Source organism: Gordonia sp. NPDC003425, assembly GCF_053588635.1.
Map to the genome: position 1 here is coordinate 57,202 of NZ_JBSFQI010000014.1, position 57,671 is coordinate 114,872.

At 67.8% G+C, this 57,671-nt stretch carries 50 protein-coding genes and 1 pseudogene (1 of these 51 running past the window's edge); 26 read left to right on the forward strand and 25 right to left on the reverse strand.

The window, feature by feature from the left end; genetic code table 11:
- The first annotated feature begins 13 nt into the window (after positions 1–13).
- From ACWDTD_RS15955 to ACWDTD_RS15975, 5 genes are all read left to right on the forward strand, one after another.
- Positions 14–580: a GNAT family N-acetyltransferase gene (locus ACWDTD_RS15955; RefSeq protein ID WP_449748099.1), complete on the forward strand. Its 567-nt coding sequence runs from the start codon at positions 14–16 to the stop codon at positions 578–580.
- A gap of 62 nt (positions 581–642) precedes the next feature.
- Positions 643–2,373 (forward strand): IucA/IucC family protein, encoded by a 1,731-nt coding sequence (locus ACWDTD_RS15960; protein ID WP_449748154.1) that lies wholly within the window; start codon positions 643–645, stop codon positions 2,371–2,373.
- Positions 2,370–4,661, forward strand: coding sequence for a penicillin acylase family protein (locus ACWDTD_RS15965; protein WP_449748100.1), 2,292 nt, complete (start codon positions 2,370–2,372; stop codon positions 4,659–4,661). The genes ACWDTD_RS15960 and ACWDTD_RS15965 overlap by 4 nt, the downstream gene beginning before the upstream one ends.
- A complete protein-coding gene (locus ACWDTD_RS15970) occupies positions 4,658–6,154 on the forward strand; it encodes a pyridoxal phosphate-dependent decarboxylase family protein (RefSeq protein WP_449748101.1) in 1,497 nt (498 codons plus the stop codon). The genes ACWDTD_RS15965 and ACWDTD_RS15970 overlap by 4 nt, the downstream gene beginning before the upstream one ends.
- Before the next feature lie 6 nt (positions 6,155–6,160).
- A complete protein-coding gene (locus ACWDTD_RS15975; RefSeq protein ID WP_449748102.1) occupies positions 6,161–7,492 on the forward strand; it encodes a lysine N(6)-hydroxylase/L-ornithine N(5)-oxygenase family protein in 1,332 nt (443 codons plus the stop codon).
- A gap of 317 nt (positions 7,493–7,809) precedes the next feature.
- On the opposite strand, the gene ACWDTD_RS15980 is transcribed toward ACWDTD_RS15975, so the two are convergent.
- The 12 genes and pseudogenes from ACWDTD_RS15980 to ACWDTD_RS16035 form a co-directional block, all read right to left on the reverse strand.
- Positions 7,810–8,790 carry an ABC transporter substrate-binding protein gene (locus tag ACWDTD_RS15980; protein ID WP_449748103.1) on the reverse strand — a complete coding sequence of 327 codons (981 nt, stop codon included), beginning with the start codon at positions 8,788–8,790 and terminating at the stop codon, positions 7,810–7,812.
- Positions 8,791–8,807: 17 nt separating this feature from the next.
- Positions 8,808–9,689: a hypothetical protein gene (locus ACWDTD_RS15985; protein WP_449748104.1), complete on the reverse strand. Its 882-nt coding sequence runs from the start codon at positions 9,687–9,689 to the stop codon at positions 8,808–8,810.
- A 112-nt stretch (positions 9,690–9,801) separates the two neighbouring features.
- Positions 9,802–11,082, reverse strand: a complete 1,281-nt coding sequence (locus tag ACWDTD_RS15990) for a wax ester/triacylglycerol synthase domain-containing protein (RefSeq protein WP_449748105.1) — start codon at positions 11,080–11,082, stop codon at positions 9,802–9,804.
- On the reverse strand, positions 11,079–12,290 hold the full coding sequence (locus tag ACWDTD_RS15995; RefSeq protein WP_449748106.1) for an acyl-CoA dehydrogenase family protein: 1,212 nt from the start codon (positions 12,288–12,290) through the stop codon (positions 11,079–11,081). The genes ACWDTD_RS15990 and ACWDTD_RS15995 overlap by 4 nt, the downstream gene beginning before the upstream one ends.
- An 11-nt stretch (positions 12,291–12,301) precedes the next feature.
- Entirely contained in the window at positions 12,302–12,553 is a 252-nt protein-coding gene (locus ACWDTD_RS16000) for an acyl carrier protein (RefSeq protein ID WP_449748155.1), read from the reverse strand.
- Between the two features lie 294 nt (positions 12,554–12,847).
- Positions 12,848–13,549, reverse strand: a pseudogene (locus ACWDTD_RS16005) (alpha/beta fold hydrolase); the annotation flags it as partial.
- 4 nt (positions 13,550–13,553) lie between these two features.
- Complete coding sequence (locus tag ACWDTD_RS16010; protein WP_449748107.1) at positions 13,554–14,774, reverse strand: acyl-CoA dehydrogenase family protein; 1,221 nt, start codon at positions 14,772–14,774, stop codon at positions 13,554–13,556.
- A gap of 15 nt (positions 14,775–14,789) precedes the next feature.
- The gene (locus tag ACWDTD_RS16015) at positions 14,790–15,947 is read right to left on the reverse strand and encodes an acyl-CoA dehydrogenase family protein (protein WP_449748108.1); all 1,158 of its coding nucleotides are present in this window, start codon (positions 15,945–15,947) and stop codon (positions 14,790–14,792) included.
- A complete protein-coding gene (locus ACWDTD_RS16020) occupies positions 15,944–16,237 on the reverse strand; it encodes an acyl carrier protein (RefSeq protein ID WP_449748109.1) in 294 nt (97 codons plus the stop codon). The genes ACWDTD_RS16015 and ACWDTD_RS16020 overlap by 4 nt, the downstream gene beginning before the upstream one ends.
- Positions 16,234–17,787 (reverse strand): AMP-binding protein, encoded by a 1,554-nt coding sequence (locus ACWDTD_RS16025; protein ID WP_449748110.1) that lies wholly within the window; start codon positions 17,785–17,787, stop codon positions 16,234–16,236. The genes ACWDTD_RS16020 and ACWDTD_RS16025 overlap by 4 nt, the downstream gene beginning before the upstream one ends.
- Before the next feature lie 5 nt (positions 17,788–17,792).
- The gene (locus tag ACWDTD_RS16030; RefSeq protein WP_449748111.1) at positions 17,793–19,490 is read right to left on the reverse strand and encodes a (2,3-dihydroxybenzoyl)adenylate synthase; all 1,698 of its coding nucleotides are present in this window, start codon (positions 19,488–19,490) and stop codon (positions 17,793–17,795) included.
- The gene (locus ACWDTD_RS16035) at positions 19,487–23,056 is read right to left on the reverse strand and encodes an amino acid adenylation domain-containing protein (protein ID WP_449748112.1); all 3,570 of its coding nucleotides are present in this window, start codon (positions 23,054–23,056) and stop codon (positions 19,487–19,489) included. The genes ACWDTD_RS16030 and ACWDTD_RS16035 overlap by 4 nt, the downstream gene beginning before the upstream one ends.
- 105 nt (positions 23,057–23,161) lie before the next feature.
- Between ACWDTD_RS16035 and ACWDTD_RS16040 the strand changes: the two genes are divergently transcribed.
- A complete protein-coding gene (locus ACWDTD_RS16040; RefSeq protein WP_449748113.1) occupies positions 23,162–24,637 on the forward strand; it encodes a condensation domain-containing protein in 1,476 nt (491 codons plus the stop codon).
- 21 nt (positions 24,638–24,658) lie between these two features.
- Here the strand turns inward: ACWDTD_RS16040 and ACWDTD_RS16045 are convergent, their stop codons facing one another.
- The 4 genes from ACWDTD_RS16045 to ACWDTD_RS16060 form a co-directional block, all read right to left on the reverse strand.
- Positions 24,659–25,522 (reverse strand): ABC transporter permease, encoded by an 864-nt coding sequence (locus ACWDTD_RS16045; protein ID WP_449748114.1) that lies wholly within the window; start codon positions 25,520–25,522, stop codon positions 24,659–24,661.
- Positions 25,519–26,334, reverse strand: coding sequence for an ABC transporter permease (locus ACWDTD_RS16050; RefSeq protein WP_449748115.1), 816 nt, complete (start codon positions 26,332–26,334; stop codon positions 25,519–25,521). The genes ACWDTD_RS16045 and ACWDTD_RS16050 overlap by 4 nt, the downstream gene beginning before the upstream one ends.
- The gene (locus ACWDTD_RS16055) at positions 26,334–27,296 is read right to left on the reverse strand and encodes an ATP-binding cassette domain-containing protein (RefSeq protein ID WP_449748116.1); all 963 of its coding nucleotides are present in this window, start codon (positions 27,294–27,296) and stop codon (positions 26,334–26,336) included. Before ACWDTD_RS16055 ends, ACWDTD_RS16050 begins: the two co-directional genes overlap by 1 nt.
- Positions 27,297–27,382: 86 nt before the next feature.
- A complete protein-coding gene (locus ACWDTD_RS16060; RefSeq protein ID WP_449748156.1) occupies positions 27,383–27,997 on the reverse strand; it encodes a TetR/AcrR family transcriptional regulator in 615 nt (204 codons plus the stop codon).
- Between the two features lie 44 nt (positions 27,998–28,041).
- Between ACWDTD_RS16060 and ACWDTD_RS16065 the strand changes: the two genes are divergently transcribed.
- On the forward strand, positions 28,042–28,527 hold the full coding sequence (locus ACWDTD_RS16065) for a PaaI family thioesterase (protein ID WP_449748117.1): 486 nt from the start codon (positions 28,042–28,044) through the stop codon (positions 28,525–28,527).
- Between the two features lie 19 nt (positions 28,528–28,546).
- On the opposite strand, the gene ACWDTD_RS16070 is transcribed toward ACWDTD_RS16065, so the two are convergent.
- The 3 genes from ACWDTD_RS16070 to ACWDTD_RS16080 form a co-directional block, all read right to left on the reverse strand.
- The gene (locus tag ACWDTD_RS16070) at positions 28,547–29,359 is read right to left on the reverse strand and encodes a tyrosine-protein phosphatase (RefSeq protein ID WP_449748118.1); all 813 of its coding nucleotides are present in this window, start codon (positions 29,357–29,359) and stop codon (positions 28,547–28,549) included.
- Positions 29,360–29,430: 71 nt separating this feature from the next.
- A complete protein-coding gene (locus ACWDTD_RS16075; protein ID WP_449748119.1) occupies positions 29,431–29,619 on the reverse strand; it encodes a hypothetical protein in 189 nt (62 codons plus the stop codon).
- Positions 29,612–30,268 (reverse strand): DsbA family oxidoreductase, encoded by a 657-nt coding sequence (locus ACWDTD_RS16080; protein WP_449748157.1) that lies wholly within the window; start codon positions 30,266–30,268, stop codon positions 29,612–29,614. Before ACWDTD_RS16080 ends, ACWDTD_RS16075 begins: the two co-directional genes overlap by 8 nt.
- 87 nt (positions 30,269–30,355) lie before the next feature.
- Between ACWDTD_RS16080 and ACWDTD_RS16085 the strand changes: the two genes are divergently transcribed.
- Positions 30,356–30,685, forward strand: a complete 330-nt coding sequence (locus tag ACWDTD_RS16085; protein WP_449748120.1) for a hypothetical protein — start codon at positions 30,356–30,358, stop codon at positions 30,683–30,685.
- Positions 30,686–30,986: 301 nt separating this feature from the next.
- Here the strand turns inward: ACWDTD_RS16085 and ACWDTD_RS16090 are convergent, their stop codons facing one another.
- From ACWDTD_RS16090 to ACWDTD_RS16100, 3 genes are all read right to left on the reverse strand, one after another.
- Entirely contained in the window at positions 30,987–31,796 is an 810-nt protein-coding gene (locus ACWDTD_RS16090) for a tyrosine-protein phosphatase (protein WP_449748121.1), read from the reverse strand.
- Positions 31,797–32,077: 281 nt separating this feature from the next.
- Entirely contained in the window at positions 32,078–33,703 is a 1,626-nt protein-coding gene (gene groL, locus ACWDTD_RS16095; protein ID WP_449748122.1) for a chaperonin GroEL, read from the reverse strand.
- 207 nt (positions 33,704–33,910) lie between these two features.
- Positions 33,911–35,143, reverse strand: coding sequence for an alkaline phosphatase family protein (locus tag ACWDTD_RS16100; RefSeq protein ID WP_449748123.1), 1,233 nt, complete (start codon positions 35,141–35,143; stop codon positions 33,911–33,913).
- A gap of 140 nt (positions 35,144–35,283) precedes the next feature.
- Here ACWDTD_RS16100 and ACWDTD_RS16105 point away from each other — a divergent pair, with 140 nt between their 5' ends.
- Entirely contained in the window at positions 35,284–35,763 is a 480-nt protein-coding gene (locus ACWDTD_RS16105; protein WP_449748124.1) for an Hsp20/alpha crystallin family protein, read from the forward strand.
- Positions 35,764–35,824: 61 nt separating this feature from the next.
- Here the strand turns inward: ACWDTD_RS16105 and ACWDTD_RS16110 are convergent, their stop codons facing one another.
- Positions 35,825–38,131, reverse strand: a complete 2,307-nt coding sequence (locus ACWDTD_RS16110; RefSeq protein ID WP_449748125.1) for a protein kinase domain-containing protein — start codon at positions 38,129–38,131, stop codon at positions 35,825–35,827.
- A 176-nt stretch (positions 38,132–38,307) separates the two neighbouring features.
- Here ACWDTD_RS16110 and ACWDTD_RS16115 point away from each other — a divergent pair, with 176 nt between their 5' ends.
- From ACWDTD_RS16115 to ACWDTD_RS16165, 11 genes are all read left to right on the forward strand, one after another.
- Entirely contained in the window at positions 38,308–38,943 is a 636-nt protein-coding gene (locus ACWDTD_RS16115) for a DUF4178 domain-containing protein (RefSeq protein WP_449748126.1), read from the forward strand.
- Positions 38,940–39,467: a DUF2617 family protein gene (locus tag ACWDTD_RS16120; RefSeq protein WP_449748127.1), complete on the forward strand. Its 528-nt coding sequence runs from the start codon at positions 38,940–38,942 to the stop codon at positions 39,465–39,467. The genes ACWDTD_RS16115 and ACWDTD_RS16120 overlap by 4 nt, the downstream gene beginning before the upstream one ends.
- Positions 39,464–39,988 carry a DUF4247 domain-containing protein gene (locus tag ACWDTD_RS16125; protein WP_449748128.1) on the forward strand — a complete coding sequence of 175 codons (525 nt, stop codon included), beginning with the start codon at positions 39,464–39,466 and terminating at the stop codon, positions 39,986–39,988. Before ACWDTD_RS16120 ends, ACWDTD_RS16125 begins: the two co-directional genes overlap by 4 nt.
- A 49-nt stretch (positions 39,989–40,037) precedes the next feature.
- Positions 40,038–40,469, forward strand: coding sequence for a DUF350 domain-containing protein (locus tag ACWDTD_RS16130; protein ID WP_449748129.1), 432 nt, complete (start codon positions 40,038–40,040; stop codon positions 40,467–40,469).
- Entirely contained in the window at positions 40,466–42,034 is a 1,569-nt protein-coding gene (locus ACWDTD_RS16135) for a polyamine aminopropyltransferase (RefSeq protein ID WP_449748130.1), read from the forward strand. Before ACWDTD_RS16130 ends, ACWDTD_RS16135 begins: the two co-directional genes overlap by 4 nt.
- 87 nt (positions 42,035–42,121) lie before the next feature.
- Positions 42,122–43,357 (forward strand): sensor histidine kinase, encoded by a 1,236-nt coding sequence (locus ACWDTD_RS16140; RefSeq protein ID WP_449748131.1) that lies wholly within the window; start codon positions 42,122–42,124, stop codon positions 43,355–43,357.
- On the forward strand, positions 43,354–44,127 hold the full coding sequence (locus ACWDTD_RS16145) for a LytR/AlgR family response regulator transcription factor (RefSeq protein ID WP_449748132.1): 774 nt from the start codon (positions 43,354–43,356) through the stop codon (positions 44,125–44,127). The genes ACWDTD_RS16140 and ACWDTD_RS16145 overlap by 4 nt, the downstream gene beginning before the upstream one ends.
- Before the next feature lie 59 nt (positions 44,128–44,186).
- A complete protein-coding gene (locus ACWDTD_RS16150; RefSeq protein ID WP_449748133.1) occupies positions 44,187–44,525 on the forward strand; it encodes a hypothetical protein in 339 nt (112 codons plus the stop codon).
- Positions 44,522–46,267: a sodium/solute symporter gene (locus ACWDTD_RS16155; RefSeq protein WP_449748134.1), complete on the forward strand. Its 1,746-nt coding sequence runs from the start codon at positions 44,522–44,524 to the stop codon at positions 46,265–46,267. The genes ACWDTD_RS16150 and ACWDTD_RS16155 overlap by 4 nt, the downstream gene beginning before the upstream one ends.
- 195 nt (positions 46,268–46,462) lie before the next feature.
- Complete coding sequence (locus ACWDTD_RS16160) at positions 46,463–46,819, forward strand: DUF485 domain-containing protein (RefSeq protein ID WP_449748135.1); 357 nt, start codon at positions 46,463–46,465, stop codon at positions 46,817–46,819.
- A complete protein-coding gene (locus ACWDTD_RS16165) occupies positions 46,816–48,450 on the forward strand; it encodes a solute symporter family protein (protein ID WP_449748136.1) in 1,635 nt (544 codons plus the stop codon). The genes ACWDTD_RS16160 and ACWDTD_RS16165 overlap by 4 nt, the downstream gene beginning before the upstream one ends.
- A 125-nt stretch (positions 48,451–48,575) precedes the next feature.
- On the opposite strand, the gene ACWDTD_RS16170 is transcribed toward ACWDTD_RS16165, so the two are convergent.
- Positions 48,576–50,018 carry an amidase gene (locus ACWDTD_RS16170; protein ID WP_449748137.1) on the reverse strand — a complete coding sequence of 481 codons (1,443 nt, stop codon included), beginning with the start codon at positions 50,016–50,018 and terminating at the stop codon, positions 48,576–48,578.
- Positions 50,019–51,216: 1,198 nt separating this feature from the next.
- Between ACWDTD_RS16170 and ACWDTD_RS16175 the strand changes: the two genes are divergently transcribed.
- From ACWDTD_RS16175 to ACWDTD_RS16185, 3 genes are read left to right on the forward strand one after another with little or no spacing between them, the layout of a single operon-like run.
- Positions 51,217–52,680: a glycosyltransferase family 2 protein gene (locus tag ACWDTD_RS16175; RefSeq protein ID WP_449748138.1), complete on the forward strand. Its 1,464-nt coding sequence runs from the start codon at positions 51,217–51,219 to the stop codon at positions 52,678–52,680.
- Positions 52,677–53,324 (forward strand): acyltransferase family protein, encoded by a 648-nt coding sequence (locus tag ACWDTD_RS16180; protein WP_449748139.1) that lies wholly within the window; start codon positions 52,677–52,679, stop codon positions 53,322–53,324. The genes ACWDTD_RS16175 and ACWDTD_RS16180 overlap by 4 nt, the downstream gene beginning before the upstream one ends.
- The gene (locus ACWDTD_RS16185) at positions 53,284–53,922 is read left to right on the forward strand and encodes an acyltransferase family protein (protein WP_449748140.1); all 639 of its coding nucleotides are present in this window, start codon (positions 53,284–53,286) and stop codon (positions 53,920–53,922) included. The genes ACWDTD_RS16180 and ACWDTD_RS16185 overlap by 41 nt, the downstream gene beginning before the upstream one ends.
- On the opposite strand, the gene ACWDTD_RS16190 is transcribed toward ACWDTD_RS16185, so the two are convergent.
- Entirely contained in the window at positions 53,850–54,485 is a 636-nt protein-coding gene (locus ACWDTD_RS16190; protein ID WP_449748141.1) for a TetR-like C-terminal domain-containing protein, read from the reverse strand. The genes ACWDTD_RS16185 and ACWDTD_RS16190 overlap by 73 nt on opposite strands.
- A 167-nt stretch (positions 54,486–54,652) precedes the next feature.
- Between ACWDTD_RS16190 and ACWDTD_RS16195 the strand changes: the two genes are divergently transcribed.
- The 3 genes from ACWDTD_RS16195 to ACWDTD_RS16205 form a co-directional block, all read left to right on the forward strand.
- Positions 54,653–55,840, forward strand: a complete 1,188-nt coding sequence (locus tag ACWDTD_RS16195; RefSeq protein WP_449748158.1) for an MFS transporter — start codon at positions 54,653–54,655, stop codon at positions 55,838–55,840.
- Between the two features lie 72 nt (positions 55,841–55,912).
- Positions 55,913–57,085, forward strand: coding sequence for an acyl-CoA dehydrogenase family protein (locus ACWDTD_RS16200; RefSeq protein WP_449748142.1), 1,173 nt, complete (start codon positions 55,913–55,915; stop codon positions 57,083–57,085).
- Between the two features lie 48 nt (positions 57,086–57,133).
- Positions 57,134–57,671, forward strand: the beginning of a protein-coding gene (locus tag ACWDTD_RS16205; protein ID WP_449748143.1) for an acyl-CoA dehydrogenase family protein. The gene runs 587 nt beyond the window's last position; 538 of the gene's 1,125 nt are visible here — the first part of the coding sequence; its start codon is at positions 57,134–57,136; its stop codon lies beyond the right edge, outside the window.

The following is a 57,671-nucleotide window of genomic DNA, read 5'->3' on the forward strand; positions in this document are numbered from 1 at the left end:
CTAACTTCCCATCATGACGTCATTCGTTCCGGCGGACCATCGACTGAAGTCCACCCGCATCGACACGACCCGCGACACCGAAACCCTCCACGGATGGTTGACCCATCCCAAGGCCCGGTTCTGGGACATGCTCGATGCGTCGGTGGACGACGTCGCCACGATGATCGACGAAAACTGTGCTGCGGCAGGTGATTCGGTCTACGGGATGCGGATCGGCTACTGCGATGACCGTCCCGAGTTCCTCTTCGAACTCTACGATCCGATGACCAGCGAGCTCGCCGAGCCCGGCACCGGGTACGTCCACGCCGACGGTGACGTCGGGATGCACCTGCTGGTGGCGCACAGCGAACAGCGCAAGCCCGGCTTCACCGAGGCGGTGATGCGGCACATCATGCGGGCGGCGTTCGACGAGGCGGGGGCACAACGCGTCGTCGTCGAACCCGATGTGCGTAACGACGCGGTGCACCGGCTCAACGCCGCCGTCGGTTTCCGGGTGGCCGGCGATTACCCGGTGGGAAACAAGACGGCGCGGCTGAGTTATTGCGCGCGAGCCGATTTCATGTCGGGGCAGCGCGCGTGACCGCCACCGGGGTCGTCGACGCACCGGCCGGCACCGGATTCTGGGCCGTCTATCACCTGCGGATGGCCCGCAAGATCCTCGCCGAGTTCTGCCACGAACGCATGCTGGTCCCACAGCACACCGACGGTCGGGGTTACGTGGTCGTCTCCGACGACGGGGCCACGCAGTACCACTTCGACGCCGAGCGCCTCGCCCTCGACAGCTGGAGTGTGGACGAGTCGTCGATCCGGCGCATCCGGGACGGAAACCAATTGCCCGTCAACGCCATTGACCTGCTTCTCGACGTGCGCAGCGCATTGGGCATCGGGCCCGACTCCGTCCCGGAGTATCTCGAGGAGTTCGTCAACACCCTGTCGATCGGGGCCGACCGCGACGATCCGCTGCGCATCACCGCGACCGAACTGGTGGGCGCCGACTTCCAGACCATCGAACGCACCATGACCGAGGGGCATCCGTGCATCGTCGCGAATGCGGGCCGTCTCGGATTCGACGCCGACGACGTGGCTCGCTACGCACCCGAAGCGGGACAACGCTTTCGGCTGTCGTGGGTGGCGGCGCGACGGGAGAACTGCGACGTCGCCGCGATGTCCGGGGTCGACTACCAGGATCTGCTGCGCACCGAACTCGGTGCCGACACCCTGACCCGGTTCGATGAGACGCTCGACCGCCTCGGCCTCGACCGGGCCGACTATCACTATCTCCCCGTCCATCCGTGGCAGTGGCGAGAGAAGGCCACGCGACTCTACGCCGCCGACATCGCCTCGCGTGACCTGGTTCTGCTCGGTGAAGCACCCGATCGCTATCAACCTCAGCAGTCCATCCGCACGCTGTTCAACATCGACCACCCGTCGCGCCACTACGTGAAACTGTCGCTGTCGATCACCAACATGGGCTTCACCCGCGGTATGTCGGCGGACTACATGCGCACCACGCCGCTCATCAACGACTGGGTGCGGGCCCGGGTGGGCGACGACCCGTATCTGGCGTCGATCGGCTTCGAGATCATCTACGAGGTGGCCGCCATCGGCTACCGCAGTCCCACGTTCACCGCCATCACCCGGCCGGGCTCGGAGTATCGCAAGGTGCTCTCCGCGCTCTGGCGCCAAAGTCCGGTGCCCCGCCTCGACGACGGTGAGCGGCTGATGACGATGGCCGCACTGCTGCACGTCGACCATCTCGGCGGATCGTTCGTGGCGGCGCTGGTCGCGGAGTCCGGCGTCGACGCCGCCACCTGGCTGCGCACCTACCTCGGCGCCTACCTGCGGCCGATCACCTACCTCCTCTACCGTCACGGGTTGAAGTTCTCGCCACACGGGGAGAACCTGATCCTCGTCGTCGCCAACGGGATTCCGGTTCGCGCGGTGCTCAAGGACATCGGCGAAGAAGTGTCCATCTACGACGATCCGGTGGATCTCCCCGAATCATGTCGCCGCGCAGTGGTCGACGAACCCGCCGAACTCGGCAATCTCGGCGTGCTCTCCGACGTCTTCGACGACTTCCTGCGGCCGCTGGCGCAACTGTTCCACGCCCACGGCATCCTCTCCGACGACACCTTCTGGAGCATCGTCGCCGAGGATCTGCTCGAGTTCGAACGCGACCATCCCGAACTGGCCGACCGATTCGCGATGTGGGATCTGTTCGCGCCCGACTTCGGCGCCATCCACATGAACCGCCTGCAGCTGGGCAACAACCGGCGGATGGTCAACATCGAGGACTCCTACTCCTCGATCGTCGACACCGATCATCGGCTGGTCAACCCGATTGCCGCGCACCGGGACTCGATGCGCGCATGACTGTCACCGCACATACCGACGAGATCATCCGCGACGGCTGGGGCATCCCGCACATCCGTGCGGGCTCGGCCGCGGCCGCCCTGTTCGGACAGGGACGCGCCTGCGGCCTCGACCGCGCCTGGCAGATCGAGTTCATGCGGCTGCGCGCCGAGGGTCGCACGGCCGAGGCGTTCGGCGGGTACACACTCGGGTGGGATCGCTTCGCCCGTCGCGCACAGATCGACCGCGCCGCGCGGCGTGTTCTGGCCGCGTCGAGCCCCCGCACCCGACGTCTCGTCGGCGCCTACGCCGACGGGGTGAACAGCACCCTGGGCCAGGCCACCGCTGTGGAGTTCGATGCGCTGGGCCATCGGCCCGCTTCGTGGCAGCCGTGGACACCGATCTCGGTGTTCATCATGCACAACATCCTGTTCGGACGGTTCACCACCAAGCTGTGGCGCGCCCACGTGTGCGCGGCCCTCGGACCGGATGGGTTGTCGCTGTTCAACTTCGAGGGCCCCGACCTGGCGTCCGACGCTCCCGCGCCGCCGACCCGCGACTTCATCGACGACGTGGTGGCGCGGTTGGCGAGGACACCCGACAGTGGTGAGCCGGTGGGCGCCGGCGCCGTTCCCGGCAGCACGGTCGGCGGTGGTCTTTCCGGGTCGAACGCCTGGGGCGTCGCGGCGGCGCGCAGCGCATCGGGCAGCCCGCTTATCGCCGGCGATCCGCACCGGTTCCTCGAGTTGCCCGGCGTCTACCTGCAAAGCCATCTCTCCTGTCCCGACTTCGACGTCGCCGGATTCGCGTTCGCCGGTGTGCCCGGCCTGCCGCACTTCTGCCACAACGGATCGGTGGCCTGGGGCATCACCAACGCGATGGGTGACAATCAGGATCTGTATCTGGAGGAACTGTGCCGCGTCGACGACGGTGTGGCGGTGCGTACCCCGTCGGGTGTCGACACCGCGCCGACCCGCCTCGAAGAGATCGCGGTGCGCGACGCCGACCCGGTGACCGTGGAGATCGTCGACACACCGAACGGAACCGTGGTGTTCGGCGGCGCCGACGAGGGGTTCGCGCTGAGCCTGCGCACCCCGATGCTCAGCGATCCCGACATCACGTTCGACGCGCCGCTGGATCTGCTCTACGCCGACACCACCACCGATGTGGTTGCCGCACTATGTAGTTGGTCCGAACCGGTGAACCGGATCGTGATCGGCGACACCGACGGCACCGTCACCCACCACGTGATCGGTGCGATGCCGCGCCGCGCCGCGGAGAACTACTGGCTGCCGGTGCCGGGCTGGGAGCCACGGCACCGCTGGGACGGATACGCCCAGCCCGACCCCGGCTTCGATCCCACCGTCGACACCTATTCGGTGATCGCCAACCAGCGAATCCCGAATTGCCCAGCGCTACAGCCGGTCTCCACCGAATGCGTGGCGCCGCACCGCGCGCACCGGATCGACGAGTTGCTCCGCACGACCGCTCCGGTGTCGGTGGACGACTGCGAACGGATCTCCCGCGACGTCCGGCTTGATTCGGCGGAGACGATCTTGGATGTGCTCGACACGCTCACCGGCCTCTCGGCGGGCGGCGCAGCGGTCCGCGACCGGCTGAGTGGTTGGGACCGGCAGATGGCCGCCGACAGTAGCGACGCCTACCTGTTCGCCGAGGTGCGGTCTCGGTTCGTCGCAGCACTGACCCGCCATTGCGCGTTCTCGGCTCTCGCGCAACCGCATCCGTTCGGTCCGGTCTTCGACCCGTGGTTCGTACCGCAGCCCCGGATGGCGGCCGCGCTCGATGCGGTGATGCGGCACGCACCGGCCTTCGGGGTCGACGTCGCCGCCGTGTTGCGCGACGCCGTCGACTCCACCGGTGAGCTGATCGACGACGGCACCGCACTGCCCACCTGGTCGCAGGTGCACACGCTGGCGCCGGTACACGGATTCGATCTGGTGGGTGCCACCGCCCGTCATCCCGAGTTGTCCCGCGCGGTACGTCCCGACCGGCTGCCGCTGGCCGGTGACGCCGAATGCGTCTTCGCGAACGCCGCGGCCGTCGGATTCGGGGTACACACCTGCAATCTCGGTTCCACCGCCCGCTACGTGTGGGATCTCGACACCCGCGACCACAGCCGCTGGATCGTGCCGCTGGGCGCCGACGGGGCGCCCGGCACCCCGCATTTTCAGGACCAGGCACCGCTCTGGGCGGTCGGCGGGTACGTCGACGTCGTGACCGATTGGACCCGGATCCGCGACACAGCAAGCAGCGTCCACACATTCACGTTCACAGAGGAGATCGCATGACCCTGTTTGCGCGTCCCGGGTCGGGGTGGTCGGAGGTAGGGCGGGGCCTGACCGATCTCGCCACGGCCACCGCAGTGAGCCATCACGGCGACCCGCTGCCGGTGGGCACACCCGACGAGACGATGCTCGCGATCGCCGCCGAACTCGGCGCACCGACGATCCCCGAGACCGGGATGGGCGCCACCGGTGCGCTCACCACACTCGGCGACCTCATCGCCCGCTACGGCCTCGACCTCACCCATCAGCTGTGCGCCGCGCACCTGCAGCCACCGCCGTTGACCGTCGCGGTGATCGCCGACGCACTCGCCAGCGCCACCAATGCCTCACTGGACACCTATGATTCGGGTCCGGCCACCCTCGCGGTGGAACGCTGGACAGTGGCATCGCTGGCACGTCTGGCCGGGCTTCCGGAGACGTCGGGCGGCGTGTTCGGACCGGGCGGCTCGTACTCCAATCTGCTCGCCATGCTCGTCGCCCGCGACGAGACCGCCCGCCGGCGGGGAATCGACGTGCGGCGCGCGGGGGTACGAGATCTGGTGCGGCCGGTGGTGTTCTGCTCGTCGGTGGCTCACTTCTCCATCAACCGGGCCTGTGCCGCACTCGGATTGGGCGAGTCGGCGGTGATCCCGGTGGCCGTCGACGCCGATCACCGGATGATTCCCGAGGCGCTGGAGGCGGCCATCGGTGAGCGTGCGGACTCTCAAACACCCGTCGCGATCGTGGCGACCGCGGGCACCACCGATTTCGGCACCGTCGACCCGCTGCCGGAGGTCGCCGACATCGCACGGCGACATGGGATCTGGCTGCACGTCGACGCCGCCTACGGATTCGGTGCGTTGTTCTCGTCGAGATTGGCGCCGCTGCTCGGCGGGCTCGGCCGTGCGGATTCGGTGACGCTGGATCTGCACAAGGTGGGCTGGCAACCGGCCGCGGCGAGCGTGCTGCTGCTGGCCGACGAGAGTCGTTTCGCGTCGCTGAACCGTTCGGTGTCGTATCTCAACCCCGAGGACGACGAGGAGGCCGGTTACGGCGGTCTGCTCGGGCTCACCCTGCAGACCACCCGGCGTCCCGACGTGCTCAAGGTGGCGGCCACACTGCTCGCGTTCGGGCGCGGCGGGCTGGGGTCGATGCTCGACACCTGCCACGAACTGGCGCGATACGCCGAGAGTCGCATCGCCACCGAGTTGCAACTGGAGATGGTGGCACCGGTGACACTCACCACGGTGGTATTCCGCTACCGCTGCCAGGACTCCAACACGGTGAACGCCGAACTGCGGCGCAGGCTGATCAGTTCGGGCACCGCGCTGATCGGGCGGACCGAGGTGCGGGTGCGCGGGGAGGCGGTGCCGACGGTGTGCCTCAAGCTCACCCTGCTCAACCCGGAGACCAGCGAGCAGAGCATCGACGCGCTGTTCGACGAGATCACCAGGGTCGGAATGGAAGTCGAGACGTCGCAGACGCGCTTCGGCGATACCACGATCATCACGAGATGAGGAAGTATGAAGGACACTGACACCGTCGACATCCTGGCCATCGGCTGCGGACCGTTCAACCTCGGTCTTGCCGCGCTGGCATCGACGATCGACGACCTCGATGTGCTGGTGGTCGATTCACGTGACGAATTCCGCTGGCATCCGGGACTGATGTTCCCCGACGCCACACTGCAGGTGAGTTTTCTGTCCGACCTGGTGTCGCTGGTCGATCCGACGCACCCGATGTCGTTTCTCGCCTACATGGCCGACATCGACCGGCTCTACCCGTTCCTGGTGCGCGAGGACTTCTTTCCCACCCGCGTCGAGTACGAGGCGTATCTGCAGTGGTCGATCGGCCGGCTGGATTCGCTGCGGTTCTCCACCACGGTGGACGAGGTGACCTGGGACGCGGCGGACGATTCCTTCGCGGTGGCCATCAGTACCCCTGCGGGCACGTCCACCATCCGGGCGCGTCACATCGTGCTGGGCATCGGCACCGAGCCGCACATCCCGGCCGAGTTGTCGTCGACATCGCCTGCGGTGGTGCATAGTTCGGAGTACCTGTATCACCAGGAGGCGGCACACGCTGCCGACACGGTGACGGTGATCGGCTCCGGCCAGTCCGGCGCCGAGATCGTCATCGACCTGCTCGAGCAGAACCTCGACGGCGGCCCGGCGGTGCGGTGGTGGACGCGTACCCCGTGGTTCGCCCCGCTCGACTTCACCAAGCTGTCGCTGGAGATGACCACGCCGGCCTACATGGACTACTTCCACAGCCTGCCCGAGGCCAAGCGCGACGAGGTGGTCCCGACGCACTGGCAGTTCCACAAGGGCATCTCCACCGACACCCTCGACCGACTGCACGATCTGCTCTACCGCAGGCAGCTCACCGACAAGCCGCGGCCGGTTCAGCTGCGCAACGGCGCGGCCGTGGAGCGCGTCGACGTGCTCGGCGACGGCAAACTGCGTGTGCGAGGCCGCCACTGCGACACCGGAACCCCCCTGGCCCATGTGACCGACCTGGTGATCGCGGCCACCGGTTACCGCGATCGTCGGGCCGATTTCCTCGCGCCCGTGGTGCCGTACCTGCGGCGCGACGCATCCGGCCGGCCCGTGGTCGAGATCGATCACTCGATCGCCACCACCGACCCGGCGGTGGCGGGCCGATTGTTCGTCGCCAATGCCGAACTGCACAGCCACGGGGTGTCGGCGCCCAACCTCGACATCGGCGCGGTGCGCAACGCGCGCATCCTCAACGCGGTGCTCGGCCGTGAGGCCTACCGCCTGCCGCGGCACACCGCCTTCACCACCTTCGGCGTCGACGACGCCGACGACGTGGTCGACGACAGCCTGGTGTGACGGCTGTCGCGGGCGGCGCGGGGCGGGGGCGGGGCGGGCTGGCTGCTGCTGCTGCTGCTGCTGAAAGTGGGGGAAGGATGTCCTTCCCCCACTTTTGGCTTCTTCCCCCACTTGCACCTAGGGGACCGGCACGAAAGTAGGGGAAGGATAACCCTCCCCTAGTTTCGGTTACCTCCCCCCAGTCGCGCCCAGGCGACCGGCACGAAAGTAGGGGAAGAATAACCCTCCCCCACTTTTGGTTTCTTCCCCCACTTGTACCTAGGGGAACGGCACGAAAGTAGGGGAAGGATAACCTTCCCCTACTTTCGGTCCGCGCGTCAGGAGGCAGCGGCCGCCTTGGCCAGTGCCGGCTTGAGCAGGTCGAGGGTGGAGACGATCGAGTTCGGCGACGGTGTGTTGAGTCCGGTGATCTGCGCCTGCGTCAAGAAGGCCACCGCCCCGGTCTTCACCGACTTCAGATTCTTGTATCCGGCAAGGCCTTTGAGCCGTTCGGTGTCGCGGTCGTTGGTGGTGGCCACCACCAGCAGATCCGAGTCGAGCATCGGCACGTTCTCGGTGGATAGCCCGAAACGAGGCTGGCCCGTCTTGCGGTACTGCGCCGCGAGCGCCGGGGCGATCACCATGCCGAGGTCGGTGAACAGCTTTGCCGCGCCGTCGTTCTGGTCGCCGAACACCGAAAGCTGATCGGCGCCGTACATGAACGCGAGGCTATAGGTCTTGCCCTTCAGCGAGGGGTATTCGGCAGCCACCGCGGCAACCGACGAGTTGGTCTTGTCGATGATCTGCTTGGCCTTGTCGGGCTGATGCAGCACGGTTCCCATCACGGTCACCATGTCCTCCCATGGGTCCACCTCCTGGCCGCTGATCGATCCGACGGTGGGCGCGAGCTTGGAGATCTTCTGGAACAGCGGGTCGTCGGCAGCAAACCCGGGCGCAAAGATCAGGTCCGGATCGAGTTTGGCCACCGCACCCACATCCGTGCCCTTCGTGGGATCGAGGAAGGTGGAGTCGTCGAGTTTGTCGTCGTACCAGGGCTGCAACTTGCCGGTGGAGCTCTTCGTGTAGTCGTAGTAGCCGACCGGGGTGACGCCGAACGCGAGCGCGATGTCGGTCCACTGGTCACCGAGGGTGATGATCCGCTTGGGGGTGTCGGGAATGGTCACCGACCGCCCGTCGGGCAGATTCAGTTGCACCGCACCGGCGTTGGAGTCGTCCGACGATCCGCCGCACCCGGCGACGAGCGCAGTGACCAGCAGCAGGCAGCCGACCACAGCCGCCACATGGCGTTTCGCATGCATCGAGTGACGTCCCCCGCTCACAGGCTGCACGGCAGCAGCACGAGACCGGCCACGTCGCACACGCTCTTGTCCGAGAGCTTCCACTTGCTGCCGGTCCAGTTCCAGGTGAGCTGCATGGTCTTGGAGCCGCGGCCGACGATCGACATCTTCAGTGGAGCGGTCATGGTGGTGCCATTGACCTGAACCGGGTTGACCACGGTGTAGCTGAAGCCGACGTTGCCGTAGCTCGCCTTCGCCTGGGCCACCAGATCGATCTGCCTCAGCGCGCGTTCACCGCTGACCAGTTCGTCGGCGCGCGCCGCACGCGACGCACCGGGGTTCATCACCAGATTGACCTTGGTGTTGAGCTGTCCGGGGGTCAGCGCTGCCGGTGCGGCGGCCGCCGGGGCCGCGTTCTGGGTTGTCGCACCGGTGTTCTGCTGCGGCGCTGCCTGAGGCTGGGCCTGCGGCTGCGTCTGCACCGGACCGCTGTCACCGCCGCCGCCGCTCTCGGGCACCTGCTCGGCGGCCGGCGCCTGGGTGCCCGGTGCCGCGGCGGCAGGGGCGTTCGGTTGTGCCGCAGCACCCGGCGTCGCCTGCTGCTGATTCGGAACATTCTGCGCCGCACCGAGATTCATCACAGTGGGGGTTGCGGCCGCGGCAGCCGTCCTATCGCGATCGGCAACCATCAGTCCGACGACGCCGATGGTCACGATCAGTGCGGAGATCACCGCGGCGATGCCCGCCGACGCCAGCACCGTCGGGACGTTGATCCCCGCCTTGGGCTTGGGCGCCTCGGTCGGTTCCTGGGCGGGATAGGAATAGGACTCGGCATTGGGGTCCGTGCCGTAATCCTGGGTGCCCGGGGCGTAGGCGCCCTCCTGGTATGCCGTCTCCTGCATCACTCCACCGATCGTCATTTCATCACCCGACAGACCCGGGCCAGAATTGGTCACGTGACCCGAATCGGAAATTCCCCCGACCGTATCACGTCAGGATAGGGAACCCTAAGTCGAGCATTCCCGGCGCAGTTCAGTCCGCCGCCCCGGCGAGCACCTTGTCGAGGGCGGCGACAAAGGTGTCGGCGTATCCGGGCAGCGCCTGCTTGTCGGTGACCACACCGAAGGTGGTGCGGGTGCCCAGCACCAGCGACGTCACCGAGAACGAGTAGCCGGCCAGCGGCGAGAGCGCGGTGAGACGTTCGATCGGTGCACCCAGCACCGACCGGACCCGCGAGAATCCGGGATTGACGCCGATGTGCAGATCGGGGCTCATCTTCTTCATCGACGCGTTGACCGCGGCACGCTGCAGCGGCCACGGGAGTCGGGGCGCGTTGTCGGTGGCGGCCAGTGCCAACTCGGGACGAGACTTGTCGATCAGCCCCAATTCGCTTCTGCTGTGCGCGATCTGCGCGTCGAGGTCGGATTGGTCGATCGGCAGGTTCAGCAACGACACCGAGACCGCGTTGCCGGTGTGCCGGTAGTCGGCATCGAGGGTGACCGGAAGGGTGACCCGGGCCAGTCGCGCGTCGTCGCCAATCCCCAGCGGCGGTGCGCTGCTGATGGCGGTGCCGATCGCCGCGATCAGGAACTCGTGCACCGACGCCTGATGGCGTCGTGCCAGGCGTCGCAGGTCGCGGGTGGCCACACTGTGCAGGCCCACCTCGCGGCGACCGGATCGGGTGAGCGCGGGCCAGCCCCGGGCCTCCTGGGCCGCGGCCCACTGTCCCTCGAACGCCTCCTTGGCCCGACCGAGGTCGTCGGCGTCGACGTCGGCGACGTGGAAGCGCGGACTGTCGGCGAAGCGGTCGAACTCGGCGAGTTCCTCGTCGGAGCCGTCGGCGAGCAGGGCGGCGAAGGCCGCCCCCGCGATGCCGTCGGAGATGCTGTGGTGCACCCGCAGGAGCACGAACTGGGATCCCCCGCGCTCCGTGCGCGGGCTGTAGAGCGTGATGTGCCAGAACGGATCCGGTCGCCGCAGATGGGTTTCGAGTTCGGCGGCGATCTGACCGTGCAGATCGGCGCTGTCGGTGTACTGCGCGGCACCGACCTGACGGACCGGATCGATCGTCGGTGACACCACCACGTGCGGTGGGCGCCAACGACCCTGCGCGATTCCCATGCGGAAGATGTCGTGCCGGGCGGCGCGCTGGGCAACCCGCGCACGAACGTCGTCGAGGGTGAGCGGTGCGTCGGTGTCGGTCACCTCGAGGAGCATGGCCCACTGCATGGGTCTGCTGCGGGTGTCCATGTGCAGGTAGGTGTGGTCGGGCGGCGCGAGTTCCACCGGACTCAGGGTGGGTGTTGCGGTCATGACTGTTCCTCCGTACCCGAGCAGATCTTCTCGTAGCGTTCGTTGTCGGGTTTCATCGCCGCGGCGACGAGTTCCCACAGCACCTCGTCGGTGCCGCCGCCCACCCGGGCGAGTTTCATGTCGCGCCACCAGCGTCCGATGGGTGTCTCGGTTTCGAGATAGCCGATGCCGCCGAAGATGTGCAGGCATTCCGAGGCCACCTCCTCGCCGAGATTGGCTGCGGTGGCCTTCAGCGCTGCGGCGGTCCGGAGGTTGATCCGGCCGTGCGCGGCGACACCGTCGAGCGAATACCGCAGCACGTCGATGCGTGCCTGCAGGTCGGCGAGCCGCAGGCGCAGTGCCTGATGGTCGTAGAGACGTTTGCCGAACTGGGTGCGATCGAGCATCCGCGCGAGCGTCACCCCGATCATCACCTCGCCGGCGGCCGCGATCTGCGCGGCCACCGAGAGCCGTTCGTGCGCCAGCCCCCAGCTGATCACGGCCAGGCCGGTTCCGGGCCGGGCGACGAGGGCGTCGGCGGGAATCCACGTGTCGATGGTGACTGGCGCGGTATCGAGCGGTCCCGCACCGAGTTTGCGGTACGGGGTGCCCACCTCGACCTGCGACACCGGAACAGCCGCCAACGCCACGTTGCCGTGCGACTCGTCGGTGCCGGTCGTGTCGCCGACGTCGCGGCACACGACGAGCATGTGGTCGGCGATCGGTGAGAGGGAGACGAACTTCTTGCGGCCGACGATGCGGTAGCCGTCGTTCTCGGCGGTGATGGTGGTCTGCGCGTTCTGCAGGTCGGAGCCACCGGATTCCTCGGAGGCACCGATGCACAGCACCGCGTCGGCGGTGATCGCCCGTTCGGCGAGGTCGCGCAGCCGGTCGGTGCGGCCGAAGCGGCGCAGAATCGCGATCGCCGAGTCGTGCAGACTCACCCCGACGCCGATCGCCGCCGAACCCAGCGAACCCAGGTGGCGGCCGAGTGCGAAATGGTCGGCCAGGTCGGTGGTGGTGCGGTGATCCCATTTGCGGGCGAAAACCCCGGCGTCGCCGAGGTATTCGAGCAGCGGCCGCGGGAAACGCAGGTCACGTTCGGCCTGTTCGGTCCATGCGATTACCCGCTCGTCGAAGACGTCGTCGAGGAGGTCGGAGTACGTCGGAGTGGTGGGGCTCGTCGTGGTTGGGTCCGCAGTGGCGAGGGCTTCGGTCGTCGTTGACATCGGGGCCCGGCCTAGGTGCTCACGCTCGTGAGCTTCGCGCGGATGCACTGCGCGAGGTCGGCGACGGTGGAGGATTCGAAGATCTCGCGTTCGGTGAGTTTGACACCGAGCCGCTCCTCGATCGCGACCACACCGATGGCGATGGCCACCGAGTCGAGGCCGAGGTCGTCGATGAGTCGCGAATCCTCGTCGACGTCGGCGACGTCGAGGTCGAGATCCTCGGCGAGGATGGATTGCAGGGCGTCGTGCACGGTGTCGGACATGGGGCTTACTCCTTCGGGTGGGTGGGTGGTTTCGACAAGCTCAACCAGCGGGTGGGGCTCAACCAGCGGAGCGGGCTCAACCAGCGACGTGGGCTCGACCGGCGGGGGGGTGGTTTCGACAAGCTCAACCAGCGACGCGGGCTCAACCAGCGGATCGGGCTCAACCAGCGAGGGGGTGGTTTCGACAAGCTCAACCAGCGGATGGGGCTCAACCAGCGAGGGGGGCTCAACCAGCGGGTGGGGCTCGACCAGCGAATGTGAGACGAAATCGATTATCGCGGTGCAGATCTCGTCCGCGTTCTCGAGGTGGGGGTGGTGGCCGCGGCCGGCCAGCAGCCGCGTCTCGACCGGCGCCGTGGCCGCGCGCTCGATGCGCTCGAGTTGCGCCGGGGTGGCGTAGGTGTCGCCGTCGCCCTGCAGCACCAGCATCGGCGTTCTGATCCGTGCGATGTCGGCGGTGACGTCGAAGGCGGCGAACTCGTCGGAGAGCCACACCCCCGACCAGCGCGCGAACACCTCGTCGGGGTTGTCGTGGAACATCGCCAGCGAGGGTCGCACCGTGCTCGCGAAAGTGCCTGCGGTGCGGCGTATCCCGGCCAGAGTCGCTTCCTCGACGATCACGTGGGGTGCGATGAGAACCGCTGCGGCGGCGGCGAATCGCGCGGCGTAGAGCGCGGCGATCGTGGCGCCGTCGCTGTGGCCCACCAGAATCGGGCGGGTGACCCCGAGCGAGGCGAGCACGTCGGGGAGCACGGTGGTCGCCTCGTCGTGCAGGTAGCGCGCATTGCCGGGACCGTCACCCGACGACCCACCGTATCCGTGTCGCGAATAGGCGATCGTGGTGAGTTGCGCCCGCTGATGCAGCAGTGCGGGCAGCCGACCCCACTGTCCCGCCGACCCGAGTCCCTCGTGCAGGAAGACGACGGCGGGCCGGTCCGGGTGGCCGTCGTAGCGGATGTATTCCAGACTTCCGCGGGTGTGGGCGAGCGTCGGCATCCGATCACCACCTCTGCGCGGTGACGTCGAACATGTTGGCACCCAACTGACCCCGTCCCACGAACGACAGGCAGTCGGCTGGCTTCGCGGGCATGATCGAGCAGAACTGCACCTCCCGCAGCAGCCGCTGCATCGGCGCATCGGCGGCCATCGCGGCCGAACCGGTCACCTGCACAGCCCGCGCCGCGAGCGATTGCGCGGTGGTCCCGAGGTGAAACTTGGCGGCGTAGATCAGGGCGTTCGTCGACGTCTGCGAGCGCTGCTCGGTCACCGCCCGCGCGGCCGTCAGCGTCAGGGCCCTGGTGGCCTGCAGGTCCACGGTCATCTGGCCGAGGGCGGTGACCGTGTCGGGATCGTCGCGTCGTGTCGGGTCGGCACCGACGCGTCCGGTGACGAAGTCGACGATGGAGGTGGCCAGTCCCAGATAGGCACCCAGGTAGCCGGCCGCCATCCAATGCGGTTCGCGGACAGCCTTGAACAGCGACATGCCCTCGACGCCGAGAAACAGACGGTTGCGGGGAATCGTCGTCGCGTCGAGCCGCATCTGCGCGGTCGAGGTGCCGGCCAGTGCCGCACCGTTCCATTCGGCTCCGAACGAGACACCGGGATCGCCGGCGCTCACCACGAAGTGCGAGACCTCGAAGTCGTCGTCGGCAGCGAAATCGTTGTCGGGGCGGGCCGGTCGTGCGGTCACCACATAGTGGTCGGCGACCCCCGACAGTGACACAAAGGATTTGCGGCCGTCGAGCACGTAGTAGCCGGACTCGCCATGCTCGGACTCGACACGATAGGTGGTGCTCAGGCCACGCAACCGCGCCCCGTTGCCGGGTTCGGACGCGGCGGATGCGAACATCGCGCCGCGACCGATCACCTCCTCGATCACCCAGTCCCGAAACTGGGTGCCCCTGTCCCCCAACGCGTCCGGGTCGGCCTCGAAGAGGGAGCCGATCGCAACATTGTGCATGTTGTAGCCCAACGCGATCGCTCCGTTGGCGGCGCCGAGCTTCGCCAACACCTCGGTGTAGCCGGCGAAATCCAGTCCGATACCGCCGGATTCGACGGGGATCATCGCGCCGAGCAGGCCCGACTCCCGTATGAGCGCATAGGCACGGTCGGGGGCGACCTCACCGCGGTCGATCGGGTCGGCGAGGGCCTCGAGGTCGGCGGCGATGTCGTCGACCAGGCCGAGTGCGGTGTCGCGGGGCGAGAGGGTGAACGTCGTCATGTCAGTCCTCGTTTCTCAATTCTCCACGGGGAGGCCGAGATCGCGCGCGATCATGATGCGCAGCAGATCGTTGGTACCCGCGTAGATGGAGGCGGCCACCGCACCCGACGCGTCGACGGCGTAGCCCGAATTGGCCACCACGGCACGCGCACCGAACAGTGGTGCCGCGGTGGTCTCGAACGCGAGCAGATCCTGGGCGCAGGAGATCTTGACCGCGGCGGCCTCGGTGGACAGCGAACTGAGCGTGGTGTTTTCGTCGTCGATGCGCCGGGCCATGTCGTAGACCAGGGTGCGTACCCGGTGCGCCAGGATCGCGAGGTCGGCGACGTGCGAGGCGACGAGCGGACTCGAACCGAGCCGGTGACCGAACTGCTCGCGTTCGGTGAGCCAGGCGCTGACCCGCGACACCGTGCGCGCCATGATGCCCACCGCGTAGCTCATCAGCAGCGCCCGTTCCCAGGTGGTGGTCGCCGCCAGGAAGGCCAGACCCGATCCCTCGTCGGCGACGAAGTCGTCGTCGGAGATGTGGACATCGTCGAAATCGACCGCACCCATGGGCACTTCGGTCAGCGCGGTCTTGGCGAAGGGCTCCGACCGGGTGATCCCGGCGCGGGAGGCGGGCACCAGCAGCGAACTCAGTGCGAAGGGATGACGGGCCGCGTCGGTCCGCGCGAAGGTGAGCACCAGGTCGGCCACCGGGGCCGCCGTGACGTATGCCTTGCGTCCCTGCAACCGCCACGATCCGTCGTCGGCGCGGGTGGCCGAGGTGCGCATGGACAGCGGATCCGATCCCCCGGTGTCCTCGGTGAGCGCATGACACAGCACCAGCGTGCCGTCGACGAGGCGATCGGCGTACTCGTCGAGCGGGCGCCGGGCGACCAGGCTCAGCGGCCACTGGATGCCGAACAGTTGCGAGGCGAATGCGTAGCACAGCCCGGCGGGCACCCCGGCGCGGCCGATGCCTTCGACGACCGCCACGGCATTGGTCACCCGGCCGCCGCCACGCGTACCCGACAACGAGTCCGTCAGCGCGCCGGCAACTGTCGGCGACGCCACCAGGATGCGCCACGCGTCGCGGTAGTCGGCGCCGGCGATACGGGAAACCTGCTCGGCGAGTTCTGCGGCGACCCGCTCGGCGATCGTCGTCGGATCAGCGGTGATGGTTGCGGTCACCGCGGTTCCTCGGCGAGCGCGCAACTCACGGCGGTGTGCAGGGTGGTCGGTGTACGGAAGTTGCGTGCCACCACCAGGTTTTCGGGCAGTTTGCGGCCCACCCTCGATTCGAGGTCGCCCACGATGGTCACCAGGGTGAGCGAGTCGAGCATGCCGGTCAGCAGCACTTCGGTGTCGGGTTCGACGGTCTCGGCGCGGCCGTGGCGCCGGGAAATGGCGGCGGCGACGATCCCGCACACCTCGTCCACCGAGATCGGTTCGGTCAGTTGCGAATTGGTGGGGGTCATCATCGATTCTCCTCGTCTGCGGCGATCTCGGCGAGCTTGGTGCGGTCGACCTTGCCGCGGCGGTTGATGGGAAGTGGTGAGTAGGAGCGGATGTCGTCGGGTTGTGCGGTCACCGGAAGTCGTTCACGCAGGGCCGCGTCGACGGTGCTGACCGCTGCGGCCGCGGCCGGCGAGTTCGCCGGCGCTCCGGCGTCGACGAACAGCGTGATGCGGTTGTCGCCGCCGGTGGTCACCGCGGCGGCGCCGAGTAGTCCGGCGGCGGTGACGGCGATGGTCTCGATGCCGGCGAGGTCGATGCGGTAGCCGTGCCGTTTGATCTGGTCGTCCACCCGGCCCCCGAGGATCAGCCGGCCGGCGTCGTCGGTGCGGGCCCGGTCGCCGGTGCGGTAGGCGCGGCGGCGGATTCCGTCGGGGAACGTCACCTGCACGGTGGGGTCGACGAGCGCGCCGTCGATCACGTAGCCGGTGAGCAGGGTGGGCCCGGCCACCACCAGTTCGCCGTCTACGAGGCACGTCGACACACCGTCGATGGCGGTGCCCACCGGAACCGGCTGGTCCGGTCGCCACGCTCGCATGTCGGCACCGGTGCACACGTTGGTTTCGGTGGGCCCGTACCAGTTGTGCACCGCTGTGTGGTCGAGCGTGTGGAGCAGATCCTGCAGTGCGCCGGGCGGATACGGTTCACCGGCGAATGCCACGGTACGCAGCGACGCCACGGTGCGCCGGGCAGCGGTCATGGCGGCGACCAGTCCGCGCAGCAGCGTGGGTACCGCGTAGAGGACGGTGATCTCGTTGTCGGTCAGCCAGTCAAGCGTGTCGGCGGGAAATGCCTTGAGCCACTCCGGCATCAGTACCGCGGTGGCACCGCTCAGGGCGGTGGCGAAGATGTCGAAGGTGCTCAGGTCGAAGGTCAGTGCCGCCTGTGCGGCCACCCGGTCGCCGACACCGAGGTCGAGACGGGCGGCGGCCCAGCGGACGAAATGGGCGACTGCACCACCGGCCAGCAGTACACCCTTGGGGGTACCGGTGCTGCCCGAGGTGAACAGCAGATACCCGCCGGGTTCACGTGCCCGGCCGTGGTCGGCGACCCAGGGACTCGGCCCCGTCGATACGAAGGTGGCCAGCGCGAGGCGGTCGTCGAGCGTGCGGATCTGCGCGTCCTCGAACGGGCCGGAGTCGACGCTCTCGACGGCGATGACGGCGTGGGTCAGCGCGGCCTGGCGCACCAGTTCCTCAGTGCGAGTGGGCGGGTCGACGACGTCGAGGGGCGCCACCACCGCGCCGGCGGCGGTCACCGCGTGAATGGCGACGACGGCGTCGGCCGACCGCGGCAGGTACACCGCCACCGCGCCGGTGTCGTCGACGCCGGCCTCACGCAGCAACTCGGCGAGGTGACGTACCCGCTCGTCGAGTTGCCGGTAGGTGAGATCACCCGTCTCCGACGCGATCGCGCAGCGTTCGCCGTGCGCCGCCGCGGCCTCGCGCAGGATCTGCGCGAGGGTGCCGTCTCCGGTGCCGGGGGTCGTGGTTTCCGGGGCGGACAGGGTCTCCATACCGATCAGACCCGTCCGGCGGGCGCACCGGCCGTGGCCGCCTCCAGCAGCGGGCGCAACGCGTTCTTGTCCATCTTGCCCAGCGGGGTGAGCGGCATCTCGTCGATGATGCGGACGACGTCGGGCGACTTGTAGGCGGCCAGCCCCGCATCGCCGAGGAACCGGGCGAGAGTCCTTCGTGTCGGCGACTTTTCGGCATCCGGCTCGACGACGACGAAGGCGACGGTCCGCTCACCGAGCATCGGGTCGGGCGCACCGATCAGTGCCACCGACCGGATGTCGGGGTGCATCAGAAGCACACCCTCCACCTCGGTGGCCGCGATCTTCTCACCGCCGCGGTTGATCTGGTCCTTGATGCGTCCGGACACGATGAGGTGGCCGCTGTCGAGGCGTCGCACCAGGTCGCCGGTGCAGTAGAACCCATCGGGGGTAAAGGACTTCGCATTGTGTTCGGGTGCGTCGAAGTAGCCGCGCAACGTGTACGCGCCGCGCACGGTGAGCTCGCCCACCTCACCGTTGGCCACCTCGTTGCCGTCGGCGTCCACGACGCGGATCTCGTCGTACTCCGACACCGGGACGCCCTGGGTGGTGCACAGCAGGTCCGCAGTGTCGTCGAGATGTGTTGCGCAGAACAGTCCTTCGGACATGCCGAGGATCTGTTGCAGGGTGGCGTCGAACTCGTCGACGATGCGTCGCGCCTCGTGGTCGGAGAGCCGGGCCGAACCGATCTCGATGATGCGCAGCGAAGTCAGGTCGGCCGTGGTGCGTGCGCGTTCTTCCAGCCACAGCGGCACCAGTTGCGGGTTGATGGCCGTCATGGTGACGCCTTCGCGCTCGATCAGGTCGAAGCACACCGACGGATCTGCGTTGGGGGCCAGCACCACCGTGCCGCCCACGCGCAGGGTGGCGAGGATACCCGGGCAGTTCCAGGTGTAGTTGAACGCGATCGGCAGGACCGCAAGGTACACGCTGGTCGCGTCGAGGCGGCTGCGTTCGCCGGCCGCCCGCGAATTGTATTGGTAGTCGTCGTGGGTGCGGCCGATCAGTTTCGGCATGCCGGTGGTGCCGCCGGAGAGCAGCAGCAGTGCGATGTCCGACGACGCGACGCTCTCGTCGATCGTTTCGGTACCGTGACCGAAAAGTGCGGTGTAGGAGTGGAAACGGGGGTCGGCGGCGTGCTCGCCGAGATCGCCGACGATCACCACCGCACGCAGCGACGGTGCGGATTCGGCGATCTGGTGTGCCAGGCCGCGGTGATCGAACCGGTTGAACACGTCGGTGGTCACGTATGCCACCGCCCCCGTGGCGCGCGCCAGGTGTCCGATCTCGGCGTGACGGTGACCGGGCTGGGTGTGCACCGGTACCGCGCCGAGACGCTGCAGCGCAAACCACGTGACGATGAACTCGGAGGTGTTGGGAAGCTGCAGCAGCACGGCGTCGCCGGTGCGCACGCCCAGCGCGCGCAGCCCGTGGGCAACCTCGGTGGCCCGATCAGCCAACTGCCGGTATGTGATTCGCTGGTCACCGTCGACCACGGCGGTCGACGGACCGAAACGGTCGGCCCACGCGTCGAGTGCGGCACTGAAGGTCGTGCCCTCCCACAACCCGAGGTCGCGGTAACGCTGCGCGTAGGTGTCGGGCCAGTCGGGGACCTTCTCGCGGATGGTCGGGGTGACGGTTGCGGTGTCGGTCGGGTGGGTCATGCCTGCCCCTGTTCTGCGGAGACCATTTCGGCCACCTGCTCGTCGGTCATGTCGGCGATCTCGCAGTAGATCTGTGCCACCGCATCGAGGCGCGTGGTGTCGGAGGACCGCGCGATCATCCGGTCGGCCAGGCCACGGACGGTTCGGCCCAGGAACAGATCCCCCACCGACACCTCCCGCGTGTCGAGGCCCTCCATGACGCGTGCCACCGCCAGGGTGCCGCGCACCGAGTCGCCGCCGATGCGGAAGAAGTCGTCGTCGATGCCCACACGCTGCACCTCCAGCACGTCGCCGAGGATGAGGGCCAGCGCGCGTTCGAGCGGACTTCGTGGCGCCACATAATCATCGGCGGCGTAACGCCTCTCGGTGAGAGCGAGGATCGCGGTGTGGTCGATCTTGCCGTTGCCGGTCAGCGGGATCGTGTCGGCGACCTCGACGAGTTCGGGCACCATGTAGCTCGGCAGGGTGCGGGTCAGCGCGTCGCGGGCGCGCTCGGCGAGGGTCTCGATACCCTCGCTCGTACCTCGCTCAGCATTCGCAGCGGGAACCACGAGTGCGCACAGGCGGGCGGCACCGCGGCGGCTGTTGATCACCACCACCGCGTCGGCGATGCCGTCCACGCTGCGCAGCGCCGCCTCCACCTCGCCCGGTTCGATGCGGTAGCCGCGCAGTTTCACCTGGTTGTCGATGCGGCCGAGGAACTCGATCTCGCCGTCGTCGCGGTAGCGCACCAGATCGCCGGTGCGGTACCAGCGGTGCCCGTCGTAATCGACGAACCGTTCCGCGGTGCGCACCGGGTCACCGAGGTAGCCCTCCGCCAATCCGGTTCCGGCGACCCAGAGTTCGCCGGCCACCCAGTTCGGGCAGTCCAGCCCGCTGTCGGCGGCCACCACCCGGCAGCCCACCCCGGGCAGCGGACGACCGAACGGGACGTTGGCCCAACCGGGGATGTCGCCGTCGAGGATGTCGCGGGGCACCACGCAGAGGGTGTGGTGGATCGACGTCTCGGTGCAGCCGCCGAGCCCGGCGAACACGACGTCGTCGGCGCACAGGGTGAACGCGCGGCGCGGCAGGTCGACGCCCACCCGGTCGCCGCCCACCACCACCGTGCGCACCGTGCGCAGGCTGTCGGTGCCCTGCGCGGCGGTGAGGATCATGTCGAGAATGCCGGGGACACAATAGAGCTGGGTGACACCGAACGTGTTGATGAGTGCTGCGATGCGCTGCCCGTCGCGGCGGGTGGCCTCGTCGATGGTGACCACCGAACCGCCGACGTCGAACAGTCCGAAGGTGTCTTCGATGGAGAGGTCGAATTCGAGCGCCGACAGGGCTATCGACCGGTCGGAGGCGGTGACACCGAACGCATCACGGCACCTTTCGAGGGTGTTCATCACCGCGCCGTGCGACACCGCCACACCCTTGGGCGTGCCCGTCGACCCGGAGGTGAACAGAATGTAGGCGATCGCATCGTCGGAACCCGCATGCGGGGGAACAGAATCCACGTCGTGGTCCGCGGCCTGCGCGATCGGCAGCACCGGCACCGACCCGGACTCGCGCGTCCCGGCGTCGCCGACGATGGCCGCGGCGATCCCCGCGGTGCGTTCCATCTCCGCGCGACGCGCCGCCGGCTGATCCATCCCGATCGGGAGGTAGGCGGCACCGGCGGCCAGCACACCGAGCACCGCGGTGAGCTGATCGGGACCCTTGGGCACCTGGATCGACACCGTGTCGCCGGGCGTGACCCCGGCGGCGCGCAGCGCGGCGGCCACCCGCAGCGCGGAATCGGCGAGTTCGCCGTAGCTGCGTTCGCGGATCGCCCCGTTGCGGTCGAGGTGCACAGTCGCCACCGACGTGGGCGTGTGCGCCGCCACCTCGAAGAACCTTTGGTGCAACAGTTTCCGTGAGCGCTCGGCGGGCCGGAAGTTGTCGGCTCGGCGCCGATCGAATTGCGCCTTGTCGGGTTCATGGTCGAGCGGCGCGTCCCAGTCGGCGTCGTCGGCGAGCAGCCGGTCGAGGATCGCGCTGTAGCGTGCGAACATCGCGTCGATCACCCCGGGGAGGAAGGCGTGTTCGCGCACGTCCCAGTTGACGAGCAGCCCGCCGCGCAGTTCGACCACCTGGGCGTCGAGCGCCACCTGCGGGCCCTGCGACACGATCCACACCGGATCGCCGAAGGTGTCGAGCACCTCGGGTGCGAACAGTTCACCGAGGTCGAGTCCGCTGGTGTAGACCACGGGGGCGAGGACCGCCTCACCACGATAGCGACCGAGGTCGCGGATCACGTCGAGACCCGGATACGCCGAATGCATCGCGCTCGCATGCAAACTGCCCTGCAAGGACTTCACGAAGTCGAGGAACGAGCCGGGCGTGGTGGTGTCGACGGTGACCATCACCGAACTACTGAAGTCCCCCACCAGGTTCGACACGTCGGGGTGGAACGGTTCACGATTGAACAGCGGCAGGTTGAGCAGAAAGCGCTGTGCGGTGGACCACCGGCCGACGACGTCGGCGAACACCGCGGCCAGCACCACCGCGGGTGTCACGCCGCGCCGGTGGGCGGCGCGCATCAGGTTGGCCTTCTGAGTGGGCGTCACGTGGTAGTTGCGTCGCGTGGTGAGGTGCGGGTCGGCGCGCTGCGCCTCGGGTACCAGCGGTAGCTGCGGAGGGTCGGGCAGTTCGTCGAGATGTTCGCGCCACCAGGCCTGTTCGGCTTCGCGTTCGGCGGCGTTGACCTCACGCTTCTGCGCCAGGTAGTCGCGATACTGGTAGCCGATCGGTGCGAGCGAATCGCCGCGGCCGGTGTAGAAGGCGGCGAGATCGGCCATCAGGGTGCGGTAGCTCATGGCGTCGGCGGCCAGCATGTCGACGTCGACGTGCAGGCGCCCGCGGCCGTTTGGAAGGCGAGTGAGGGCGACGTCGAAGACGTGCCCGGCGGCGACGTCGAGGAGTTGATGTGACTTGACGTGACGGAGCCGGTCCAGTTCTGCGGCAACATCTTCCGGTGTCCGATCGCGAAGGTCGTGCACCGAGAAGACGGCGGGCGAGGGTTCGTCGGCAACCACCTGCCTGCCGTTCTCCCCGAAACGCGCACGCAGCATCTGGTGACGGTTGACGAGGTCGTGGACGGCGGTCCGGAGGTGTTCGGGGTCGAGATCAGCGCCGTCGAATTCGGCGTAGAGGTGAGCGGCGACGCCGCCCATGGACTGCTCGTCCCGGCGACCCACCCAGTAGGCGTGCTGCATGGTGGCCAGCTCGAACGACTCGTCGTCGCCGGTGACGCCCGGGGTGCGGGCAGCGGAGGTGATCTCGGCGGCCGTCGCGACCCGCGGGGCGCGCCGCGACAGTAGCGCCTTCCACGCGGCGACGGTGGGGTCGGTGGCGAGCGCGGCGAAGTTGACGTCGTATCCGCGTTCGCGCAGCTGGGAGGCGATGCGGATCATGCCCATCGAGTTGAGTCCGAACTCGATCAGGTCGTCGCCGTCGGTCACCTCGTCGATGTCGTCGGCGATGTGGTCGGCGAGAAGACGACGGATCTCGTCGTCTGCGATCTGCGTGGCGCTGGTCATTCATCCCTCCGGCGATGGATCGGTGACACGTGACTGCTGGACGGCATCGTGCCGATCGGCACTCCAAGTGAGGTTAGCCTAATCAATCCCCCGTAGTGTAGGGGGGTGAGCAAATTCAACGAGGCACGCCACGAACTGATGCGCCGACGCCTACTCCGGTCGGGGTTGGGCACCGCAGACGCCGGCGCCGCCGACCAGACCGCTGCGCCAGCATTGCCCGCGCAACCCGGATTCCAACCGGGCGAGGCACGAATGTGGAAGATCTACCGGCTCGATCCGGCGTCGGTGTCGCACAACATCGGCCTCGTCTTCGATATCGACGGCGGCCGGTCGAGCTGGGAGATGGTGGCCGCCACCGAAGTGTTGATCGATCACTGCGATGTGTTGCGGTCGGTGATCGTCGATGCCGACGGCACGCCGCGGCGGGTGCCCGCGAATGTTGTAGGAGGCTGGTCGACCCCCGAGATCACTTGGGATTGGGGCACTTTGCCGTCGGAGTCGGTGGTTTCCGGAACCGGGCGGCCCGAAGCGTGGACCCGGGCCGAGATCGATCGCGACGCACAGACACTCACCCGATCTCCGTTCGACCTGACCGCACAACCGCCGCTGCGTGCCCGCGTCTACGTGCGCACCGACGGCGGTACGGCGGTGGTGTTGGTGGTGCATCATCTCGCGGTCGACGCCACGTCGTGGCCGACCCTGATCACCGCCCTGTTGCACGGATCGTGGCCGACGGATCGGGATATGCGGGTATCCGCACCGTCTGCTGCACAACCCGATGTGGCGGCGGCCCTGCGGCATGCGCTCGACACGTGGGCCGCCGACGATGTGCGCTATCCGCTGTCGGGCGAGTTGCCCACCGACTCCCCCGCCGATAGTTGGCTCGCTCCGATGGACGACGGCGCCGGTTCTCGCCGCAGCGTGCCGGTGGATCCCGCCGACGTGGCCGCGCTGGCATCCGTCGCGCCGGAGGTGGGTGCCACCATCAACACGCTGCTGCTGACGGTCTGCGCGCTCAGCGTGTACGCGGTGACCGGCGCCGCCGACCATGTGCTGGTGGTGCCCGCCGACAACCGCCATCCGGCGCACACCCCCGATCGGGTTGGCTACAGCGGCAACATCATTCCCAAACGGTTCCGGTTCGATCCGGACGCCCCCGTCCGCGACGCGCTGCGGGATTCGGCGGCGAGGATCTTCGCGTCGATGGAGTTCGCCGGCGTCGACTACGGCACCATCTTGACCGCGCTTCGCGGTGCCGGCGGGCGCTTTCCGGTCGCCGAGGTCATGGCGTCGGTGCGCGACGCGCCGCACCGCGGGGTGGCGATTCCCGACGGGCTCGACGTGAGCTGCCGGTCGGTGTTCACCGGGGTGGCGAACTACCCGCTGGCGTATGCCTTCGAGTTCGACGCCGACGACGCACTGCACCTCGAACTCGATCACCGGCCCGACGTGATCGACGATGCCACCGCGCGCGCTGCCGCCGATGTGGCGCTGGCGCTCATCGCGCGGATGCCGTCGTCGCTGAATGTGCCGCTGGGGGAACTGATCTCGTCAGTGACGCCGGCTCGATCCCCGGCCTGACCTGGGGCTCCGGGAGCGTGGCTACCGGCTGGTCTGTACGGCCCGCCGGTAGCCGCGCACCGCGAGCGGCCCGAACACGACGATGAGTCCTGCTGTCCAGGCCAGTGTCCACGCCAGCGGCACGGCTACCGCGCCGCCCTCGGTGAGGCCGCGCATGGTGTCGATCGCCGGACTCATCGGCTGGTAGCGCACCACCGGTTGCAGCCACCCCGGATACTCGGAGACCGGCGCAAATCCGGTGTTGAAGAACAACATCAGCAGGAACAGGCCGCCGAGTTGCTGGATGGCGGCCTGCCCGGAGGATACCGTGGCCAGCGCCAGCACCGGCACCGCGAACCCGATCGCGAACACGATGGGCACCAGGATCGCGCCGATACCTGCGACAACGCCCTGTTCGAAGCGGAAGCCCAGCGGCACCGCCACCAGGAACAGGATCACCGTCGCCATTCCGGTGCGCAGACCCTCGGCGAGGAGTCGCCCGGCGAGAAACCCCGACCGCGGCACCGGTAGCGTCCACAGCCGTGCGAGCAGGCCCGAATCGCGTTCGTGGATCAGGGTGATCGCGGTGGCCAGAGTGCCGAACATGGCTCCGACGAGGGCGACGAGTCCGGTGTTGCCGTAGACGCTGTCGCCGCCGCCCATCGCGGTGACCGTCTTGCCCAGCACCAGTTGGAACATCAGCAGCATGAACGCGGGGAAGGCCACCGACTGCACCACGATGCCCGGATCGCGTGCCCAGGTGCGTAGCAACGCACCGCTGTGCACCGCGGCCTGTCTCGGCAGCGACACCGACCGGCGGCGTGGCCATGCGGCCGACGTGGCGTCGGCGCTGCGCTGGCCGGCGCTGCGCTGGTCGGCGGTGTGATGGTTGGTGGTGTGGCTCAACGGTTCACCTGCGCCCTGCCGGTCTGCACGATGACCAGCCATCCCGCCACCAGCAGCCCGGCCGTCCACAGCAGCACCGCGGTGAGATCCGGATTGCCGGGTGCGGCGAGCCCGCGCAGCGCGTCGGCGTACACCGAGAGCGGCTGATTGCGGACGAACGGCTGTATCCATTCCGGAAAGCCTTCTGCCGGAACGAGTCCGGTGGAGGCCATCACCAGGATGAGTTGTGGGATCATCAGCACACTCGCGATTCCCACCGAGTTGCGCGCAACTGTCCCGAGTGCGTCGGTGAACATGCTCAGTGCCAGGCCGAAGGCGATCACCAGCACGAAGAACAGCAGGGTGTGCGCGGCCGAACCGTCGAACCCGAAGCCCAGTGCCGAACCGATCGCGAGGCCACCGGCGAGCGCGAGAATCAGTCGCACGATCACCCACGTCATCCGGCCCAAGGTGGGCGCGATCCGCGGGATCGGCAGCGACGCAAGGCGTTCACGCACGCCCGCGCGGGCATCTTTGCCTGCGGTCTCGGTGGCCGTGATGGCGGTGAACAGGCACGCCTGCAGCAGGATGATGGGGGTGAGGAATTGGGCGTAGTCGCCGCCGGTCAGCTCGAAGCGGCGGTGCAACGGCACGTAGAAGCAGACGAAGAAGACCACGGGACTGAGGAAGGCGAGGACGGCGTCGCCCGAGCGCACCGCCGCCTTGATCTTCTGCGCCGAGAGGGTCGCGGTGGCCGCGACGAGTCCGACCGATGTGCGGGTGGCACTGCCCGCACGGGTGCTGGTGGCGTCGGCATCGAGTGCGGTGGCCATCAGCGACTCTCCGTCAATTGCAGGAACACCTCGTCCAGAGACGGTTGCCGCAGCCCGACGTCGACGACGTCAACGTGTGACACCTGCAGTCGGGCAATGACATCGGCGACGGTGGCCATACCCTCGGGGGCGCGGACCACGATGCGCGGATGCGCCTGACTCGCGGCGGTGGAGCGTGCCGACTCGGGTGATTCCATCACCTCGAGGCCGTCGAGCACGGCCAGGACGCGAGACGTGTCGTCGCGGTCGGCGAGGGTGACCTCGCAGACCGCCGCTCCCGCCTGTTGTTTGAGGTCGCCGGGTGTGCCGGAGGCCACCACCCGGCCGTCGTCGAGCATCACGATGCGGTCGGCGAGCCGGTCGGCCTCTTCAAGGTACTGGGTGGTGAGCAGTACCGTGATGCCCTCGGCTCGCAGGGTCGACACCGTGTCCCACACGGCATTTCGGCTGCGCGGGTCGAGTCCGGTGGTGGGTTCGTCGAGGAACAGCACCTCTGGCCGGGTGACCAGTGCGCTGGCGATGTCGACGCGTCGGCGCATGCCTCCCGACAGTGTGCCGACGCGCTGGGTGCGCACGGACGCGAGATCGAACATCTCGAGTAGTTCGTCGACCCGCGCCTTGAGCGGATGGCCATGTAGGCCGGTGAGTTTGCCGAAGACAGAAAGGTTTTCGGTGGTGGTCAGCGCCTCGTCGAGTGCGGCGTACTGGCCGGTGAGCGAGATGAGTTCGCGCACCCGGGCCGCCTGCGACACCACGTCGCATCCACAGATCCGTGCGGTGCCGGAGGTGGGTCGTTGCAGGGTGGAGAGCAGGGTGACGGTGGTGGTCTTGCCGCTCCCGTTGGGGCCGAGCAGTCCGAGGACCTCGCCGCGCCCGACGTCGAAAGAGATTCCGCGCAGGGCGTGTACCTGGCCGTAGTCCTTGGCCAATTCCGAGATCTCGATCGCCACATCCGACGACATCGATGGCCTCCTCGTTCGACGGTGGGCGCGCAACACCGCACCCGCACGTTTCTTAGGTCAGCCTAGACTAACTAGCCGAGTGCGGATCAACCCCCTGCGGCGTCGTCGCACATCTGGGCGACCTGCGCGATCACGCGGTCGAGGGGTTCGACGCTGCGCTGGGTCTGACACAGGCCGACCGCGCCCTCGATGGATGCGATGACGAGGTAGGCGAGCGAGTCGGCCTGCTGCGGCTCCACGCCTTCGTAGGCCAGGCGGGCGGCGATCAGTCGCAGCCAGTGGCCGAAGACCTGCTCGGCCTCGTCGGCCACCTGCGGCTCGGATTGCCGGGCGAGTCCGCCGGCCAGGACGGGGCAGCCGAACTCGTAGTCGCTGCTCAGCAGCATGCGCCGCCACACGTCTCCGATCGCGGTGACGGTATCGGCGGGCGTGCCCGTCGTGCGATCGCTGAGCCTGCGGGAGATGTGTTCTCCCGCATGACGAACCGCCTCTGTCATCAGCTGGGTCTTGCCGCCCGGGAAGTGGTGGTAGATAGAGCCTCGCGGCGCGGAGCTGGCGGCGATCACGTCGCCGATGGAGGTCCCGGCCACACCGCGTCGGCCGATCAGGTCGGCAGCGTGCGTGATCATCCGCTCACGGGGCCCCCGCGATTCGGACTTCTCGGACTCCCGGCCATCCGCGCCGCCGGATTCGCCCTTCATCGTCGACACATCTCCTATGTAGACCTTCATAATCGAGTGGTTCTATGCAACCATACATAGTCATGACCGACATTTTGCGGAACTCCCCGTCCACCGATCCGAGCTCACTGTCGGGACTCGAATTGTTGCGCGCGTGGCAGGCGAAAACCGACGACGATCACCCGAGCATCGGCCGGCTGCTCGGGATGCGCGCATCGCGTATCGACCCCGGCGAGGTGGAGTTCGTGGTGACGCCGAAGCCCGATTTCGCCAATCCGCTCGGCACCGTGCACGGCGGCATCTGCGCCACGCTTCTCGACTCGGTGATGGGCTGCGCGGTGCATACGATGCTGCCCGCCGGCGTCGGCTACACCACGCTGGAACTCAAGGTGAACTACATCCGTTCGGTACCGCTCGACGGTGGGGATCTCACCGGGGTCGGCAGCACGGTCCACGTGGGTGGGCGTACCGCGACGGCCGAGGGCAAGGTGTTCGGGGCAGACGGCAAGCTGGTGGCGCACGGAACCACCACGTGCATCGTGTTCCGTTGAGCCGCTTACCTTTCAGCGATCAGGCCGCGACCAGATACTTGTCCCGCAACGCGTGCAGCGCGTCCTTGCCGAGGCCGAGTCCGTCGACGAAGTAGCCCTCGATATCCCCGAACTTCTCCTCCACCTCGGCGAACGCGGTGTCGAGGTAGGAGGCGTCGACACCGAGAACCGGCTTGAGCACGTCGGGATCGCCGCCGGCTTCGGCGAACTCGTCGAACAGCGGTTTGAGCGCGGGTACCAGGCGATCGTTGGTGAGCAGGTAGTCGTGGTAGACGTCGTCCTTGGACACCCCCACCAGCGACAGGAACGACGCGGCGGCCCAGCCGGTGCGGTCCTTGCCGGTGGTGCAGTGGAACAGTGACGGTCCCGCGTACTCGCCGAGCAGACCCTGATAGAACCCCGTGTACGACGACACCGCGCTCGGCAGCGTGACGAGTTGCCGGTAGGTGCCCGCGATCAGTTCTTTGGCCTTGTCGGCGTCGAGTTCCTTCGACACCAGCGCGACCGTCTTGGGGTCGGAGAGGACGTGCTGGAGGTTTCCCGGGATCGCGGTGGTGGCGTCGGCGAGAACGTCGAGATGGATGTCGCTGACGTCGGGGATGTCGGGGTCGGGCTGCGCGCGTCGTTCGACGGCCGAACGCAGGTCGTAGATCGTCCGGATGCCGAGATTCTCGAAGGGGGCCAGGTCGACGGTGGCCATGAAGCTGAAATCGGTGGAACGGTAGAGCACACCGGGGGCGGTGACCTTGCCGTCGAGTCCGGTGTATCCGCCGAGGTCTCGCAGGTTCGGCAGGGTTCGGATCGGGCTCGGGGCACCAGGTGTTTCGGTCATATCGCCATTGTCGCCCAGATGGCGAATGAACCGAGGCACGGGTCCCGATCATCAACTCCGATGGGCACAGATCACTCGGTTGCTTCGAGTGAGTTCGACTCCGGTTCGTCGGTGACGGGTACCGCGCACACGCCGTCGGAGCACACCATTTCGGCTGTGCCGCCGATCATCGCGAACGCGGCCTGCGGCGAGCCGTCTGCGGAGAGTGTTGCGGCGGAGAGTGTTGCGGCGGCGTCGGGTGCGGTGCCGTGGTCAGGCATCGCTCCGCTCCGATGCCGCGCGACTCAAGGCCTCGGTGAAGACCTCGGGGGGTTGCGCCCCCGACACTCCGTATCGTCCGTCGACGACGAAGAACGGGACACCGTTGATGCCGTAGCGACGCGCCTGGTCGATGTCGGCGGCCACCGCGTCGGCGTAGACGCCCGACTCGAGTGCCGCGAGGGTGGCATCGCGGTCGAGGCCGATGTCGGCGGCGAGGTCCGCGAGCTCGTCGACCTGTCCGAGGTGACGTCCTTCGGTGAAGTAGGCGCGGAAGAGCCGTTCGGCCATGTCGAGTTGGCGGCCTTCGGCTTTGGCGTGGTGCAGCAACTCGTGCGCCTTGAGTGTCTTGGTGTGCTGGAGGACGTCGAATCGGTAGTCGAGGCCGGAATCGGCGGCGATGGCGGTTACCTGGTCGAGCATCTGCTGCACCTGCGCGGGGGCGATGCCTTTGTGTCCGGCGAGGAAGTCGATCTCCGATCCGTCGAAGTCGACCGGGGTGTCGGGTGCGAGCTCGAAACTGTGGTACGTGACGCTGACATCGTCGGCGCCGTCGAACTGCGCCAGGCCGGCCTCGAATTTGCGCTTCCCGATGTAGCACCACGGGCAGGCGATATCGGACCAGATGTCGACGTTGATGGAGCCACTCACATTGCGATCCAACAACGTCGCGTCGGAAACGATTCCGCCGGGCACGCTCGAAGCGGTTGTGGGCACGCTCGACGGGAGGGTGAGCGCGTGTTTTCGCTGGTTGAGCTTGTCGAAACCACCCCGGGCACGCTCAACGGGAATCTGGGCACGCTCAACGGGATTCTGGGCACGCTCGACGGGAATCTGGGCACGCTCGACGCGGGTCCGGGCACGCTCGACAGGATTCTGGGCACGCTCAACGGGAGGGTGAGCGCGTGTTTTCGCTGGTTGAGCTTGTCGAAACCACCCCGGGCACGCTCGACGCGGATCTGGGCACGCTCGACGCGGATCCGGGCACGCTCAACGCGGATCTGGGCACGCTCAACGGGGACGGACCTCACCACCTCCCGCTGGTTGAGCCGCCCGCCCGCTGGTTGAGCTTGTCGAAACCACCCCGGGCACGCTCAACGCGGATCCGGGCACGCTCAACGCGGATCCGGGCACGCTCGACGCGGATCTGGGCACGCTCGACGCGGATCTGGGCACGCCCGACGCGGATCTGGGCACGCCCGACGCGGATCTGGGCACGCTCGACGGGATTCTGGGCACGCTCGACGGGATTCTGGGCACGCTCGACGCGATTCTGGGCACGCTCGACGCTGATCCGGGCACGCTCAACGGCAGGTTGAGCGCGTGTTTTCGCTGGTTGAGCTTGTCGAAACCACCCGACAGCGTCGCCTCAGACGTCGAGGTACTTCTCGCGCAGGGCCTGCTGCTCATCGGGCGAGATGCCCAATGCTTCGGTGAAGTACCCGTCGACGCTGCCGTATCCGTCGGCGACCGCGGCGAAGGCTGCGTCGAGGTAGGCCTCCTGGACGCCGAGGAGTGGCCGAAGGAGGTCCGGGTCGCCGCCGGCTGCGGCGAATCCTTCGAAGACCGGCGCGATGGCCGGCAGGAACAGGTCGTTGGTCAGCAGGTAATCGTGGTAGACCGCATCACGTTCGACACCGAGGAGCGTCAGGAAAGATGCAGCGGCCCAACCGGTTCGGTCTTTGCCCGCGGTGCAATGGATCAGCCCTGCGTCGGCCTCGGTGAGCAGGCCGCGGAAGAGGGCGCGGTACGAGGTGCGCGCGCTCGGCAGTTCCACCAGTTCTCGGTAGGAGGCGATGAGCGCCGCGACCCCCTCGCCGCCCGCAAGGCGCTGATTGGCCGCGGCCACGATTTCCGGGTCGCTGAGCACCTTGTCGAGGTTGGCGGGTACCGAGATCGCCTCCGCGTCGGCGAGCACATCGAGATGAACGGCGATGACGTCGGCGACGGCCGGGTCCGGTGACGCCTCGACCTCGGCCGCTGATCGCAGGTCGTAGATGGTGCGCACACCGAGCCCGAGCAGCGCCCGACTGTCGTCGTCGGACATCTTGTCCAGGGCCGCGGACCGGAATACCTGGCCACGCCGGACCACTCGCCCGTCCGTCGTGGCGTGGCCGCCGAGGTCGCGCAGGTTGTTGACCGTGGGCAGGCTGACGTGCTCGGCGATCGGATCGCTCATGGGGTCCATGGTGTCAGATCTGGGAGAGGCCCCGCGATACAACCGCGGCGTGTGCGGGCATTCAGGACAATAATTGTCGCGAAGCTGCTGTGTGGCCGCGGTTGTATCAGCATCGGCTCTTTTCCCGACGATCAGACACGACACACGCCGAAGGCCGGCCACCCGCGTGGGTGACCGGCCTTCGGTGTGTAACGCGTTGTGAGCGTTGAGTTCTGAGCTAGATCAGAATCCCATCCTCGTCTTCAGACGAGATCAGAATCCCATCCTCGTCGGAGACGAGATCAGAATCCCATGCCGCCCATCTCGTCGCCGCCCGGCATCGCCGGGGCCGGGTTCTTCTCCGGCTTGTCGGCAACCACGGCCTCGGTGGTGAGGAACAGGGCCGCGATCGACGCAGCGTTCTGCAGCGCCGAGCGGGTGACCTTCACCGGGTCGTTGATGCCGGCGGCCAGCAGGTCCTCGTAGGTGCCGGTGGCGGCGTTGAGGCCGGTGCCCTTCGGCGAGTTGAGGATCTTGTCGGCCACAACACCGGGCTCGAGGCCCGCGTTGATGGCGATCTGCTTGGCCGGGGCCGAGAGCGCAACCTTCACGATGTTGGCGCCGGTGGCCTCGTCACCGTCGAGGGTGAGTCCGTCGATGGTGGGCTCCGACTGCAGCAGGGCCACGCCACCGCCGGCGACGATGCCCTCTTCGACGGCAGCCTTCGCGTTGCGGACGGCGTCCTCGATGCGGTGCTTGCGCTCCTTGAGCTCGACCTCGGTGGCCGCGCCCGCCTTGATCACCGCAACACCGCCGGCCAGCTTGGCCAGGCGCTCCTGCAGCTTCTCACGGTCGTAGTCGGAGTCGCTGTTCTCGATCTCGCTGCGGATCTGGGCCACGCGGCCGGCGATGGCGTCGGCGTCGCCGGCACCGTCGACGATGGTGGTCTCGTCCTTGGTGACGACGACCTTGCGGGCCTGGCCGAGCAGCTCGAGTCCGGCGGTCTCCAGGGAGAGGCCGACCTCTTCGCTGATGACCTCGCCACCGGTGAGGATGGCGATGTCGGCGAGCATGGCCTTGCGACGGTCACCGAAGCCCGGAGCCTTGACGGCGACGGACTTGAAGGTGCCGCGGATCTTGTTGACCACCAGGGTCGAGAGGGCTTCGCCCTCGACGTCCTCGGCGATGATCAGCAGCGGCTTGCCGGCCTGGATGACCTTCTCCAGCAGCGGCAGCAGGTCCTTGACGGTCGAGATCTTGCTCGACACGAGCAGGATGTAGGGGTCCTCGAGGACGGCTTCCTGACGATCGGCGTCGGTCACGAAGTAGCCCGAGATGTAGCCCTTGTCGAAGCGCATGCCCTCGGTGAGCTCCAGCTGCAGCCCGAAGGTGTTGGACTCCTCGACGGTGATGACGCCTTCCTTGCCGACCTTGTCCATCGCCTCGGCGATCAGCTCGCCGATGGATGCGTCGCCGGCCGAGATGCCCGCGGTGGCAGCGATCTGCTCCTTGGTCTCGACCTCCTTGGCGCTCTTGAGCAGCGACTCGGTGACGGCCTCGACGGCCTTCTCGATGCCGCGCTTGAGACCCAGCGGGTTGGCGCCGGCGGCAACGTTGCGCAGACCCTCGCGCACGAGCGCCTGGGCGAGCACGGTGGCGGTGGTGGTGCCGTCACCTGCGACGTCGTCGGTCTTCTTGGCAACTTCCTTGACGAGCTCGGCACCGATCTTCTCGTACGGGTCCTCGAGCTCGATTTCCTTGGCGATGGAGACACCGTCGTTGGTGATGGTGGGGGCGCCCCACTTCTTCTCCAGAACGACGTTGCGGCCCTTGGGTCCCAACGTCACCTTGACTGCGTCGGCGAGGCTGTTGAGACCCCGCTCGAGGCCGCGGCGGGCCTCTTCGTCGAACGCGATTTGCTTGGCCATGGGTAAGTGATCCTCCGATAGGGGGTGACACTAGGTTCGGTATGGCCGGAACATCGGTGCCCGCGACGGACGACCGGCGTGTCAGGTGCCGATCTCACCGTCCCGACCTAGCACTCACCGTACGTGAGTGCCAATGACCGTTTTAGCACTCGACCATGGTGAGTGCAAGGTCGGCGCCGCGTTGTCCGCGGCGCGCGAACACGCCGGTCACTCGCCGCGGGCGAACAGCAGCGGCACCAGCAACTCGTCGGCGGTCCACCCGCCGTGATGGCCCACCATTCGCGTCTCGTTCGGCTCGTCGACCGACCTGCCCAGAATGGTGCGCCCACCCGCGACGGCCACCACGTCGCCGACGCGTCCGGGCGGGAGGTCGCCGGCACCGAACCAGCCTTCGTCGAGTACCTGTTCGCGCGTGGCGACGGTGGCGTCGCCCGACAGCAGCTCCGACCAGGTGGCGGCGACGTCGGCGGCAGCGCCCTCGACCGCATAGACGTGCCGCGCCCGCGCCTCACCGGCGATCGCCTCCACCGCGCGGTTGAGGTCGTCGGCCCGGTCGTCTGCGGCGTCGAGGTCGATCACCTCGCCTGCCGCGAGCATGCCGTGATCGCCGGTCACCACCAGCGCGACCCCAGAGGGCAGGTCGGTGAGGAGGTCGGCCACGAAGGCGTCGACGGTTCGTAGCGCCGCGAGCCAGGCCTCCGACCCCGGGCCGTGCATGTGGCCCGCGGCGTCGAGGTCGGAGAGATAGGTGTAGACGAAGCGTGGCCACTGCGACCGGGAGACCGCACGCGTCAACGCGGCGGCGACGCCGGCACGCAACTCGTCCGGCGTGGCGGCGGGCATGTACCGGGCCGATGAACCGAAGGCCACCTGGGTGAATCCGGTTCCGCGGAACACACCGGGCATCACGGTGAAGGTGCGCACGCCGGCCGCCCCGAGATCGGCGAGGGCGCGACCGGCCGACGGCGCGACGCGCCCCGTCGGATAGATGTCGAGGGCCGACGGCCCGTTCCCGGCGTCGAGTGTCCAGCGCAGCGCGTTGAGCACACGCGCCGTATCGCCCACCCGCACCGCGGCCTCGGGCCGGAAGCTGTAGCCGATGATCCCGTGCGTGGCGGCGGGCGCACCGGTCATCAGGCTGGTGATCGAGGTGACGGTGGTCGACGGGAACCCGGCACGCAGCGTCCCGGCCCGGAGGCCGGCAAGGGTGGGTGCGGCGTCGGCATGCGCGGCGAGCTGATTCTCACCCAGGCCGTCGACCAGGAGTAAGACGACGTCGGATCCGTCGAGTGCGGGCAGGGCGGTGGTGGGCGGCGTGCCACTGTACTGGGCGCCCCCGACACCGAATCCGCCGACGATCCACGGCAGGACGTCGGCGAGGGTGTCGGGATATTCGGCCCACCTGCCCGGCGGGAGCTCCTCGAGGGGATCGCTCGACATGTCTACACACTCTGCTCCCCGCGGCCCGCACGCCACCCAACACCCCGCGACCGCCGGTCATCGACTTCCGGAATAGAAGTTGATCGTGCTACGCTCAACTTGACATAATCACAACCGCTCGAGATGAGAGGACACCAGTCATGGCAACCAATGCTCGCTTCGTTCCTGTCCGTCGCACCGCCGCTCCGTCGGTGTTCAGCCCGTTCCGGTTCTTCGATGACCGTGGCCTGATCGACCTTTTCGACACCGCCTTCGCCGGCGTCGAACCGTCGCGGTTCGAGACTGCGTGGACCCCGGCCGTCACGGTCGAGGAGACCGAGGGCGCCTACATCGTCGAGGCGGAACTGCCCGGCATCAAGCGCGACGACATCACGGTGGAACTCGACGACAACGTGCTCCACGTCCACGGCGAGACCACCGAGACCGAGCGCACCGGCGAGATCCGTCACCAGACGCGTCGCACCGGCAAGTTCGACTACCGGCTCTCCCTGCCCGGCGAGGTCGACGGCGACAAGGTGTCCGCGGCCCTCACCGACGGTGTCCTGAAGCTCGAACTCGCCAAGGCCGCACCGGCTCAGGCCCGTCAGATCGAGATCACCGAGTCGTCCGACAACAGCTGATCCCCCTGTCACTGCTGTCGTGACCCGGCCGCCCGGACATGTTGTGTCCGGGCGGCTTTCGTCACAGCGCCCGCTGCCCGCCGATGTACAGCTTGCCGCCCACCGCGGCAACCACCTCACCGGTGTCGAGGTTGGACAACTCCCAGCCGGCGCCCGCGCCGCTGGTCATCACCGACGACGGGTACGTGCGCAGCAACGCCAGCCGCCGGCCGTCGGTACCGAGCAGATCGGTCGAGTCGGGGATGCGCTCGCCGATCTGATCACCGGAGTACGCATCGAACACCTCATGGCCGACGATCACCGCGGTGGACGTTCCCTTCACGGTGCCGGAATCGGCTGCCCGGTGATGCCAGATGATCTTTCCCGACGACGGGTCGACGGCTCCGACTTCGGAGCCCTTCGTCGCCACCGGTAACGACATCGCGCTGACCACCATCGTCTGGTTGTCGCGGAAGTCGAGGGATTGGGGCACGGCCAGCGTCCAGCCCTCGTCGATGTCGGCGGTCTTGGTGCCGTCGGCGTCGAAGATCTCTGCTCGGCTACCGGCCTGCGAGAAAGCGAAACCGCCCGGAAATGCGTTCAGAACGGACGGATTGTCGAGTGGAAAGTCCCTCGTCGCCATCACTTTGCCATCGCTGAGGCGAATCACCTTGCTACTCAGCTTGTTTCCGAGGGCACCGGTCGAGATCGGGGTGTCGACCTTCAGATAAGGGGTGGGGCCGTCGATGACCACACTGCCCGGGCCATACCCCTGAGTAAGCACCAGGGGCACTTCGGCAACCGATGCGCCCGAGACGTCATAGGAACGCGCGACGAGGGTCGACGAGCCCCGACCGATCACCGCCACCAGACGCTCACCCGCCGCCAGCACCGTCGGCACGGACGAGCCGCTGACGTCGGCGGTGACTGCGCCGCGGGCGATGTCGATCACCACGAGTCGCGAACGGTCAGCCGAACCGCCCTCGGCCCACGCGCAGATTGCGCCGGTCGCGGGCTCGTTCACCGCGCAATGCAGGGAGATCGGACGGTCCGCCGATCCGACGGGCAGCACCACCGGCGGGGCGCCGGTGGGTGCACCGGTGTCGGCATTGACCGCGGTGAGCCGGTACCCGTCCTGATACACGAGGAACAACACCAGTTTCTCGTCACCCCCGACCACCTGCGGTACGCCCAGAGTGCCCTTCGGCGCGAAGGTCCACACCGGTTTGGTCGGTTGCGTTGCCAGCGAGGCGAATTGCGGCGTCACCGGTTTGTGTGGCAGATCCTGTCCGGGGGAGCCGCCGAACACCTGCCACGACACCACACCCGCCACCACCACGAGCACCAGCGCCAGCACCGGGGCCACGATCAGCCACCGCCTCGGCGAGCGCTTGCGGCCCACCGACGCCGGCCCACCCGAGGGCCGGTGCTGCGTGGGACCGAACACTTCCCGACGAGCACCCGCCGCGTGTGCCGTGCTCGCGAACGCCGGAGACGACGGTCCGGCGTGGGGTGCGCCGGCCGGCCCCGGCACCCGCACCTGCGTGGCGTCCGATCCTCGTTGGCTCAGTGCCCATTTCAGTGCAGCGGCAAACGCCCGACTCGACGGGAACCGATCATCGGGCCGCTTCGCCATGGCGCGGAAGAACACCTGATCCACCGCCGGCGGGAGGTCGGGTCGCGCCGCGACCACACTCGGAACGGGCATGGTGGCGTGTGCCACGATCACACCCGCAGCGGTACTCCCGGTGAACGGCGGATCGCCGGTGAGCAGGTGGAATGCGGTGCACGCCAACGAGTACTGGTCGGCCCGGGTGTCGACGGTGCCGCCGCTCATCTGCTCGGGCGAGGCGTAGCTGAGCGTGCCGAGCGCCATCCCCGTCTGCGTCAGCTCGGAGTTGCCGGGACCCATCCGCGCAATGCCGAAGTCGCTCAACAGCACCCGGCCCGACGACGTCAGAATGTTCGCGGGCTTCACGTCGCGATGAACCAGTCCGCGGGCACCGGCGAAATCCAGGGTCTCGGCCACGGCGTCGACCACCCGGGACACCTCGGCGGCCGGCAGCCCGTGCGGCGCCCGGCTCAGCACGACGTTCATGTCGGGGCCGTCGATCAGCTCCAGCGCGATCCACAATCGACCGGCGGTCTCGCCGCGGTCGTAGACGGTGACGATCCCCGGATACGACAGGGCGGCGACGAGATCGGCCTCGCGCTCGAATCGTCGACGGTACTGCTCGTCGGCGGCGAACTGTGCGGCGAGCACCTTGAGCGCGTCCCGCCGCGGCAACCGGGGGTGGCGGGCCACATAGACCTCACCCATACCGCCGGCACCGAGGAGCCGTTCGATGGTGTACCCGGCGAACACCGAACCCGGTTCGAGTACCGCCACGCCCACCCCCACAACTCCGACCGGGCCCGACCCCCGGCGATCAGGGCAACGCTAGCAGCACCCTTCCCCCGCGACACCCCGCCCGCCGACGCCCCGGGCGGGCACTTCACGAGACGTCATTCGGGGCGAAGACAGCCCGTCCCCTCCGGCCAGGTGTAGCGGCTAGTGTCGGGTTCGTGGAGATTCTGCTGATCATCGTCATCGCGCTGCTGCTCATCATCGCGGTCGTCGTGATCTTCAACGTGCTCGGCCAGCGGCGGCTGCGTCAGGCCGAGGCAGACGCGCTGCGCAACCGCACCTACCGCCCCGGCGATCCCTTCTCCAGCGCCGACGACGACGCCATCCGAGGCAACCCCCGCGCCCTCAAACCCAGCGATCTGATCGAGATCCGCGGGGAGACCTTCGCCGTTCGCGGGACCCTGCGGCTCACCCAGGACGGTTTCACCTGGACTGAGAACTTCCTCGACACCGGCCTGGGCCGCAAGGCGTGGATCTCCGTCGAGGACGATCCCGACCTCGAGGTGGTGCTCTGGCAGGAGCTGCAGGGCGTCACCGTGGTCCCCGGACCCCCGACCATCGACCTCGACGGCCGTCGCTACTTCTCCGACGAGGCGGGCTCGGCGAACTTCACCTCCGCGGGCACCACCGGCCTCGCTCCCACCGGACGGATGCGCTACCACGACTACGCGGCGGGCGACGAGCGCTTGTCCTTCGAGGACTTCGGCGGCTCCTGGGAGTGCGCGCGCGGCGAAGTGCTCGGCCACGCCGAGTACCGCATCTTCCCGTCCAATCCCGCACCCGAACAGCGATGAGGGCGCACGCCGACCTCGACGTGGCCTTCGTCGACACCCGCGCCGGTCAGCTCGGTTTCTCGTTGTCGGCGGCCCCGCGCACACCACTCGCCGTCGCCGACCACCGGTTCGGCGCCGTGTCGCTGTCCATCCGGCTGCTCGGGGCCAGCCATCAGGTGATCCTCACCGACGGCGGACACGACCTCTGCGAGACGGTCGCCTGCCTGCCCGGAACCCCGTCGGCGCTGCCGCAGTCGTACCAATCGCGCGGCTACGTGTTCACATCCCGAATCCAGACGCTCGACGAGGACGAGATCGCGCGCGTCGTCGACCAGGTGACCGCGCAGGTGGCCGCGCACACCGACGCAGGGTTGCCCGCACTGTTGGGCCGATTCCCCGGCCATCCGCTCGCGGTGACCGCGGTGATCGCCGACGCCGACGCCGATGGTGTCTCCTGGCGCACCTGGCACACCTATCCGCAGGCCGGTGAAGTGGTGCTGACCTCGAGCCACCTCGACCCGGAGGCCCCGGCGGTGCGTCGGTGAGCGCGCACCCGCCGCCCGGCGAGCAGGATCCCACGCGCGGGCTCCGGCGAACCCGCAACATCCTCATCGCCGTCATCGTGGTGGTGGCGGCGCTGGCCATCGTCGGGTCGTGTGGTGTGAACGCCATCCGCGGCGGCGCCGACGGCGATGCCCGCGCGTACGTGACATCGCACTATCAACGCGACACCGCCCTCGACGAGTCCGATGTGGACGCCTACATCGCCGATGGCTCGCCCAGCGTGGTGGCCACCCAGATCTCCTCGGTCGCGCAGCCGACCGACCAGCGCGCCGGAGACAACGCGGCCGGCAACGAGGCGGGCACCGAATTCCTGCAGTACCCCGGCTACCTCATCGGACTGTTCCCGTACGCGGCCGACAAGACACGCGTCATGGTCAGCCGGGATTACACCAGTGGATACAACCACTATCACCACTACGTCGGCGGCTTTTGGGTTCCCACACCCGACTTCTCGGGGTCGGGCAGCTCGAACCGCGGCGGCGGAAGCGGTACCGGCAAATGAGAACACCTGTTGCGACCATCCCCGACCCACCAAACACCGGAGCGTGCACATGATCTCGGTCGACGCCCTCGTCACCAACGCCTACTATGCCGCCGCCTACGCCGGTGTCGGCGTGTTCCTCATGCTGATCTCCTTCGCGGTGATCGATGCACTCACCCCGGGAAATCTGCGACATCAGCTCTGGGCCGACCGGAACCGCAACGCTGGAATCCTGGTGGGCGCCAACCTGATCGCGGTTGCGGTGATCGTCACCGCGGCGATCGTGGCCAGCGAGGGGCGGCTCGCGGTGGGACTCACCTACACGTTGATCTACACCCTCATCGGACTGGTGGTGATGTGCGTGACGTTCTTCGTCGTCGACCTGTTCACCCCCGGAAAACTCGGCGATCTGGTGATCTCACCCGAGAGCCATCCCGCGGTGTGGGTGCACGGCATCTCCCACGTGGCGATCGCGTTCATCGTCGCCGCATCCATTCTGTGACCACCGGCGAGCTCACCGCGCCCGCGGCCACCCCGACCCACTCCCGGCTCGCCCGCGTGGGGCTGCTCGGGGTGGTCTTCGTCTGCGCCGCTTGCGGACTGGTCTATGAGCTCGCGCTGGTGTCACTGGGCTCGTTTCTGATCGGCAACACCGCCACGCAGGCGTCGATCGTGCTGGCGGTGATGGTGTTCGCGATGGGCATCGGCGCGCTGGCCGCCAAACCGCTGCAGAACCGGCCCGTCATCGCCTTCGCCGCCATCGAATCGGCGCTCGCACTGCTCGGCGGACTCTCGGTGCTCGCGTTGTATGCGGCGTTCGCCTATCTGGCTCTCTACACGCAGGCGCTGGTGGTGGTCGCCTTTGTGCTCGGGCTCCTGATCGGGGCGGAGATCCCGCTGCTCATGGTGCTGCTGCAGCGCATCCGACAGCAGGAGGCGGGGTCGGCGGTGGCCGACCTCTTCGCCGCCGACTACATCGGCGCGCTGGTCGGCGGACTGTGCTTCCCGTTCGTGTTGCTCCCCGTGTTCGGTCAGCTCCGCGGCGCGATCGTGGTGGGACTGGTCAACGCCGCCGCCGGCTGCTTCTTGGTGTTCGTCGTGTTCGGAAAGTCGTTGAATCGCCGCGCTTTGGCAGCCCTGGCCGGAGTGACGATCGCCGTGGTGGGCACGCTGGTGGCCGCATTCGTCTACGCCGACCGTTTCGAGGTGACCGCCCGGCAGGCCCTGTTCCGCGACCCGATCGTCACCGCTGAACGCACCCACTACCAGGACATCGTCATCACCGAACGGCGCACCCCGAACGGCCCCGACACCCGGCTCTACCTCAACGGCGACCTGCAGTTCGCCTCGATCGACGAGTACCGCTACCACGAGTCACTGGTTCATCCGGTGCTGGCCACCGCACCGCGCCGGTCGACGCTCATCCTCGGCGGCGGCGACGGCCTGGCGCTTCGCGAGGTGCTGCGCTACCCGGACGTCGATCCCACGCTGGTGGAACTCGACCCCGAGATGATTCGCTTGGCGCGCAACGACTCCCGGCTCGTGAGGCTCAACAGGGGGTCCATGAACGATCCGCGCGCCCACATCGTCAACGCCGACGCGTTCGGCTGGCTGCGCCGAGCGGACCGCACCTTCGACACGATCATCGTCGACATGCCCGATCCCGACGAGTCGGCCACCGCGAAGCTGTATTCGACCGAGTTCTATTCGCTCGTCGCCGCCCACCTGGCGCCGGGAGGGCGCATCGTGGTGCAGGCCGGATCACCGTATTTCGCACCGAAGTCGTTCTGGTGTATCGGGTCGACGCTGCGATCGGCGGGCCTGGCCATCACGCCCTACCACGTGGACGTGCCCTCCTTCGGCGACTGGGGATTCTTCCTCGCCGCTCCGCACACCGCTCCCCCACTGCGTCTCGATCCGCCTGGGCCGCTGCGCTTCCTGAGCCCGGCCGAACTGACTGCGGCGGGGGTGTTCCCGCTCGACCGCGGTCCGATCGACGTGACACCGTCGACGCTGATGGACCCCCGCATTCTGCGCTACAGCCAGGGCGAATGGCTGGGGTACTGACCCCGACACGGACAGCGAGATCATCGAATGCGGCCTGCACGACATCGTGGCCGGGCACCATTGAGCGCATGAACGGCGGCCTGCGCGATGTCTAGTGGTGTGACGATCACGGTGCTCGCGGTTCTCGCCGCGCTCGCCGTCGCCGCCGCCGTCGTGCTGGTCCGTACCCGGCGGGTGGTGGCAACCCCCACCGAGCGGGCGGTGCATTCCGCGCTGCACACCGCGTCGCTGGCCGCGCGCTCGCTACGCAACGGGCTGTCGGCGCAATCGGCCCGCGACGCGCTGCCGCCGCTGCGCACGTTGACCGCCGCCGAGGCGGTGGCCCTCTACGACGACCGGCCGGCACTGCTGGCCCACGACGGCGATCCGCAACCCTGGGACGACGAACTGCTCGCCGTGGCCGACACCGCGGCACAGACCGCGGCCACCGGGCTACGCCGCGTCCTCGTCGCCGACCCGGTGGGCACCGACGCCCCGATCCGGGCGCTGATCGCGCAACCCCTGATCGCTGACGAGAACGGTGTCGGCGTGCTGGTGGCGGCCACCACCATCCGACCGGGCCCTGGCATGCTCGGTGCGATCGCGGAGGTGGCGCGGTATGTGTCGAGTCAGATCGAACTCGCCGACCTCGACGCCTCGCGCGCCCGCCTCGACCGCGCCGAGGTGCTGGCGCTGCGCGCGCAGATCAGCCCGCACTTCATCTACAACGCGCTCAACACCATCGCCTCCTTCGTGCGCACCGACCCCGACCGCGCGCGGGAACTGATCCTCGACTTCGCCGATTTCACCCGCTACTCGTTCCGCGCGGCCGGCGAGTACACCCTGCTCGCCGACGAACTGCGCAACATCGACCGCTACCTCACCCTCGAGCGCGCGCGCTTCGGCACCGCCCTCGACGTCCGGTTGCAGGTGTCGCCGGAGGTGCTCGGCGTGGTGGTGCCCTTCCTGGCGTTGCAGCCGCTGGTGGAGAACGCCGTGCGCCACGGACTGGCCGGCAAGGGCGGCGGCACCATCTCCATCATCGCGCGCGACGAGGGCACCGACTGCGTGATCACCGTCGAGGACGACGGGGTGGGCATGGACCCCGAACTGCTGCGCTCCGGCGACATCGACGCCCTCGACCCCGCGTCGACCGCCCGCGAGACCGACGGCGCGCGCGTCGGTCTGACCAACGTGGACCACCGGCTGCGCGCCGCGTTCGGCAACGACTACGGTCTGGTGGTCGAGACGGGTGTGGGTGCCGGCACCAAGGTGGGTATGCGGGTTCCCAAGTTCCGCACCGGCATCCGGGCGCAGGTGTCAGAGGAGGCACACCGACCATGACCATCACCGTGCTCGCCGTCGACGACGAGGCGCCCGCCCTCGACGAACTCGCGTACCTGCTGGGCCGCCAGTCCGAGGTGGGCGAGGTCTACCGGGCCGGCGATTCGACCGCGGCGCTGCGCGAACTCAACCTGCACCGCATCAACGCGATCTTCCTCGACATCAACATGCCCGGCCTGTCCGGCATCGAGCTGGCCGACGTGCTGACCAGATACGCCGACCCGCCCGCCATCGTCTTCGTCACCGCCCACGACGACCGCGCGGTGGACGCCTTCGACGTCGGCGCGGTGGACTACCTCCTCAAACCGCTGCGCGAGGAACGTCTCGGCCAGGCCGTCGCCCGGGTGCTCGCCGCGCAGCCGTCGCCGGCCGAACCCGAGGAGAGCGACGACGTGATTCCCGTCGAGATGGCCGGGGTGACCTCCCTGGTGCCGCGCGACACCATTTCGTGGGTGGAGGCGGTCGGCGATTACGCGCGGCTGCATGCACACTCCGGCGCGCACCTGGTGCGCATTCCGCTGTCGTCCCTCGAATCACGCTGGCGTGACAAGGGTTTCGCGCGGGTGCATCGCTCCTATCTGGTGGCGCTGCCGATGGTGAGCGGTATCCGCAACACCGGGTCGGCGACGGTGGTGTGCGTGCGGGCCAACGGGTCGTCGCAGGCGGTGGAACTGCCGGTGAGCCGTCGTCAGGCGCGCGAACTCAAGGACCGGCTCATCCGCGATCCGTTGCGCACCTACAAGTCACCGACGGCCGGCGGTGAGTCGTGACCGGGCAGCCACCGCCGCGGCGGAAGCGGGTGGTGCTCGCGCAACGGCGGGGTGCGCGCATGGTGCGCACGCGCGTGGAGGTGCAGGAGCAAACAGAGGTGGGCGACGCGCTGGTGCGGGGCCTGATGCGGGCACAGTTGGGTCTGGCGCTGCGCCTCGGTGCCGCGCTGACCCTGCTGATCGTCGCGATTCCGTTGCTGGGCATCGTCTTTCCGGATCTCGGCGAGGTCACCGTGCTGGGCGTCCGGCTCAACTGGATCGTGCTCGGACTGCTGCTGTATCCGGTGCTCTATCTGACCGGCCGGCTCTACATCAGACTGGCCGAGCAGGCCGAACGCGACTTCATGGGTGTCGTCGACGACGAACCCGACGCTCACCCGGAATCCGGCAGCCGATGACCACGACGGGGGCACAACTGCTCACCGTGCTGGCCCTGGTGGCCGCGGCGGTGGCCACCGTGGCCGTCGGCGCCTACGGCGGCCGCGCGTCACGCACCACCTCCGACTTCCTGGTGGCCTCCCGCACCGTGGGTGCCCGCTGGAACGCGACCGCGATCTCCGGCGAATACCTTTCCGCGGCATCGTTTCTCGGTGTCGCCGGACTGGTGGCGAAGTACGGTGCCGACGCCTTGTGGTATCCGGTGGGATTCACCGCCGGGTATCTGGGGCTGCTGATGTTCGTGGCCGCGCCGCTGCGCCGGTCGGGCGCCTACACCGTGCCCGACTTCGCGGAGTTCCGCCTCGGCTCGCGCACCGCCCGGCTCACCGCGATGCTCGTCGTGGTGGTGGTGTGCCTGCTCTACCTGATCCCGCAATTCCAGGGGGCGGGCCTCACCCTCAACATCCTGCTCGGCGTGCCGGTGTGGGTGGGTGCGCTGGCGGTCGGCGCGATCGTGGTGGTCAACGTGGTGGGCGGCGGGATGCGTTCGATCACCTTTGTGCAGGCCTTTCAGTACTGGCTCAAACTGACCGCGATCGCGGTGCCCGCACTCGCCCTGGTGGTGGTGTTCGCCGCCGACCGGCACCCGATGGGCGACCCGGTGCCGCCGCGGGTCACCACGGCCACCACGGTGGACGTCACCACCGACACGGTGGTGACGGTGTCGGAGACGGCGGGGATCACCGTCAGCGGCCGCCTCGACGGACGCGACGTGACAGGCGCGCGCATCGAGGCGCCCGGCGAACACGTGCTGGCCGCGGGCAGCACGATCCACCTCGACGCCGGCGCGGCCACACCGGTGGTCGCCGGAGCGCCGTCGACCGGCGAGAAATGGATCGCCTCGGGCGGTGGATTCGGCGGGCCGCATCCGCTGTTCGCGGTGTACTCGCTGATCGTGGCCACCTTTCTGGGCGCGATGGGTCTGCCGCACGTGCTGGTGCGCTTCTACACCAACCCCGACGGCCGGTCGGCGCGACGGACCGCGCTGGCCGTGATCGCGCTGCTCGCGCTGTTCTATCTGTTTCCGCTGCTGCTGGGCGTGTTCGCGCGGCTCTACGTGCCGCAACTGCTCATCACCGGCACCGCCGACGCCGCCGTGCTGCTGCTGCCGAGCGCGGCGGTCGGCGGCGTGGTGGGTGAACTACTGGCCGCGCTGGTGGCCGCGGGTGCCATCGCGGCGTTCCTGGCGACGTCGTCGGGACTTCTGGTCAGCGTCGCCGGGGCGCTGGCCACCGACGTGCTGCCCGGCCGGGTGCGCGATTTCCGGCTGGCCGCCGTGATCGGCGGGGTCGCGGCCATCGGGCTCTCGCTGGCCGCGTCGAGCCTGGAACTGTCGCGAACGGTGGGGCTGGTGTTCGCGGTAGCCGCGTCGACACTGTGCCCGCTGCTGATCCTGGGCATCTGGTGGCGCGGGCTGACACCGGCGGGTGCGATCGCCGGACTGCTCGTCGGCGGCGCGTCGTCGGGGACTGCCGCGTCGCTGGCGATCGCCGGCGTGGTGGACAACAACGTGGCCGGTGGCTGGGCAGCGGTGCTCATCGGCTACCCGGCCGCGCTGACGGTACCGCTGGCCTTCGCGACGATGATGCTGGTCAGCCTGGCGACCCGGAGCAGGCGTCCCGCCGACCTCTCGCGCATCTTCGCCCGGATGCACGTACCCGAGCGTCTCGGGATGGGTGTGGAGCGGGTGCCGCGCGGGTAGACCGGCATCGCGGATCGAACCTGCAGGCGCGCGGCTGGGTGCTTAACCCGCCGACCGCTCGTCGGACCACATCGACCGTCTACCGCACACTCGGACGGCTTCGTCGTGTGACCCAGGACACCCCATTGTGTGTGATCCACGTCGCATCGGATGCTCAGCGGGTAGACCCATCACACCGATCCTTCGGAGGAACCCGTGTCCACCACCGACCAATCGCCACCCGAGGCGCCATCGCCGACGGGTGAGCAGTTCATCGAGATCCAGCGCAGCCCCCGATTCCAGGAACTGCGCCGCACCCACCGTCGTTTCGTCTTCCCGATGACCGCCTTCTTCCTGATCTGGTACGGCCTCTACGTGGCGCTCGGTGCGTTCGCCCACGACTTCATGGCAACACCGGTGTGGGGCAACATCAACGTCGGCCTCATCCTGGGCCTGCTGCAGTTCGTCACCACCTTCGTGATCACGGGCATGTACGTGGCGTTCGCCAACCGCGAACTCGATCCCAAGGCCGCCGTACTCCGCTCGGAGATGGAAAGCGAGACGATCCGATGACCCTGCACCTCGCCGCATCGGCCGCCGTCGGCAATCCGGTCGCCAACATCGCCATCTTCGTCGGATTCGTCGCCATCACCCTGTTCGTGGTGATCAAGGCCAGCCGCAACAACTCCACCGCCGCAGACTATTTCACCGGTGGCCGCGCATTCTCCGGCCCGCAGAACGGCATCGCCATCGCAGGCGACTACCTGTCGGCGGCCAGCTTCCTCGGCATCGCCGGCGCCATCGCCGTCTACGGATACGACGGCTTCCTCTACTCGATCGGCTTCCTGGTCGCGTGGCTCGTCGCACTGCTGCTGGTGGCCGAATTGCTGCGCAACACCGGCAAATTCACCATGGCCGACGTGCTGAGCTTCCGACTCATGCAGCGGCCGGTGCGGCTGGCCGCAGCCATCTCGACGCTGACGGTGTCGCTGTTCTACCTGCTCGCGCAGATGGCCGGCGCAGGCGGGCTGGTGGCACTGCTGCTCGACGTCAAATCCCGGACCGGACAGTCGATCGTCATCGCCGTGGTCGGCGCGCTGATGATCGTGTACGTGCTGGTGGGCGGCATGAAGGGCACCACCTGGGTGCAGATCATCAAGGCGATCCTGCTGATCGCAGGTGCCGCGTTCATGACCGTGATGGTGCTGGGCCGTTTCGGCATGAACTTCTCCGACATCCTCGGCTCGGCGCAGCACGCGATCTCCGGCTCGTCGAACGAAAAGGTCGCCGCCCGTGATGTTCTCGCGCCGGGCGCCAAGTACGGCGGGTCGTTGCAGTCACAGATCAACTTCATCTCGCTGGCCATCGCCCTCGTGCTCGGCACCGCGGGTCTGCCGCACGTGCTGATGCGCTTCTACACCGTACCCACCGCCAAGGAGGCCCGACGCTCCGTGGTCTGGGCGATCGGCCTGATCGGCGCCTTCTATCTGTTCACCCTGATCCTCGGCTACGGCGCGGCCGCCATCGTCGGCCCCGACCGCATTCTCGCCGCGGCGGGCAAGGAAAACGCGGCGGCACCGCTGCTGGCCTTCGAACTCGGCGGCGTGGTGTTGCTCGGCATCATCTCGGCGGTGGCGTTCGCGACCATCCTCGCGGTGGTCGCCGGTCTCACCATCACCGCGTCGGCGTCGTTCGCGCACGACATCTATGCCAGTGTGATCAAGCGCGGCAAGGCAAGTGACGCCGACCAGGTGCGCGTGTCGCGGTATGCGGCGGTGACGCTCGGCGTGATGGGCATCGTGCTCGGCATCCTGGCCAACGGGCAGAACGTGGCGTTCCTGGTGGCGCTGGCCTTCGCGGTCGCCGCAGCCGCCAACCTGCCCACCATCCTGTACTCGCTGTACTGGAAGCGGTTCAACACCCGCGGTGCGCTGTGGAGTATGTACGGCGGCCTGGCCTCCACACTCATCCTGATCGTGTTCTCCCCCGCTGTGTCCGGCAAGGCCACCTCGATGGTTCCGGGCGCCGACTTCGCGTGGTTCCCGCTGGAGAATCCGGGCATCGTGTCGATCCCGCTGGCCTTCGCGCTGGGCATCATCGGCACGCTGAGCAACCCGTCGGATCGCGGCACCCCGGAACGCAACGCGGAGATGGAGGTTCGCTCACTGACCGGCATCGGCGCCGAGAAGGCCGTCGTGCACTAGGCGGTCGTGCAGCGGGTGCAGGCGTCGTCGAAAGTAGGGGAAGATCCGTCTTCCCCTACTTTCGTGATCGTCCCCCAGTTGTAGCCAGCGGAAGGTCGCAGAACCAGGGGAACGATTTCCTTCCCCTACTTTCGGGCCGCGGCCCCGTCGTCGGTGTCACCGTCCTGGATGCGGCGGAACGGTTGTGCGGCTTCGAGTTCGAAGGCCAGCTCGATCAGGGTGCGTTCGTTGCCGAGGTCGGCGGAGAAGTGGATACCCACCGGCAACCCGGTGGAGGTGTCGGCCAGCGGCAGACTGATGCCCGGCGTGCCCGACGTGTTGTTCGCCGGGGTGAAGGCGATGTAGCGCACGAGACGCTCGAAGATCTCGTCGAAATCCCCTGCGGGGTCGAGGTATCCGATGCGGGGGGTGGTGTGCGCGAGCGTCGGGCTGAGCACTACGTCGAACCGTGTGAAGACCTCGCGGAACTGGGCCGTGGATTTGTTGAGCCCGCGGATCACCGACGGTGTGCGCCAGAACCTGCGCAGATACTTCCGCGACAGGCCGCGGGTGAACGGGTCGAGCGCCGACCGGTCGAATCCCTTGCCGAAGCTGCGTTTTCCGAAGTGATCGATCGCGAAGGCCAGCATCGCCCAGTACTGGGTGAACTGGTCGACGTAGCTGCGATCGACCGGCATCGGGATGAATTCGGGACGGTGCCCGAGATCGTGCGCGAGGTCGGCGATCGCGGCGACGCCGTGGTGGGTGTCGTCGTCGAGCAATTGCCCGGTCAGCGGCTCGGTGAGCATCGCGATGCGCAGCCGCCGGGTGCCGGGCCCCTCCACCAGGCCGACGTGCGGCAACGACGCCGCGGGTGCGTAACGTTCGGCGTCGGCGAGGAACTGGGCGGTGTCGCGCACCGAGCGGCTGACGATGCCGTTGGAGATCAGGTCGATGGGCATGGCCCGGCCCTCCGGCGACGCCTCCACCCGCCCGCGGCTCGGCTTGAGCCCCACCAGCCCGCACGCCGCGGCCGGGATACGGATCGACCCCCCGCCGTCGTTGGCGTGTGCGACCGGCAGCGCACCGGCGGCCACCAGCGCGGCCGAACCGCCCGACGACGCGCCGCAGGAATAGTCGGTGTCCCAGGGATTGCGGGTGGGTTCGCGGTCGACGAATTCGGTTGTCGCGGTGAGCCCGAACGCCGGCAGAGTGGATGCCCCGACCAGGTTGACACCGGTGGACAGCAGTTGATCGGTGAACGGTTCGTTGTTCTGCGCGGGGGTGGCGGGCACCGCCGCCGACCCCTGCCGGGTCTGCAGACCCGCGAACAGCGTGTTGTTCTTGATGATGGCGGGCACCCCGGCGAACGAGCCGCCCGGGAACACGTCGTCGACCGCACGTTTACGGGCGCGCTCCCTGTCGTCGACGGCGACCGCGTTGAGCACCGGATCGACGGCATCGATCCGGTCGAGCGCGGCCTCGACCGCCTCGCGCGCGGAGATCTCCCCCGATGCGATCGCGGCCGCGACGCCGACACCGTCGTACTCGCCGAGCGCGTCGTCGCGAAACGCGTGTACGTGTCTCATGCGGGCAGAGCCTAGCGGGTGGGCCGCATCCGCATCACGTCATCGGCGAGTTGCGTCGCATATCCGTCGTCGATCGTTGAGCGATCGGTCGGCGTAGGGATCGGTCGGCGTAGGGATCGGTCGGCGTAGGGATCGGTCGGCGTAGGGATCGGTCGTGCGGTCGTGCGGCACCGCGGCGGGCACGCACCGCCGTCGGCGCATCAGTCGGCCGACGCCACGCACCTCCATTTGTCGGGTATTCGCACCACTGATCTGTCCTATTGTTGTGCCCACTAATGAATTGGATCACACGCTCGATTCATCGCGGGACGATTCACATCACGTGGTCGAGATTCGATTTTCGGCCGGACATCCCGGCACGTCCCAAGCGACGTTTCGGTCATGTATTGCTCTGCACAGCAATCGCTTTCGTGCATCTGTCGCGCACTTGGCAGTGGCGGCTCGTGACATCCACGCTACTTCGGGGAGGGTTGTCGACACGGCCAGGAAATCTGCTGATAATCAATTGTCCAGGGAGGGGTCGTACGTTCGTACCACAGCACATTCCGCGCGCTGACACACATCACGTCGAGCCGCTAATGTCGGCCATACAGCGCAAGTTCGTACGTCGAGGCTCAGTGCCGATCCCCTCGGAAATCTCCGCGAAATTCACACATCTCTCGAGGTCGTTAGCCATGACGCAGCCTGGCCCATGCCTTCCACGCCACCACAAGATCTCCCCCGACGACGAAGAAGTAGAGGTCGTCGAGGCTCTGGTCACCCATCTCGGACGACCCATCGTTTCTGATTCACACAAACGAGAACGACCGCGATACCTGGTGGTCCTCACTCCCGGTGACACGAATGAGTATGGCGCACTTCGTGATCCGTCCCTCTTGGCACAGCTCGCACAGGGATTGCGCCAGGAGGTGGCGGCGAGCCTGCTCCACCTCGAGAACGTCTGGGTCGACGACGACCTACACGGGGTGGTGGCACTGATGAGCGCCAAGAACACCCGAGAACTCAGGGGCAGAGTCTCGGCGATCTGCGAGACCCTGACCAATGTGCCATGGGCGCTGACGGACGGATCGGTGCATCGCGTCGATCTCGGAGCAGGGTACTCACGCATCCCGGATCTCGTCAGCGATGAACACGTGTCCGAAATCATCTCTACTGCAGCAGAATCCGCGCAGAAGTCACTCACCAGACGCGATCTGGTGTGCCTCGGTCCACAGGCCTCCCACGTCAGTGGTGGAAGCTTCCCGTACACCTCCGACTTCCCCTGCAGATCCTGGCGGTGCTGTGCATCAGCACGGTGGGACCATTCCTCGTGATGCGGCTGACGTACGCACTGGGCTTTGACACGGCAACCATCTTCTATGTCAGCGTGGTGGTGGCCCTCGCCTTCACCGCCATTCTGATCTGGACCGAATCATTGCATGCGCTAACGCCTTTGACGCTCCCGCCGACACCGACGACATCGCCTCCAGTGGCCACGGCGATTGTCGCGGCCTATCTCCCCAACGAAGCGGACACCATCGTGGAGACACTCTCCCACGTACTCGGTCAGGATTATCCGGGTCCGTTGCAGGTGATCCTCGCCTACAACTCGCCGGTTGACCTACCCGTGGAAGCCGAGCTGCGGCAACTCGTCCACGACCACCCGGAACTGGAAATCCTCAAGATCGCCGACAGCACGTCCAAAGCCCAAAATGTCAATGCGGCACTGCAAGTCGCGCGTGGCGAGTTCATCGGAGTCTTCGACGCCGACCATCACCCGGTCCCCGGCTCGTTCACCCGTGCCTGGCATTGGATAGCCGAAGGGGCCGACGTCGTCCAGGGACACTGCGTGGTCCGAAACGGCGAGGAGTCACTGATCGCACGGGCGGTCAGCATCGAGTTCGAGCAGATCTACGCGGTCAGTCACCCAGGACGCAGCAGCCTGCACAGGTTCGGCATCTTCGGAGGATCCAACGGCTACTGGCGTGCGTCGACGTTGCGCCGCGTCCGCATGCGCGTCGACCGGCTCACCGAGGACATCGATGCCTCCATCCGGTCGATCCTCGACGGTGCCAGCATCGTGAGCGACCCCGGGTTGATCAGCCGTGAACTCGCTCCGGTGAGTCTGTCGGCATTGTGGCGCCAGCGAATGCGGTGGGCGCAGGGCTGGTTTCAAGTGTCCATGCGGCAGTTTCCGGCAGCGATGTTGAGCCGCTCGGTGACGCACCGGCAGCGGATGGGCATGTTTGTCCTGTTCGCGTGGCGCGAAGTGTATCCGTGGATCTCACCCATGATCATCGGAGTCCTGGCGTTCCTGTGGTGGCGGGACGGATCCCTGTCGTGGTCGTCCCCGCTCTTCCTGCTGACCACGCTGTACACGTTGGCCGCGGGCCCCATCCAGATATTGTTCGCCTGGCGTCTGTCGGTACCCGAAATCAGAGCCCGGCGCGGGTGGTTCATCTGGTACATCGTCGTCGCATCGCCGTTCTACAACGAATGGAAGAACCTCGTTGCCCGTGTCGCTCAGGTCAAAGAGCTTATGGGGGAACATGAATGGCACGTCACCCCGCGTGGCACGATGCGCGCCTTTGTTCCCGAGACCGACGAGTCCGTTGCCTTGTCACGATCCGGACCAACCGCAGTGACCGCACCTGCCGCGCTGCCGGACGGGAGCCTCGCATGAGCACGATTCCTTCCGTATCCCGCTTCGATCCGGTAGCACCCGCACTGCGACGCCGGTTTCCGCTTGATCCGCTACGCGCGCTCGCAGCAATGGTTGTGATCGTGACGCACGTGCACAGCAACCAGCTTCTGACACTCGCGCACCCCAGCGCCGGCGACATCCACCTCAATCACGTACTCGAAGTGTTCGCCGACGCGGCAGTGACATTGTTCTTCGTCCTGAGTGCTTTTGTGCTCTACCTGCCGGCGGTTCGCGCAGCGATCGCCGGGCGCAACTCCACCACGTGGAAGGACATGCTGTTGCGGCGGGCCGTGCGCCTTCTGCCGCTCTATTTCATCGTCGTGGTGGTGGTGTGGTCTGCCACCAACACCAGCCTTCCCGGTAAGTGGCAGGACTTGTTCCTGCACCTCACGATGCTCCACGTCTACAGCGACCGTTACATTTTCTGGACCGATGGCCCCGCGTGGTCACTCGCTGTCGAATTCCACTTCTACGTGCTCATGGCCATTGTCACCCCACTCTCCGCGGCGTGGGCGATTCGCGCGGACGCGGATGCGCCTCGTACGGATGTCGGTGTTCCCCGCAGTGCTGACCGTTGTCGGTGTGGCGTATCTGCTTTGGGCGGTGCGCACGTTTCCGCATGACAGGTGGAGCGTCTGGTTCGGTCCGCTGGGGATGTCGGCGATCTTCGCGATGGGGATGGCTCTCGCGGTGGCAGTGGCCGGCGGCGTCGAGTTGCGCCGAGCCTGGGCGCGACGCGCACTCGCGTTCGGTTCGCTGGCGACAGTTTCTTACGTCGCGAGTGTGCGCGACCCGCTTGACACCACCGATCAGTTGTGGCGCCTGGCCCTCGGTGTGGCATCGGTCGCGCTGATCTCGTCCATAGTCATGACGACCGGATCTGTGCCGCGGTGGCTGACCTGGCGTCCACTCGTCGCCCTGGGTGTCTTCAGTTACGGAATGTATCTACTCCACGAACCACTGATGCGCTGCGCGAGGTGGCTCGGCATCCTCGCCCCCGGCAGTCTGGGCATCGTTGGTTTCGTCGCGTCGGCCGCTGTGGTACTCGCACTCACGATCGTCGCAGCACGATTCAGCTTCAACTACGTCGAATCGAATGCGATGCGCATCCTCGCAACCTTCGAAGCCGGCGGCAAGCTGCGCGAGTACTACTCCAAGACTCTCGACACCGCAGAACTGCCTGCAAGCCGCACACTCCGCATCACGTCATCGGCGAGCTGAGTCGCGTAGTCGTCGTCGATCGCCATGGCGAACACCGCGTGGTGGTAGAGCGGTGCGATGACATGGTCGAGGATCGTCGACACCTCAGGCGTCGACTCGCCGCGCCGACGGGCGCGATCGACCATCTCGGCGGCCTGCTCCCGCCGGATCGACCAGCACGGGCACTCCTCCACGACGTCGTCGCGGGCGGCAACCATCGCGCGAAGATAGGCGCGTCGTTTCGGGCGACCGATGTCGGCGGCGATGATGCGTGCCCACTCCGCGAGGTCTCCGGAGAGCTCACCCGTGTCGGGAAGGTCCTCGCCCTGCGTCAGGGCAGCGACCGCAACCTCTTCGATCAGGTCACCGATCGTTCCCCAGCGGCGGTAGATACTCGTCGGATTGACGCCGGCCACCTCGGCAACACGAGGGATCGTCATGGTCTCTCGTTCACCACGGCCGACGAGTTGCCCGACGGCGGAGAACACGGCCTGCTGCACGCGGGCGCTGCGTCCGCCGGGACGGCGCGACGGCGTCTGTGCGGTTGCGTTGTCGAGGGATGAACTCCGAGGCATGTGAACCATTATTGCAAACAGCATTGCTTTAGCGACAGTCTCCTATTACATTGACCACTAACGCAGGGTCCATTGCTTTAGGAGGGGTTGTGGCCACATCCATACCTTCGCCCGGTGTCGGCCGGTCGCCGCGTCGGCTGCATCCGCATCGAGCGTTCTGGATCGTGACCGCGACGATGGTGATGGTGCTGTTCGCCTCGGCCGCGCCCTCGCCCCTGTACCCGGTCTACCAACAACTGTGGGGCTTCTCGTCCTTCACGCTGACCGTGGTGTTCGCGATCTATGTGGTTGCGATGCTGGTCAGCCTCCTCACCGTGGGATCGCTGTCGGATCACATCGGCCGACGCCCCGTTCTCGCGGTCGCGCTGGCCTTGCTGATCGCGAGCATGGTGCTGTTCGTTGTCGCCGACGACGTCGGGGTGCTGATGGCCGCCCGAGCCCTGCAGGGACTGGCCACCGGCGCCGCCATCGGCACCCTGACCGCGACCATCGTCGACATGGCACCCACGCCCGGCACCGGCTCGGCGATCACCGGCGCAGCACCCACACTGGGACTGGCCGCGGGTGTCGCGGTGACGGGGTTGCTCGTGCAGTACGCGCCCGCACCGCGGTTCCTCGTCTACCAGGTCATCCTGGCGCTGTTCGCGGTGGCTATGGTGGCGTTACTGGTGGTGCCGGAGACCTCTCAGCGAGTCGGCTTCACCTCGCGACGGCACCTGTGGGGCACGCTGGCACCGCAGGCATCGGTACCGGCGGCGTTGCGCGGCCCGTTCTTGCTCGCGATCCCCGCCTTCGTGGCCACCTGGTCGCTCGGCGGCCTGTACCTGTCGCTCGGCTCGTCGGTGGTCGCCCGCATCTTCGAGGTCACCAACCACGGTGCCGCCGGGGCATTGCTCTTCGTCTTCTTCGCCTCCGGCGCCGTCACGTCGCTGGTGATCACCGCCCGGGCACCGATCACCAAACTCGCCTACGGTTACGTCGCCCTGATGGTTGGCGCGGTGATCTCACTGTCCGGTGTTCTCAGCGAGGTGCTCGTCGTGTACATCGTCGGGTCGGTGATCGCCGGGTCGGGATTTGCGGCCACCTTCCTCGGAGCGCTGGACAACCTGAGCGCCCGCACGCCTGCCGCCGAGCGCGGACAGGTGTTCTCGGCGGTGTTCATCACCAGCTACGTCGCCTTCAGCGTGCCCGCCGTCATCGCCGGACTCATCGTGTCGCACATCGGTTTACAGGAGACCGCGGTGGCCTACGTCGGCTACGTGCTGGCACTCGCGGTGGTCGGGGCGGTGGTCACCGTCCGGTCGCGCGGCACCACGGGAGACGGTGCCGTCCCCGCGCCCGCGACATGCTGCGTCGCCGACTGAACACGCCGATCCGAGGTCATGATTTCGACTCTGGGCTTTCGCGCAAACCGCTTCACCGGGTATGACTAGTACATGCACTTGAAGTTCGATTCAGATGAGCTCGAGTTCCGTGAGGAACTTCGTTCCTTCTTCACCACCAAGATTCCCGAGGACATCCGGGAGCGTGTCGCGTCGGGCACGGCGGTCCTGCCCGACGACCTCATCACCACGCAGCGAATCCTCAACGCCGAGGGACTCGCGACGCCGGGGTGGCCGGTGGAATGGGGCGGCAAGGACTGGACGCCGATCCAGCGCAACATCTACCACGACCAGCTCAGTCTCAACCATGTGCTCGACCCGCTGACCTTCAACGTCAACATGGTGGGTCCGGTGATCGCGACGTTCGGATCACAGGAGCTCAAGGAACGTTTTCTGCCCGCCACCGCCAACCTCGACATCTGGTGGTGTCAGGGGTTCTCCGAGCCCGAGGCGGGCTCGGACCTGGCTTCGCTGAAGACCCGCGCCGTCCGCGACGGCGACCACTACGTGGTCAACGGGCAGAAGACCTGGACCACCCTCGGCCAGTACGCCGACTGGATCTTCTGCCTGGTGCGCACCAATCCGGACGCCCCCAAGCGGCAGGCCGGCATCAGCTTCCTGCTCATCGACATGAAGACCGAGGGCATCGAGCTGCGGCCGATCAAGCTGATCGACGGTGGCGTCGAGGTCAACGAGGTGTTCTTCAACAACGTGCGCGTGCCCGCCGAGAATCTCGTCGGCGAGGAGAACGCGGGCTGGACCTACGCCAAGTTCCTGCTCGGCAACGAGCGCACCGGCATCGCGCGGGTCGGCTGGACCAAGACCCACATCGCCAAGGCCAAGGAGTTGGCCCGCCAAACCCCCACCTCGCGCGGCACCCTGCTCGACGACCCGCTCATCGCGGCCCGCATCGCCGAGATGGAGAACGAGTTGCTCGCCCTCGAACTGACCCAGCTGCGGGTGGTGTCGTCGTCGGCCGAGGGCAAGGCCAACCCCGTCTCCTCGCTGGTCAAACTGCGCGGCAGCGAGCTGCAGCAGTCTGTCACCGAACTCATCGCCGACATCGCGGGAGCGCGCGGCCTGGCCGTGCGCGCACCGGAAGTGGGGACACCCGAATGGGCGCAGCTGAGCGCGCCCGAGTACCTCAACTACCGCAAGGTCACCATCTACGGCGGCTCGTCGGAGGTGCAGCGCACCATCATCTCGTCGTCGATCCTCGGCCTGTAGCCCCCACTCACCAACGGCCGGCAGGCCACCCGAATCTGGAGTCATCCCATGGATTTCGAGCTCTCCGAAGAGCAATCACTGTTGCGTGACACCGCGCGCGACGTCTTCAAGTCCTACGACGTGGAAAAGCTGCGTGCGGTCGCCGCGAGCGAAGCGGGCTGGCAGCCCTCGGTGTGGGCATCGCTGGCCGAGATCGGCATTCTCGGGCTGCCCTTCGGCGAGGACGCGGGCGGCTTCGGCGCGGGCCCGGTCGAGGTGGCCGCGGTGATGGGTGAGGTGGGTCGCAGTCTGGCACCCGAACCCCTGCTGTTCGGCGCGTTGCTGCCCGGCGTGGTGATCGACCGCGTCGCCTCCGGCGACCGCCGCGTGCAACTGCTCACCGAGGTGGCCGAGGGCCGACTGCTGCTCGCCTTCGCCCATACCGAGACCGACGACCGCTGGCCGGCCGCAGCGGTGAGCACCACCGCCACCGGCGCCAGCGACGGTGTCACCCTCAACGGCGTCAAATACCCTGTGATCGCTGGTGATTCGGCGCAGAAGATCGTGGTGAGCGCACGCCGCGACGACGGCACCGTCGGCCTCTTCC

Excerpts from the sequence above, each read along its gene's own strand:
- ACWDTD_RS15955 (WP_449748099.1), top strand. The coding sequence starts at position 14 with ATGACGTCATTCGTTCCGGCGGACCATCGACTGAAGTCCACCCGCATC.
- ACWDTD_RS15960 (WP_449748154.1), top strand. The coding sequence starts at position 643 with ATGGCCCGCAAGATCCTCGCCGAGTTCTGCCACGAACGCATGCTGGTC.
- ACWDTD_RS15965 (WP_449748100.1), top strand. The coding sequence starts at position 2,370 with ATGACTGTCACCGCACATACCGACGAGATCATCCGCGACGGCTGGGGC.
- ACWDTD_RS15970 (WP_449748101.1), top strand. The coding sequence starts at position 4,658 with ATGACCCTGTTTGCGCGTCCCGGGTCGGGGTGGTCGGAGGTAGGGCGG.
- ACWDTD_RS15975 (WP_449748102.1), top strand. The coding sequence starts at position 6,161 with ATGAAGGACACTGACACCGTCGACATCCTGGCCATCGGCTGCGGACCG.
- ACWDTD_RS15980 (WP_449748103.1), bottom strand. The coding sequence starts at position 8,790 with ATGCATGCGAAACGCCATGTGGCGGCTGTGGTCGGCTGCCTGCTGCTG.
- ACWDTD_RS15985 (WP_449748104.1), bottom strand. The coding sequence starts at position 9,689 with ATGACGATCGGTGGAGTGATGCAGGAGACGGCATACCAGGAGGGCGCC.
- ACWDTD_RS15990 (WP_449748105.1), bottom strand. The coding sequence starts at position 11,082 with ATGACCGCAACACCCACCCTGAGTCCGGTGGAACTCGCGCCGCCCGAC.
- ACWDTD_RS15995 (WP_449748106.1), bottom strand. The coding sequence starts at position 12,290 with ATGTCAACGACGACCGAAGCCCTCGCCACTGCGGACCCAACCACGACG.
- ACWDTD_RS16000 (WP_449748155.1), bottom strand. The coding sequence starts at position 12,553 with ATGTCCGACACCGTGCACGACGCCCTGCAATCCATCCTCGCCGAGGAT.
- ACWDTD_RS16010 (WP_449748107.1), bottom strand. The coding sequence starts at position 14,774 with ATGACGACGTTCACCCTCTCGCCCCGCGACACCGCACTCGGCCTGGTC.
- ACWDTD_RS16020 (WP_449748109.1), bottom strand. The coding sequence starts at position 16,237 with ATGATGACCCCCACCAATTCGCAACTGACCGAACCGATCTCGGTGGAC.
- ACWDTD_RS16025 (WP_449748110.1), bottom strand. The coding sequence starts at position 17,787 with ATGGAGACCCTGTCCGCCCCGGAAACCACGACCCCCGGCACCGGAGAC.
- ACWDTD_RS16030 (WP_449748111.1), bottom strand. The coding sequence starts at position 19,490 with ATGACCCACCCGACCGACACCGCAACCGTCACCCCGACCATCCGCGAG.
- ACWDTD_RS16035 (WP_449748112.1), bottom strand. The coding sequence starts at position 23,056 with ATGACCAGCGCCACGCAGATCGCAGACGACGAGATCCGTCGTCTTCTC.
- ACWDTD_RS16050 (WP_449748115.1), bottom strand. The coding sequence starts at position 26,334 with ATGGCCACCGCACTCGATGCCGACGCCACCAGCACCCGTGCGGGCAGT.
- ACWDTD_RS16055 (WP_449748116.1), bottom strand. The coding sequence starts at position 27,296 with ATGTCGTCGGATGTGGCGATCGAGATCTCGGAATTGGCCAAGGACTAC.
- ACWDTD_RS16060 (WP_449748156.1), bottom strand. The coding sequence starts at position 27,997 with ATGAAGGGCGAATCCGGCGGCGCGGATGGCCGGGAGTCCGAGAAGTCC.
- ACWDTD_RS16065 (WP_449748117.1), top strand. The coding sequence starts at position 28,042 with ATGCAACCATACATAGTCATGACCGACATTTTGCGGAACTCCCCGTCC.
- ACWDTD_RS16070 (WP_449748118.1), bottom strand. The coding sequence starts at position 29,359 with ATGACCGAAACACCTGGTGCCCCGAGCCCGATCCGAACCCTGCCGAAC.
- ACWDTD_RS16075 (WP_449748119.1), bottom strand. The coding sequence starts at position 29,619 with ATGCCTGACCACGGCACCGCACCCGACGCCGCCGCAACACTCTCCGCC.
- ACWDTD_RS16090 (WP_449748121.1), bottom strand. The coding sequence starts at position 31,796 with ATGAGCGATCCGATCGCCGAGCACGTCAGCCTGCCCACGGTCAACAAC.
- groL (WP_449748122.1), bottom strand. The coding sequence starts at position 33,703 with ATGGCCAAGCAAATCGCGTTCGACGAAGAGGCCCGCCGCGGCCTCGAG.
- ACWDTD_RS16100 (WP_449748123.1), bottom strand. The coding sequence starts at position 35,143 with ATGTCGAGCGATCCCCTCGAGGAGCTCCCGCCGGGCAGGTGGGCCGAA.
- ACWDTD_RS16105 (WP_449748124.1), top strand. The coding sequence starts at position 35,284 with ATGGCAACCAATGCTCGCTTCGTTCCTGTCCGTCGCACCGCCGCTCCG.
- ACWDTD_RS16120 (WP_449748127.1), top strand. The coding sequence starts at position 38,940 with ATGAGGGCGCACGCCGACCTCGACGTGGCCTTCGTCGACACCCGCGCC.
- ACWDTD_RS16130 (WP_449748129.1), top strand. The coding sequence starts at position 40,038 with ATGATCTCGGTCGACGCCCTCGTCACCAACGCCTACTATGCCGCCGCC.
- ACWDTD_RS16140 (WP_449748131.1), top strand. The coding sequence starts at position 42,122 with ATGTCTAGTGGTGTGACGATCACGGTGCTCGCGGTTCTCGCCGCGCTC.
- ACWDTD_RS16145 (WP_449748132.1), top strand. The coding sequence starts at position 43,354 with ATGACCATCACCGTGCTCGCCGTCGACGACGAGGCGCCCGCCCTCGAC.
- ACWDTD_RS16150 (WP_449748133.1), top strand. The coding sequence starts at position 44,187 with ATGGTGCGCACGCGCGTGGAGGTGCAGGAGCAAACAGAGGTGGGCGAC.
- ACWDTD_RS16155 (WP_449748134.1), top strand. The coding sequence starts at position 44,522 with ATGACCACGACGGGGGCACAACTGCTCACCGTGCTGGCCCTGGTGGCC.
- ACWDTD_RS16165 (WP_449748136.1), top strand. The coding sequence starts at position 46,816 with ATGACCCTGCACCTCGCCGCATCGGCCGCCGTCGGCAATCCGGTCGCC.
- ACWDTD_RS16170 (WP_449748137.1), bottom strand. The coding sequence starts at position 50,018 with ATGAGACACGTACACGCGTTTCGCGACGACGCGCTCGGCGAGTACGAC.
- ACWDTD_RS16180 (WP_449748139.1), top strand. The coding sequence starts at position 52,677 with ATGAGCACGATTCCTTCCGTATCCCGCTTCGATCCGGTAGCACCCGCA.
- ACWDTD_RS16190 (WP_449748141.1), bottom strand. The coding sequence starts at position 54,485 with ATGGTTCACATGCCTCGGAGTTCATCCCTCGACAACGCAACCGCACAG.
- ACWDTD_RS16195 (WP_449748158.1), top strand. The coding sequence starts at position 54,653 with ATGGTGATGGTGCTGTTCGCCTCGGCCGCGCCCTCGCCCCTGTACCCG.
- ACWDTD_RS16200 (WP_449748142.1), top strand. The coding sequence starts at position 55,913 with ATGCACTTGAAGTTCGATTCAGATGAGCTCGAGTTCCGTGAGGAACTT.